Below are 57,671 nucleotides of genomic sequence, written 5' to 3' on the forward strand. Positions count from 1 at the left end.
CCGGCCAACCGCCGATGGGCGGCCCTCCCGGCGGTCCCCACGGAGGTCCGCCCGGAGGACCGCCCCCTGGCGGCCCGCACGGTGGTCCCCCTGGAGGTCCTCCCCCGGGTGGCCCCCACGGAGGCCCGCCCGGTGGTCCGCCTCCCAGTGGTCCGCCCCCGGGCGGCCCGCACGGAGGTCCCCCCGGAGGCCCCGGTTGGGGCCCCCAGGGCGGCCCGCACGGAGGTCCCCCCGGAGGCCCGCACGGCGGTCCGCCCCCGGGTGGTCAGGGCAGCCCGTACGGTCAGCAGCCGCCCCAGCAGCCGCAGAAGAAGAAGCGCGGCGGTTGTGGCTGCCTCGTGTTCTTCCTGATCCTGCTGGTCATCCTCGGGGTTCTGCTCTACCTCCAGTTCTGGGACGTGTGGGACTGGCTGTACGTGATCTTCGACGTCGGTGAGCCCCCGGGCGTATCCGACCCGTTCGTCTGGGACTAGGGCGTCGGCGGTGAGGATCCCCGACGTGGACGAGGGGCGGTGGGTCTTCGTGACCCGCCGCCCCTCTCGTCGTCTCCGACAGGTCCCACAACGCCTAAGCTGACCGGTATGAATGACTCATTGGTGTGGATCGACTGCGAGATGACGGGCCTCGACTTCGAGAACGACGCACTGGTCGAAGTTGCCTGTCTGATCACCGACGGCGACCTGAACATCCTCGACGAGGGTGTGGACGTCGTGATCAAGCCTCCGCAGGACGCTCTGGACCGCATGGGCGACTTCGTCCGGGACATGCACACCACGTCGGGGCTCCTGGACGAGCTGGACAAGGGTGTGACCCTGGAGGAGGCCGAGGACCGCGTTCTCGAGCACATCCAGCAGTACGTGAAGGAACCGCGCAAGGCGCCCCTCTGCGGCAACTCCATCGCCACGGACCGCACCTTCCTGGCACGTGACATGAGTCGCATCGACGAGTTCCTGCACTACCGGATGGTGGACGTTTCCTCCATCAAGGAGCTCCTGCGCCGCTGGCAGCCGCGTGTCTACTACGCGAGCCCGGAGAAGGATGGCGGCCACCGCGCCCTCGCCGACATCACGGAAAGCATCCGTGAGCTGCGGTATTTCCGCGCAGCCGCCTTCGCCCCCGAGCCCGGCTACAGCTCCGGCACGGCCCGCGCCATCGCCGCTGACATCGTCGCCGACGGCAACGGCATGGCCGTGAGGGACGCGGCCCTGAAGAAGTCCGCCCCCGGAAACTGATCGAAGCACTCCTCGAAGTCCGCTAGGATGACATACGTACGCAGGGCCGAGAGGCCAGGCGAACGTGGTGGGTGTAGCTCAGTTGGCAGAGCACTTGGTTGTGATCCAAGATGTCGCGGGTTCAAGTCCCGTCACTCACCCCACGAGAAGGGCCCCGATCCAACGGATCGGGGTCCTTCGGCGTTCCCGGGGTTCCAACGACGCCCCGGAGTTATCCACAGGCCGACACGAAGGCCTCGATTCAGCGGCGGAATCACCGCACGCTGAAGACATGCACCCTGCCGAACCCCACCGGGGCCTTCCCGCTCAGCACCGGCCCGGTCTCCCCGCCCGGCAACAGCCCGCCCCTCCCGCTCAGCCTCAGCCTTCCGGTGTCCGCGGTACCCGCATCGTGCCCAGCGCCGCGCTCGCCATCGCCGCCCAGCAGCACGGAGTGCTGAGCTGGCAACAGGCCCACCAGACCGGAATCACCAAGAGCGATGTCCGCCGCCTCATTCGCAGTGGCGAGTGGGGACATCCACACACCGGCGTCTACTCCGTTCGAACGTTGACCGACCCTTCCGATACCGAAGACCACCATCGCTCAGCAGCCATGGCTGCCCAACTGGCGCTCGGACCGGACGCCTTCGCCGGTGGAGAGACCGCCCTCGCCTCTGGGGAATGCAGAGCCTTCCGCGTCGGGACGGGCGAAGCATACACATGGTCATTCCCGCGCTCGGAGCCCAGCGCCACCACCCCGCATCACCCTGCACAGCTGGCAGGTACCTCCGGACGAGATCTCCACAACGGCGGGCATTCACCTGACCGGTCCCGGCAGAACCCTGCGCGACACACTGCTTCTCGTCGGTCGAGAGACCGCTGTCTGCCTCATGGACTCCCCGTTGCACCAGGGGCTCATCCTCGAGGAAGACATAGAGGAACTGGAACTGGCCAACCGAGGACGCAAGGAATGTGTGCAGGTTCGTCGCTGGTGGCCGATGGCCGATGGGCGAGCCGCAAGTCCTTTGGAGACCCTTGTGCGCCTGATCTGCATTGACGGAGGAGCGCCTCCCACAGATCTGCAGCACCGCTTTCGGGACGGGAACGGACATACGATCGGCATCGCCGACTTCTGGTGGGAGGAGCACCGGCTCATCGGTGAAGCCGACGGACACGGCCCGCACAGCCATCCTCAGGCGCTACTCAGGGATCGGGATCGCCAGAACGCCCTCCAGCGCTGGCATCCGGGTGTGCGTATCGTCCGCTTCACCTGGCAGGACCTGAAACGCCCGCAGTACATTCTGGCCTCCATCACCCACGCGCGGAGATGAGCGCTTCCCCCGGCGTCCTCCCTTCCGTGATCTTGCTACCAGTAGCGAAATCGGCGCCGAAATTGCTACCAGGAGCAAGATCACGGAAGGAAGTTGGCACCAGTCCGAAGACAGGAGCACTTACGGCGGTGGATCGACCGGGACGTCTTCCATCTGCGGGTCAGCGGTCAGGCCGGGCTGCGCAGGGCCGCGCACGGCCCCCGACAGCTCCGCGACCGTTGGGGGCAGGTCGTCCGGGATCGGTCCCCCTTCTGGGCCAGCACCTCGTCCAGCCGCACCTGTCCCTCTGGGACGCCGGGCTTGCCTGCTCCGCCTCGAACGGCGACGGGTAGTGCTCGGACTCCGGGTTGTCGTACTACGGACCGCTGGCGAACCCGTGCAGGTGGTGGTCCTCCCAGCCGAATGCGGCCTGGAGGGTCGGATACACCTCGTCGAGGAACAGGTCCGGGTCCAGCCTGCGCCACGCCGGCGGCTTGGTTCCGGTGACCTCCAGCCGCACCCGGTAGGTGGCGGTCTCCCCTCGGCGCGGACGGCGCCGGGAGGGCTGGGGGACTCGCCGAACGGCCCGGGGCCGCCCTTGCCACTCGTTGCGCAGGAACGCCTCCGGAACGTCACCTCCTTAGGGCATACTCCGAGGCGCCGGTTCCCCAGTGCTGACGATGCCGAAAGGGCCCAGTGACTTCCCCGAGCGCACTCCCCGAACCCGCCGACCAGTTCCTCGCCGCCCTCGACCACGAGATCAGGGCCCAGTTGGCCGACCACGCCAGGGCCAAGGAGAAGGTCCCCCTCAAGGACGGCGAACGCGTCCGCGTCGGCGACGCCGAACACCCCCACGAGTACCTGTTCACCTGTACCCGGTGGAAGGAGTCCTTCGAATCCGACCGGCTCCTGGTGCGCCCCTCCCGCTCGCGCGACCCCTGGAAGCACGCCGCCGCCGCGGCCCACCCCGACGGGAAGATCCTCGTCACCACGGAGGCGGACCTCGGCGACCGGCCGGGCAACGTCCAGCTGCGCGAGGACGAGACGCGGTCCCTGGCAGCCCTCGCCGACCGGGTCCGGGACTGCGGGCAGGACGCCGGTCCCGTCAACCTGACCACCGCCGCCTGGGTCCTCGGCGACGGGGCACCCGCGGTCGGGGTGCTGGCCGACCCGCAGCGGTACATCCGCGGGTACCGGGACATGTCCCTCAACGAACGCCAGCGCCGCGCCGTGGAACAGGCCTTGGACAGCGGTGTCACCTTTGTCTGGGGGCCACCCGGCACGGGCAAGACCGAGGTGGTGTCCCTCATCGTCGAGGGCGCGCACCGCCTCGGTGAACGGGTCCTGTTCCTTGCGCCCACCCGGGTGGCCGTCGACCAGGCGCTGGAGAGGGTCTGCGAGCGGCTCGAAGGGGAGGACGGGTTCGACACCGGCCTGGTGCAGCGCGCCGGGGACATCGAGGTGGCCTCGCTCCGGGAACGGTTCGGGTCGGTGGTCGACCCGGAGATGGTCGCCGGACGGCTGGGGGCGGACCTGGCCGTCCGGGCCGAGGAGCTGGAGGGGGCCCTCGAGGTCGCCGCCGCCCAACGCCTCGCCCACGAACGCCTCGCCCGGGCAGAAGAGGGGCTGTCGAGCGGGCTCTCCCTTGCGCGGGAGATCACGGACGAGATCTCTCAGGAACGGGGGCAGGCCACCAGCGACCAGCGGGAGCTCGACCAGGTGGGCGCGAGTATCCAGGCGATGGGCACGCCCACGGGGATGTTCGCCAAACGCAAGGCCGAGCGGCTGGCCCGCCTGTTGGCGGTGCGGGACCGCCTGCGCGAAGCCTTGGAAGAGCACGGGCGACGGATCGACGCCGCCACCGCTCGCCGGGAGGAGCTCGACGGGGCGCTCACCGAACGCGTCCGGGAGCGAGAGTCCGCTGCGGCGGCCACCCGCGGCCTTCCTTCGGCTGACGAGGTGGAGGATCTCATCGGCCGCGCCGAGGACGGGCTCACCGAGGTTCGGCGGGAGCTCGACGGGCTGTTGGACGCGGTCCGCGCCCGGTGCCGGATCATGGGCACGACCCTGTCCAAGGCGCTGCAGAGCCGCCGCCTCATGGACGGGGTCGACACCGTGGTCGTCGACGAGGCCGGGATGGTCGACCTGCCTTCGGCGTGGTGCGCGGCCGGGTTGGCGGGCAAGCGCGTCGTCGTCGCCGGGGACTTCCGGCAGCTGCCCGCCATCACCCACGCGTCGGGGTCCAAGGAGCTCACCCCCGAGGAGCGGGAGCACTCCCGGCGGTGGATGGACCGGGACGTCTTCCACGCCGCGGGGCTGGTGTCCCCCTCCGGCCGGGTGACCGACGATCCGCGGCTGGTCGGCTTGGACACGCAGTACCGCATGCGCGCCGACATCTGTGCCGTGGTCAACCGGGTCGCCTACCGGGACGCTCCCCTGGCCACCAAGCGTTCCGACGAGTCGCGGCTGCCGCACTCGCCGCTGGTGGAGGGCGCGGTGGTGCTGGTGGACACCTCCGCCAGCCGTGTCCGGCTCGGCGGGGCGGGCCGCCACAGGTCCAACAAGGTGCACGAGGCCGTCATCCACGAGCTGGTCCGCGGACTGCAGTACGACGGGGTCCTGCCCGGGCGCAAGCACGAGGGCATCGGGTCCCCCGCCGAGCGCATGGCGGTCATCTCCCCCTACCGGGACCAGGTCACGCACCTGCGCGGCAGCATGAAGTACCGGTTCGGCGAGGACTTCGAAGGGCTGGCCGACACCGTGCACCGGTTCCAGGGCAGCCAGCGGCCGCTGGTCATCGTGGACACCGTGGCCGGTGCCGGGGACACACCGGGGTACTTCTACAACGGCACGGGGATGTCCTCGTCCACGGCGCGGCTGCTCAACGTGGCGCTGAGCCGCGCCCAGGACCACCTCGTGGTGGTCGCCGACGTCGAGTACCTGCGCGGGCACCTGACCCCCGGCAGCGAGACCGCGGTCATGCTCGACACGCTGGAGGAACTGGCCCAGCGGATTCCGGCCGAGGAGCTGGTCCCGGTCCGCACCGCCGGTGACCTGGTCGGCCTGAGCGAGGAGGAGCTGCGCAGGCCCGCATTCTTCCCCGCCGACGAGGTCGCCGCGGCGCTGGAGTGGGACTTGGAGCGGGCCACGGAGAGCGTCGAGGTCTACTGCGCCTTCCTGAACAGGCGCCCCGTGGAGCGCTGGCTCAAGCACCTGTCGGACTGTGGCTCCCGGGGTGTGAAGGTCACCGTGTTCACCCGTCCCGCCGACGACGCCAGGGACGGCCCGGACCGGCACCGGGACCTGACGCGCCTGCTCGAGGAGAAGGGGTGCGAGGTGCGCCCCCGGGAGCGGATGCACGAGAAGGTGCTGATCCTGGACGGGCGCGTGCTCTGGCACGGGTCGCTGAACCTCCTGGCCAGCAGCGGCCCGACCGACCTGATGATGCGGCTGACCGATCCCGGCTCCTGTGAGCGGGTCCGCCGCATCGTGGACCGGGCCCGGCGGGAACAGCCCCTCCTACGGGTACCCGAGGTCGGCGAGGTGGTGGACGGCCGCCTCTACCTCAGGGTCCCCTACGAGGAGAAGGACGACGTGAAGCGGTTGGGGAACGCGCGGTGGCACCCGTATCCGCTGAAGATGTGGTCCGTGGGCTCGGACACCCCGAGGGAGAAGCTCACCCGCTGGCTGTGAGCTGGTCCGCCCCGCCGCCCGTGTCCCAAGGCTGAGCGGGGGCGGGCCGGTCCAGTTCGCCGACACCTCCGGCAAGCGCGTCAGTGCTCCAGCCCGGCCTCGTCCATCCGGCGCTGGAGCGTGCTCTTGCGCCGGTGCCGCTCACGCAACTCCCGCAGCGACCGTGCGAAGGCGGGCCCCTCCCCTTCGCGTTCGGCCAGGTCGGACAGGTCGGCCAGAAGGGCCACGGCCTGGTCGTAGCCCTCGGGATGCTTGGTGGCGATGCGGTCCTCGGCCTCCTGCCACGCCTGCTCGCGCTGCCCGGCCAGGTCGTCCAGGCGGGCCTCACGGGCAGCGGCGGCTTCCTCCCTGCGCTGGCGTTCCCGCTCTGCCTCCCGTGCGGCCTCCTCTTGTTCCCTCCGGGCGCGGCGCTCTCCGGCGGCCGTCCACAGCTCCCGCACGGTCCTGGCGCCCTCGGCGGCCCTCGGCGCGCCAAGGCCGCTGTCCTGGAAGGTCTGGAGCATCCGGGCCCGCGCCCGGGCGGGCTGGTCCTCGGCCACCATCCGCAGCAGGAGGTTCTTCTCCTTGACCGGCAGGTCCTCGATCCACCGCGCCATCTCCTTGCGCTGCCCGGCCCCGGTCGGCAGGGGCGGGGACTCCTGGGCGGCCACCGCGAGGAGGTCGGGGTCGATGCACAGGAATTCCGCCACCGCGTGCAGAGGGGCGCTCAGGTCGCCCAGTCCCGCGGGGACCGGGGGTTCGATCTCCTCGTCGTCGAAGTCGTCGTCAGCCTGCACCGACAGCAGCCAGGCCAGGTACAGCAGACGCCGGTCGCCCCCGAGCAGTTCGGCCCGTACCGGGGCGAAACCCGCCAGCCCCGCCGGGTAGCCGCCGAACTCGGTCAGCTCGCCATCGGAGAACAGGGAGATGACGGTCCGTCCCGCACCGGTGGTGTAGTAGGCATCGTAGGTGAGCAGATAGGGCTCGATCTCGCGGGGGCGCAGGAGCGCGCTCGGCGCGGCGATCATGATCTGCCGGGTGCCCCACTCGGTGAAGTGGGCGAACACGTCGAAGTGGGTGTGCATGAGCTTGGCCGGGTCGCCGCGGAAGTCGCCCCAGTGGTACTCGTTGGTGAACGAGTTCGCGGTGATGCGCCCTCGACTGGACAGGTCCCGCAGTTGGGCGCACTGTTTCTCGTCCAGCGGCCGGTCCAGGGCGAGGAAGTCGTAGTGCTGGTAGGCGCTCACTTCGGGGCTGTCCTCTCGTCGAGTCGGTGTGCGGGGCTCAGCGTCGTCCGGGGGACGGTGTAACGCCGGGCCGGGACGTGGGGCACGCGGACATTATTCCGCTCCCGGCTTGCCCGGAGGGACCGATTCCGCAGAAATCTCGTTCCCCGTGGTGCCCGACGCGAGGGTGTACCACGCAGGCCGTGTGCGCATTCCTGGGACCGGTCACGGAGTGCGCCGGGGTGGAGCGCCGTGTCCGCGCCGTGGAGTTCATCGCGCGCAACGACATCGAATTCCGCGACAAAGTGAGACAGCCTCCGGAGTTTCCCCTACCCGGGAGCAATGCCGAGGCCGATGAGTTCGCGCGCGAGGCCCGCAAACTACTCGGCGCGCAGCCGGACGAACCGTTGAACGACCTCGGCAGAAAGACGGTTCGGGCCGGTCTCCTCCACGATCCACGACACTGTGGGACGCGAGGTGCGCATGAGGATCAAGCTCGTCAGCACCTGGGACGGCAATGAGACCCGCACCGACTCAAACGTGGCGGAGTTGTGCACCCAGGCGTTCGAATCGGCGTGGAATATTGCCGTTCCGCACCACGAATACAACCTGAAGCAACCAGGCATCCCACAGCCAGCACCCCCATACAAGAAGAAACAGCGAGATGTCGACTCCGCTCCGTATTTGTGTGATCTCGTCCGGACCCGACGAGTTCTCCACCATCCACGCAGCTTGTTCGGATTCGGGACACCATCCGGTCGCCTACTTCTATGGACGCTCTCTGCGCTCCCGTGGTCCCAATCTCGGCGATGCGGGTGAGATGACCGGGGCGATCCTCGGTGCCGTGCCGCGGGGGATGGACCTGCTGCTCCCCGGAAGTGTCGAGGGTTTGGCGCTCGCGCTGGAGGGCTACCGCCCCGATCTCCTGATCGTCTTCGGTTTCGCGCGGAAGCTTCCGCGTTCCGTGCTGGACATGCCCCGGCACGGGGCGATCAACGTCCACGTGTCCATGCTGCCGGAGTACCGGGGCCGGCACCGCTGCTCTGGGCCATTCGCAACGGAGACCGCACCGGGGGTACCACCGTCCACCGGAAAGACGAGGACTTCGACACGGGCAACATCCTCGCCCAGAAGGACGGCATACCGCTGGCCGACGACATCAGCTGGGCGAACTACTGCACGGACGCCATGCCGGTCACCTACGGGTTGCTCCGCACGGCCCTGGTCCGCGTCGCGGCCGTGGACCCGGGCGAACCACAGGACCACGGCGCGGCCTCCTACGCGGGGTTCATGGAGGACGAGTTCTCCCGCATCCGCTGGTCCGACGACGCCCGGACGATCCACAACCAGGTCAGGACCCACCGCTTCATGCGCTCACCCGGGAGCCCGGTCGCCGCGACCGATTCCCGGCGGCTCGTGGTGAAGCGCACCAGCCTGGAACCCGCAGACGGCCCGCGCGTCGTCTGCGGGGACGGTGAACCGCTGTGGATCACCGAATCGACCGAGGTTCAGGCGTCCGACACCACCTCACGAGGCCAAGCGGATCAACCGGCGAGCTAGGTGTTCTGGAATCTCTGGTCCCCGAGTTCGACCTCCACGTGCAGCGAACCACCGAGCGCCTCGATGTACCGCCGCAGGGTGTCGATCTGGGTGCGCTCGATTCAGCCTCTCTCGATGCTGGACACCCGGTTCTGGCTGACGTTCAACCGTTCGGCGAGGTCGACCTGGGTGAGTGCGGCCTCTTCCCGCAGTTCACGCAGCCGGTGGACGAGGACGTCTTCCACCATTCGCCTCTTGTGTGCGTCCACCGCTTCATGGTCGACGGACCGTTCGTTCAGCATGTCCTGCAAGCTCGCACCCATCACTGCCCTCCCCTGAGCCCTTCGAGATGGTCGTCGAACAGGTCGTCCGCGATCCGGATGTTCCTGGTGTACCACTTACTCCAGTCTCCGGACTTGTCCCCTGCCACGAGCATGGTCGCCTGACGCCGGGGGTCGAACGCGAACAGGATTCTCAGTTCCGAACGCCCCTTGGACCCGGGTCGGAGTTCCTTAAACTCGGCTCAGGCGCGTTCCAGAGGACCCTCAGGCCCCATGAATGCGCGGAAATGGCTCACCAGGCGCTTGACCTGGGTCGGGTCGCGGACCAGGACACCCACTTCGATGTTGTGGTGCAGTGCGCGTCCGGTGAGGTTGGCGCTGCCCACCAGCGCCTTGGCGGTGTCGGCGGCGACGAGTTTGGCGTGCATGGAAGCCGACCCGTTCACGCCGCGACGCTCCTTGGGCCACCGCCACAGCCGGACCTGGTCGGTCATCTGCGCGAACGCGGTCGTGAAAGCCTGCAGCGCCCCGGTCTTCTCCTCCAGCAGCACGTCCACCACGACCCCGCGTTCGGCCGCTGCGGTCAGTTCCTCCACCATGCGGATCGAGGGGTGGTGGGCATAGCTCACCACCAGCAGCCGCTTGCGCGCCGACCGGATCACCTCTTCCAGGACGGCGCCGGTGGTACGCGCGGCGCTCTTGTGCAAGGCGGAGTGCCCGGACGGACCGGTCGCCACGACGCTCGACCGGCGCTGTTCGGCCCGTTCCGCAGCGGCGGCCGCGCCGAGCAGGGCCAGGCCCAAGGCCTCGCCGCTCAGGTGGGGTCGCTGGAGCCAGAGCCGGGCCAGTGCGGCGGCATGGTGGCCCATGCCCGCCACCGGGTGGGCGTCGAGCAGTGTGCGCTCCACCTGCCCCGTCTCGGAGCACCCCTCCAGGGCAGTCGCCCAACGCCGGACGGCTGTGGAGTTCAGCTTTCCGGCGAGGATCGCCAACTCCAGGGCCCAGCGTTCACGTTCCGCCTCGTGTTCGGGTTCCGGTCTCTTGGGTGGCGGGCTCACGGGAAGTAGCCGAGGCTGGAGGGCAGATCCTGGGAGATGGTGTCGACCAGCAGTGCACGGTCCAAGTAGTGGTTGTTGCGCTCGCAGGAGGTCTCGGAGGCGAACAGGCACACGTGGCAGGCGGCCCCGTGCAGTCGGGCGTGGTCTCCGGGGTCGTGTTCGGCGCACAGGGGGTCGGAGCTGCACAGCCGGGCGGCGTCCAGGGCGTGGTCGACGAGCAGCCCCAGCCGGTCCGGGTCGGTGCCCAGGGCGACGAGGCCGCCGAGGGTGCCCTCGCTGTCGGGGGCGGCGGTGTAGAGCAGGATGCCCGCCATCCGGTCCGGCCCGCCGCGCGCGTACACCTTCTCGGCGATCCCGGAAGCGCTGTAGCCGGCTTCCAGGGAGAGTTCGCGGATGAGGCAGTGGGCGAGCGAGTGCAGCAGCACGTAGCGCATCCCCGGCCAGCCCGCGGGTGGGAGGTTGCGGGCCTGGCGCCAGCGTCCGTGGCCTCCGATGAGCTGCTGCTCCCGCTCCTTGACGGCCGGGGCCGCCTCCCACGCGGCCAGGGGCTCCTCGGCGAAGCGCAGGAAGATCCCCTCGCCCCGCTGCTCGGCGCAGGGCACCCACTCGGGAGGCTTGGCGGACAAGGGGGCGATGCGGTTGTCGTCGGTGGTGACCACGTCGAACTCGGGAGCGTCCACGCGGGTGAAGCCGTACAGGGCGCTGACCACGCGCAGGCGGGGTACAAGCACCACGTCGCCCACCCGCTCGCGATGGTTCTTCGCGACCCGGCCCACGCGCTTGGTGGTGAAGTCGGGCAGGTCCATGTCCTTGGGCTGGGTGAAGGCCTCCCACTCCGGTTTGGCCAGGTCCACCTCCTCCTCTTCGCTCGCCGGTGCCGTGCCACCCTCCTGTGCAGCGGCCACCTGGGCCTGCATCTCGTCCCACACCGCGTCGAAGCCGAACTCGTCGAGGTCGGGCCAGAAGACCATCTGCCGGATCGCCTGCTCCGCTTTCTCCTTCGGAACAGCCGCCATGAAGTCCAGCGACTTCATGTGGTCGGCGACGGCGTCGGTGAGGGCGGTGTCGCCCTGCGGGAGGCTGAAGACCCGCATCTGGGTGGGGAACCAGCTGTTGGTGGCGCCCAGAACCATGGTTCGGGGTTCCTGGTCGCAGGCCTCGAACGCGGCCAGGTGGGGGTGGCGGCCCCTGCACCGGGGCAGGTTCGCGGTGTTCTCCGGCCCGAACGCCTCACCCATCGAACGTCCAGCGTCCTGCGCCGGGTCGTCGTCGCAGCCCTCGCAGATCACCAGGACGCTGGCGGCCTCGCCGGTGGTACCCCGTTCGACCAGTTTGAGGGTGTGCTCCCCCGTTTCGGGGATCTGACCGCGGTGGGCGAAGTACACCCAGGGGAAGTCGTCGAGGTGCCCGGCCTCGCAGGCCATGACGAAGCGGGCGGGGACGGCCGCGGGACGCTTGTTGCCTTCGCCCCGGCAGCCGTGCACGTACCGGGTCTTGTCCGGGCTGTAGGGGTTGGAGAGCAGGTCGAAGGCGCCCGAGTCCGCGGAGGACAGCCGTTGGCATTTGGTGCAGCGCAGCCACCGGGGGAACGCCGACACGGGCACGCCAATGCGGGTCCAGTCGTCGAACACGTTGGCGGTGGACGGCACCCACGGAGGGCTGCGCAGCTCCTTGACCTGTGGTCCGAGTTTGCGCTGGACCGCGGCGAGGAGGCGGTCCTCCTGCAAGGGTGCGGCGTGGGCGCTCTTCCAGGCGTCGAGCCCGCGCACCACCACGGACAGGTTCGGCAGGTCGACGAGGGCGCCGATACCGAAGGTGTGCAGGAGCTGGCTGGTGCGCAGCTCACCGACGCGGATGGGTTCGTTCATCACCGGGCCCCGTTCTGGTCGTCTCCGGCACTGTTCTGGGCCTGGAAGGGGTGTTGGGTGTCCTCGCCCAGCCCGTCCTGAGGGTCGAGGACCAGGCGGATCCCCGGTTCCACCTCCCGCAGGGAGGTCGGGCAGGTGGTGGTGGCCCAGCGGCCGTCCTCGGGGTGCCGGATCAGCCCCACGTCCTCCTTCTTGCTCCTGGTGTAGCCCAGGGTGAAGCTCTCCAGGGTCTGCAGGCCGCGTTTGTCGTTCCACAGGTCGAACCGCCGGTCGACCTCGTCGACGATCGAGCCGACCGTGGCCTTGTCCTCGGTGACGTCGCGGGCCCGCCGCTTGACCTCGGCCGCCAGGTGGTCGGCGGTGCGGCCGGTCCGGTCGAAGTGGCCGGCGCCCGAGTTCGGGTTGAGGAGCGGGTCGTAGCCGCGGACCATGGCGATGAGCAGCCCGGTCAGGCCGCGGTCGATGGCCCGGGCCGCGAAGGGGGTGACCGACAGCGCCTCCACGTACCGGTACAGGTTCGCGTGGAAGTCGGCGAACTGTTCGTAGTGCGACAGGTCCCGGGGTCGCGCCCAGTTGTAGACGGTGAAGACGATGCCGGGGTGCTTGCGCCCGACCCGGCTGGTGGCCTGGATGTATTCGGCGGTCGACTTGGGCTGGCCGTTGACGACCATGGCTCCCAGGCGGGACACGTCCACGCCGACCGCGATCATGTTGGTGGCCAGCAACACGTCCAGCGGCTGCGGCCCCTTCTTCTCCTGTTTGCCCTTGGCCTTGCCCTTCTTGGCCGCGGCGTTCAGGGCGGCCTGTTCGGCGGCGTCGGGGAAGGCCACCCCGAGCCGGTCGAGGATGTAGGGGATCTCGTCGGAGTTGCGCCGGGAGGTGAGCTCCTCCGCCCAGGGGGCGCGGCGCCGGGCCAGGCCGCGCTGGTCGGCGCGGCTGAGCCGGGTGGCGACGTCGTCGTCGACCAGGCGGCGCATCCCGCCGAGGTCGCGCAGGCTGTTGAAGTAGCCGACCAGGGTCATGTACGGGTCGGTGATCTCGTTGTGGCCGTACTTCAGGTACAGCTTCTGGGCCGCCGCCAGGACGGCGACGTACACCCGGATCTGCGCCGACTTGATGCGCACCCCGTGGGCGCACAGCCCCACGTACCGGCGGCCGTCGGCGGTGTGGCCGGCGGTTCCGTCAGCGGAGTCGTCGGCGCCGGTGGGGCGCTGCCGGGAGAAGAAGGTGTCCGAAGCATCCAGGCCCTGGGGCGGGAAGATCCGGGTGTCCCCGCGGGCGAAGAGCATGCCGATCTGTTCCTTGGCGCGGCGCACTGTCGCCGTGGAGGCGATGACCTTGGGCCGTACCTTGTGGCGCGTCTTGGTGCCCGGCGCCGTGTAGTCCCAGCCCGCGAGAAGGTCCACGGCCGTTTCGTACAGCCCCACGAGGGATCCGAGCGGTCCGGTGATGAGGTGCAGCTCGTCCTGGACGATGAGGTCGGGCGGCCGGACGGCGGCCGCGGGACCGACCTTGGCGACCGGCAGGTTGACGCCCTTGGACACGGCCTTGTGCTGCAGGGAGCCCTCGCACACCTTGTCGTGCATCTGCCCTGCCAGGTAGCCGTGCCGGGTGCAGTACCGGGAGGCCCGGCCGAAGAGGCTCTGTGCCTCCCCCTTCCACGTGAGCTGGGCGAACTTGTCCACGGTGGCGATGACGAGCGAGGGGACGAGCCGGTAGATCTCCTCGTCCACCACCAGCACCGGCAGCCCTTCACCATCGCTGAGGTAGTCGCCGAAGGGGCACTCGAGTTCGGGGCAGACGATCCGGGTGCGGCGGGCCTTGCTCTCGGTCTCGATGTGCTTGCCGGGTTCGATGGTGGTTCCGCACCAGGGGCAGCTCGTGAGCTGGTGCGGGGAGCCCTGGCCGCCGCCGCCCCGGTTGGACCGCTTTTCCCGGACCCAGTCCTGGGAGTTGTCGAAGGAATTGGGGGTGACGCGGCCGCCCACCCACAGGCCCAACCGGAACGGCACCGCGCCCCACCGGCCTTCGTCCCGGCGGCGTTGCGTCTCGCAGGCGCAGATGAGCGCGGCGGCCCGCTGGAACTGCTGGATGGTGAGCAGCCGGAGCGTGTACCGCATCAGGACCGCGACGCCGGTGTCGGAGTGCGGGGCTTTGCCGCCCTGGGCCGCCTCTTCGTGCTGGAGACGGCGGATGGCCAGGGTGTAGGCGGTCAGGCCCAGGTAGGCCTCGGTCTTGCCGCCACCGGTGGGGAACCACAGCAGGTCGGCGACGCGCGTGCCGCCGGTTCCGGTCCCGGAACGCTCGGGGTGGGCGGGGTCGGTCAGGGAGGGCAGGTTCAGCAGCAGGAACGCCAGCTGGAAGGGCCGCCAGCTCCGGTTGTGCGGCAGGTCCGCCCCGTGCACCCGGGTGTCGATGGCGACATGGCCGTCCCCCTGCGCGGCGATGCTCTGCACCCGCTGGCTGTGCATGGCCCGGTTGGCGAACCGGAACGCGGCGAGCGCCGCCGGGTCGGCTTCGAGCAGGTCGACTGCGGCGGCGATGCGGTCCGCGGCGTGTTCGGCCTCGTCCATGTTGGCCTTGGCCTGGCGGTGGAAGTCGGTGCCGTCGTGCCGGAGCCTGGCCTCGGGGTCGTCGATGCGCTTGCGCTGCCGCCCGATCCAGGCCCGGTAGCCGTTGACCAGGGGATCCAGCGCCGCACGTACGTCGACGGCACCCTCGCCCTCCTCGCCCAACACCTTCATGTCGACCACGAGGTCGGCCAGTTCGGGCAGGTCCTCGTCCTTGTCGGCGCTGGGCACGTCGGTGTGCCTCAGCTCGTACCCGGGGGTGGCGTTGGTGGCGACCCGGACCGCGCGCATCGGGTCGTCCGCGGCGGTCCGGACGTCGACTGCGACGCTGTGGCCGACCGCGAACTGGGCGTGGAACCGGTGGGTCATCGCCAGGTTGCGCTGTTCGTCGCGGTCGCGCTGGTCGCCGCCGGAGAAGTGCTCCGGCCGCGGCACGAACACCGGGGAGGTGCCGTCGGCGGCGGTCAGCGAGAGTTCGGCCTGGAAGAGCCACAGGTGCTGTTCCTTGCTCTTGCCCTGCTGGGCGTTGACGAGGAACACGGTGACCAGTCGACGGCCGTCGTAGGTGCGGACCCGTCCGCGCAGGACCGCCCCGGGCTGTTCGGGGTCGAGTTCGACGGGGCCCAGGTGGCCGTCGTTCTCCGGGAGGGTGAGCGCGACGTCGGCCGTGTGCGGGAACCGGCGGTAGAGGCGGGCGCGGCCTTCGGGGGCCTTCACCTTGTCGTAGTGCGCCCAGGAGGCGTGGGCGTGCAGCTCGGTGGTGCCGGGTTCGACGCACACGGTGAAGCCGTGGGCGCTGCAGAACATGCTGGCGGCGGCGGGCACGTCCGCCCCGGGGTCGGAGCTGTCGGCCTCCGCGGAGTCCTCGATGCCGGACTCGGCGAGGGTGTCCTGCTCGTCGGGTTCGACGACCGCGCCGTTGGGGGCGAGTCTGCCGAGGATGTAGCGGTCGGTCACCCGCTCGGAGGTGGGGAACTCCTCGTGTTCGTCACCCCCGATGGGGCCGTGGAGGTCGCGGACGACGAGCTCTTCGAGTTCAGCGCGGATCTCGCGGGGGGCGGGGGCTTTCAGCACCGTGTGGTCGGCCATGCGATCAGGCTAGGGGAGCCCGGTGACAGACGGGTGCGGGAGAGGGGACTTGGTACCGGCGCGCGGGACGCTCCCGCCCCCGCGTGACGCTTCTTGCTACCAGGAGCGAAATCGGCGTCGAAATAGCTCTTGGTAGCAAGATCACGCATCCGTGAACGCTGTGGGTTCGGTCAGAAGCGGGGGTGGCTGACCTGGGCGTGCGCCCACAGGTGGGCGAGCAGGTCGTCCCAGTCCTTCGCCTCGTACAGGCCGCCGCGGGAGGCCACCCAGAACGACTGCGTGCTCTCCCCGAACCACACGATCTGGCGCGGGTAGCGGGCCTGGATCTGGGCGGCCTTCTGGTGTTCGAGGGCGAACTCGGCGCGGTGTCCGCCCAGGCGGGGCAGGTTCTGGGCGCGGCAGGACCGGCAGGTGCGGTGGGTGCAGGAGGCACAGGCCGGGCCGGGGACGCCCGGGGGCCGGAAGGGGTTGACCGGGCGGGAGCCCAGCGGGCGACGGGGAACGGGGATAGGATGCGTCATTGATCCTGCTTTCTTACATAGCCAAGCGTGGAATTCAGGGTTTGCGGGGCTCAGGAGACGTTGCAGCGTCTTCCTGAGCCCTCTCTCATGTGCGGAGAAGCTGGGTCAGAGCCGCGACCAGGGGTTGCCGTCCAGGTCCCGCGCGAGGAAGAACCAGACATTGCGTGCCTCCGGCAGCCCGTTGTCACCCCAGGTGGTCGCGAGGGCCTCGACCATCGCCAGCCCTCGCCCGGCCTCAGCGTCGGGGTTCAGCCCGTCCGGGTCGGGAGAGAGCTGGCCGAAGCCGATGGAAGCCAAACTCCCCTGGTCACGGCAGGTCAGGTGAAGCCCTTGGGTGGTGCGCCGGACCTGCAGCTCGTAGGAGTTCCCGGGCAGGCTGGAGCGGGAGTGCCGGATGGCGTTGGCGGCCAGCTCCGAGCCCAGCAGGGTGAAGAGGTACCGGTAGTCGTCGGGGCAGTCGGCCGCGCAGGTGTCCAGGAAAGCCCTGGTCAGGGGCATCAGGTCCGGGATGCCGGGGAAGCTGTAGTCCCGCTGCCGGAAGTGGGGGCGCTCCGTCCGTCCGGAGAAGTAGTGGGAGTGGTACGGCTGGATGAAGCTGGACAGGGGGACGGTGACCTCGCTTCGAGCGAGCTCAGACGCGAATCCGGGCATGACGAACACACTCCTTGGCATGAGAAGACACAAAAGGGGTGAAAACGGACGCCCGTTGGAAGATTCATGATTCCCATGACGCACGGAACGGGCTGCGCGTAGCGTTCAGCTCAAGCATCCATCAGTGAGCATCCAGCTAGATTCCATCTTAGAATGGGAATCTCGTGAGTCAAGCCACTCTCACAAGACTCCCGTTTTATCCGTTTTGGAGCCTGCTTTGACCCAAAAGAGCCCGAACATCCGCCGACGCCGACTTGGCCACGTACTGCGTGGCCTGCGAGAAGGAGCTGGACTCACCCTGGAAGCCGCTGCAAAGGGTGCGGGAGTACCTCGCTCCACCCTGGGCAGGATGGAGACCGCCGAGGCACGCCGCCTGCGCCACACAGACCTGAACGCCCTCGCCGACTACTACGAGGTCGATCCCGAGACTCGGGAAGGCATGCACGGGCTGGCTCGCGAGGCGAAGGAACGCGGCTGGTGGTCCAAGTACAAGGACGTCTTCGGCGAAAGGGCCCTTCCAGACTGGGAGGCCGAAGCTACGGTCATTCGCACGTTCCAGCCACAGCTCATCCCTGGGCTCTTTCAGACTCCGAGCTATGCTGCTGCAATCTTCCGAGGTGGCCGAGCCACGGCAGACGAGAACATCGCGCGTTTGGTCGAAGCGCGGGTGAGCCGTCAACAAATCCTCAACCGGGTCCACCCGCCTCGAATGACGGCGGTGATCGACGAGGCTGCGCTCCACCGCCTCGTAGGTGGTCGCGAGGTGATGAAAGAGCAGCTAGAGCACCTGGGACACCTCGCTGTTCGACACAACATTGATGTCCAAGTACTGCCCTATGCAGCTGGCGAACACCTGGGGATGGAGGGAGCCTTTACCATCTTGGAGTTCCCTGAGCCCAAGGACACGCCCATCGTGTACGTCGGGACAGCCACCACGGGCTTGCTCCTGGAAAGTCCCGAGGAGCTTGACGCGTATAACGTTGCCTTCAGCAACATCCAGGGAGTGGCACTGTCCACCTCCCTGTCTGCCAAGTTCATCGACGATGCCGTCACAGCACTGGAGAAGCAGACATGAGTCACCGGCTTGAGTTCCGGAAGAGCAGCTACAGCGGCCGGGACCAGGACTGCGTCGAGGTTGCCCAGATCCCCACCACTTTCCGAAAGAGCAGCCGCAGCGCCATCGAGATCGGCTCCCTCCCTCACGGAGCCGCTATACGAGACTCGAAGCACCCCGATGCTGGTCACCTGCCCTTCCCCTCCGGCGAGTGGTCCACTTTCCTCACCACCGCACTCAAGTAGCTCATCACTCGAAGCCTGGCCCGGGAGTACTACCCCGCGCCAGGCTTCGGCTACTCAAAAGAGGCTGCCTTCCGGTGGGAAGAGGCCATCCGGCATCGTTGGCGCGGTGGCCTTCTTTGCCACCGCCTTCTTCCGGGACTTCTTCTTCGGCGGCCAGATGGCCTTACGCACTTCTTCCGCGTGCCGGTCGAGGTTCAGCTGAAGTAGTCGATCGAGGATCTCCACGCGAGCGGTCGAACTTACCGTCCAACGCACGCCTTGCTCGGTCTCATGGTGGCCATGCTGTAGCTCAAGATCGCCCCAGTCGTACGCTTCCTTGACCGCTTCATCGATCTCAACATGGATCTCGCGGAGCCGGTCGACGTCCGCATCACCCTGGAACTCGGGGTCGTGCACCAGGTTGTAGAGCTTAGTCAGACCAAGTCCTCGACGCAGCATGATCTCGCGACGTTCCTGCTCAAGAAGCCCCCCGGCCGTGGCTACGCTTCCTGTCTTTGAAGGCATGGGGAACGTTTCGAAGCAATCCGAAGGAGCGTAACGAAGATCCCCCTTCATACTGGAGGATCGAGCGACAGCCCAAACATAGTGGTGGGTGCTTGCCAGGAGCGCAAAATAATCGAGGGATGATCGAGCGAAGACCACAACCTGCTCGCTCATAACCATACCAGAATCGACAAAGACAGGCTGGGCCGTCTTGCTAACACGAGCGATCACCAGGACACGCTCCAGGCCACTAATAGCCCCATACATTTCAGGAGTGGGACGAGTGAACTGCCACCAAATCTCTCGACGTTGCCAGTTGCTGTTTTTAGCACGCTTCGGCTTAACGTCCTGCTCAACGATATCGAATGGCTCTGGATACCCCCTGGCCTCGTCCTCCGACATTGTCCCGAAGTTGATGACCCATCGACTAGGAGAGCAATCCGGCCTGGAGTTGAGATCCTTTCCGATTAGGTACGGGAACAGTACCTCCCGGTTTTTGGGGTTCTTCCGGATCAGCCCCTGAGCCTGCTCCGGTTCCAGGACGAAACCCTCACCCAGCACATACGAACCAATAAAAGACTGCTCCGCGTTGGCGACCAAACGCCAAGGGTTACCCGACACCCGGGACTTCGGATCGAGCGACGGCGTGATCCCCCGAACCGGCGTATCGCTCAAGAAAGCCTGCTCGTGGTCTCCACCATGACCAGCCCACACCAACGACACGTGCACGTTCGCGCTGCCCGGCCACCTCTGGCTCTTCACCGCCCGGTAGACCCGCCAGCCGTCCCGATCCACCACCTGGTCGAGCCCGACCTCACGCGTATCGCCCTGCGCGATGGTATTGGTCGCGATGATCCCGGTCCGGCCCTTGGGCGCGAGGTCCAGGTTCCGCAGCAGGAAGTACGAGCACAGGTCCGCGCTCCCCCTCCGCCCATTGGCGACATCTACCACCAGGTATTCACGGACATCGCGTCCGATATTCCCGGTCAGTCTCTGCCCGCCAATGAACGGCGGATTCCCCACCACCGCATCAAACCCACCACTCCCCATCACCTCGGGGAATTCAATGGCCCAGTGCATCGGCCGGATCGGCTGGTCCCGCTCGCCCCGCAACCAGTCGCGGATCTTGGAACGAGCCGCCTCTTCCTTCAAGAAGTCGTACGTGCTCTCGTCCAGCAGCTCCAGGAATTCATCCGACAGGAGAGTCAGCAGCCGGTTATAAGCATCCTGCCAGTTGAGCTTCTTGTCTTCCGCGTCCTGGAGTTTCTTCTCGTAATCCTCCAGGTCGAGTTCGGCGTACCGCTCCGCCGCCAAGGCCGCCGCGACCACGCCGTCGCATGCCAAGCGCAGCTGGGTCAGGCGTGCATCGGCCTCAGCGTTCAACTTGGCCTTGCGCTGCACGTCCTCCGGGTCGTTCACCGGGGGCAGTGACTCGATCTCCCGCCTCAACTCGGTGACTTCGCCCAGCACCCTGCCGATGTACTCCTCCACGTCACCGGAGAGCCGAGCGTTGATCGCACGTCCTTCCTCAGGGTCGGTGTGGAAAGCGCGCACCTGTTCCTCGTTCACCAACCCGACCAGTGAATCCCCGCTCTTCAGCGCGTGGTCGAGGAAGCTGAACGGCTTGTCCCTGGCCAGGGTCTCCAGCCACAGCGACAGCTTCGCCAGCTCCACCGCCATGTCGTCGCGGTCCACCCCGTAGACGCAGGACGCCGCCACCCGGCGCTTGGCGTACAACCGCACGTCTTCCAGGTCGGCGGACGCGCCTGCTTCGCCAGCGTCTCCTACACCTTCACCGGCGCCTTCTTCCGCTTCCCCGCCGTCCCGGCGGAGCTCCTCCGGAAGACCGTCCCGTTCCCAGGCCTCGACCACCCTCTCCCCCAGGTACCGGGTGGCCGCAACGAGGAACGCCCCGCTACCGGCAGCGGGGTCCACGACCTTGAGCTTCAGCAGCTCTTCCGCGGGTTTGACCCGCCACTGCGCCTCCGGTGCGCCCTCCGCCGGCCCCGGCCGGTAGACCAGCGGCTCCAGGGAGTAGCGCACCACTTTCTCCGCCAGTTCACGCGGGGTGTAGTGCGTCCCGGTCTTCCTGCGCTCCCCCACCCGGGTGAAGACCACCGACCGGTCCGGGAACACCGTCGGGTCATCGCGCAGGTCGGTCCGCAGCAGCCCCCAGAACGGAAGCGTCCGCTCGGTCAGCTCCGCGTCGCTGTCCCACGCCGAGTGCAGCCGCGACCGCTCCTCCGGACCGGGCTCCGCAGCCAGCATCTTCTTCAGCTGGGTCCGTGTCGCCTTGGTCTCCTCCTGCAACCAGGCGAGGAAGGCCTCCTCCCCCTCCGAGTAGACCTCCTCCACCCGCTCCAACGGCAGCTCGGGCTCCAGCTTGCCGCGCAGCCCCAGGTACGGCCCGTGGGTCTTGCGGACTGAGAACTCCAGAAGGCCCTCGTACACGTGGCCGATGTCCTCCACCCCCAGACCCCGGTAGGAAATCCGGGTGGGGGTCCCCTTCTTGGTCTTCGGCTTGAGCATGACCAGCGCGTCGAGGACCTCGAACACCACCCGGTCGGCGATGGCGAAGCCCTCCAGCCACTCGTACGCCTGCGGGTCGAAGAGCGAACCCCCGTACGGCGGCAACCGCAGGTCCGGGTGCTCGGACCCCCGGTGGATTCCGTTGAACAGGGCGAGCAGCCGGGGCCAGGCGGCGGCCCGCCGGTCCACGACCTCCTCGCCCAGCTGGTCCCGGTCGGCGGTGAGCTGGTCGTGCAGGCGACTGACCGAGTAGTAGTCCGCGTACAGGTCGTCGGTCGGCAGCAGCCGCTGCTCCTCCGCGTACAGCAGGAACACCAACCGCATGAGGACGGTCAGCGCGCCCTTGTAGATCTCCCGTTCACCCACGTACTCCAGGAACCGCCCGCTGGACTCCCGGTCCAGCCGCGCGATGTCGGCGACCAGCAGCTCCACCGCGTCCAGAACCTGGCCGCCCAGGTCCTCGGTGAGGTCGCTCTGCTTGTCGAGGGTCCGCTCGAACAGGGCCGCCGCGGCGTTGGTGAGCTCGCCACCCCTGTCCAGGGCGGGCAGCCGCACCCGCTGGCCCTCCAGCAGCGCCGCGAACGCCTGGAGCAGCAGGGGTTCCTCACCCCACAGGTCGGCGTCGAACACCCCCACCGAGGTGGGCTTGCCGGGCAGCGCGTGCACCAGCGCCCAGAACTGGCCGTCGGTGACCAGCGCCAGCGGAACCTCAGACTCTCGGCAGCGGGCCGCGGCAGTCTCCACCGGGGAGGGCCGGCCGCGCTGGGAGCGGGCGGGCTCGGTGCCCAGAGGCAGCCGGTAGAAGTGCAGGCGTTCCGCACGCCCGCCCGGGGCGGGCCCGAAGAGCGCGAACTCGGGGGCCATGCGCGTGCCCTCCACCGCCGGCTGCGCGCGCTGGCTTTCGTCCCATCCGAGGAGCTCTCCGAGCACCAGCTCGATCCACCCGGGCACCAGGGCGCCGGTGCGCTCCCGGTCGAGCTCGTGCCACCCCTGCCGCAGGGTGCGGCGCACCTCGGTGTCGAGCGCGGGCAGGCCGTCGGGGAAGGCTTCGAGCAGGACCTCCGAGGACAGGAAGGGCCCGTCGGGCGAGAGGAGTCCCAGCCACTCGGTGTGCTGTTCGGCGGGGCGGATCGAGGGCGCGCGACGTCGGCGGGGTCCAGGCATGCCTAGAGATTATCGGCCGGGTCCAGACTCTCTCCCTCCTTCTCCCCGTGATCTTGCTACCAGAGGCAAGCTTGAAGCCGAACTTGCCTCTGGTAGCAAGATCACGGGGAGGACCGAGCAGGGTTATCCACAGCCTGGAAAATGAGCCTCGCTTTAGCAGCGGAACCATCTCACGCTGAAGGCATGAGCCCTTCCGAATCTCAGCGAGGCCATTCCACCTCGCGGCAGGACAGTCGCTCCGTTTCGGGACACCCTGCTACTGCTGCTCAACCGCGGCACACCAGAGCATGCTCAGCCACGCGCGGCACCCGTACTGTGCCCAGCGCCGCACTCGCTATCGCGGCCCGGCAACACGGGGTGCTCAGCTGGGAACAGGCCCATCATGCCGGTGTCACCAAGAGCGATGCCCGTCGTCTCATCCGCAATGGTGAGTGGGGGCGTCCTCACACCGGTGTCTACTCCGTACGGTCCTTGACCGTCTCCTCCAGCTCAGACACGCACCTTCGCTCCGCGACCATGGCCGCCCAGCTGGCGCTCGGCCCAAACTCCTTCGCTGGTGGTGAGACTGCAGTACGTCTGTGGGGAATGCAGGGTCTTCCGCGATGGGACGGTCGAACCGTTCACATGGTGATCCCCGCACTCGGAGCTCAGCGCCACCACTACCGCATCACCCTGCACAGCTGGCAGGTGCGCCCCAACGAGATCTCCACTGTGTCGGGCATCCGCTTGACCGATCCCGGCAGGACTCTGCGCGACACATTGCTTCGAGTGGATCGAGAAACCGCTGTCTGCCTCATGGACTCCGCGCTGCACCAAGGACTCATCCTCGAAGAGGAGATCGAGGAGCTGGAGCTGGCTAATCGAGGGCGCAAGGGATGTGTGAAGGTGCGTCGCTGGTGGCCCCTGGCCGATGGGCACTCCGCGAGCCCCCTGGAGACCCGTGTACGCCTGACCTGTGTGGACGGTGGAATACCTCCCACAAGCCTGCAGCATCGCTTTCGAGATGGACATGGACGAACCATCGGGATCGCCGACTTCTGGTGGGAGGAGCTCCAGCTCATCGGTGAAGCGGACGGGCTCGGTCCGCACAGCCTGCCTCAGGCACTGCTCAGGGACCGGGAGCGGCAGAACGCCCTCCAACGCTGGCATCCGGGTGTGCGTATCGTCCGCTTCACCTGGGAGGACCTGAAACGTCCCCAGTACATTCTCGCTTCCATCGCCCGCGCGCGGGAATGAACCTCACCCACCCCGTGATCTTGCTACCAGAGGCGAAATCGGCGCTGTTTTAGCTGCTGGTAGCAAGATCACGTATGGAAGCGCGGCTGTCCCGCGCGCCTCTACTCAGGCCTACTCAGGTCACCCCTTCACTGAAGCCGGAACCAGGAACGTGACCGCCACCGGGAACCAGCGCGCCCTGCGGTCGGCGTAACGGTGCCGCAGGGCCGCCTGCTCCTGGACCTTGCGCTCGGGAAGCTCTTCCAGGCGGGCCTGCAAGGCCTCGCGGTCCTGCCGGAGCTGGTCCTGTTCACGCACCTCGAACAGGCTGGCCTGCTCCCAGTGCGGGGTGTCGTCCAGCGCCGCCTCGATCCCCTCCGCCAGTTCGTCGAGGACCAGGCCGATCGCGTCGACCTCCTCCCCGCACTTGCGGTCCAGGTCCCGCTGTACCGCCTTGAACCGCTGGTTGGCGCGCTGTTGCAGGGCGCCGCCGACCGCCTTGTCCAGCGAAGGCCACATCTCGGCCAGCCGTTCCCGGACCGGTTCGGGGGCCAGGCGATCGGTGGCCACCGCCATCCAGCGGTCGATGTCCTCCTCCTTCGCCCGCACGAACGAGCCCCGCTCGAGTCGGCCGCCCGCGAGCAGCACCTCCTCGTGCAGCCGCGTGCCCTCCGCGCCGGTGATCACCACCCTGCCGTGCGCGACGACCGCCGGCACCCGCAGTACGTCGGACTCCACCACCCGCGCGGTGACCCGGCTCAGCCTCGACCCTTGCGACCACAGCTCCTCGCGCAGCAGGGTCAGGCACAGGTCCACCAAGCGGTGCTTGAGGTGCAGAAGCACCAGGTCGTTGCGGCCCACCACCGCGTCCGGGTCGAAGGTCACCAGCCGCTCCACCCCGGTGACCGGATGCGCCAGACCGGCGTTGCGGGCGCTCGCCCACGCCCCGGCCAGTTCCGGGAGCCGGAAACAGCGCGCGGTGACACCTTCGGGCGCTTCGGCGTCGATGAGGTCCTTGCGGTGGGCCAGTTCCAGGCCGGTGCGGACCACCAGCTCCAGGGTGTCGGGGGTGAGGTCGAGGCGGTCACGGCTCCCCTCGAGCGTGGCCGCCAACTCCTCCACCCTGCGGTTGAGCTCCCGCTGAGTGCTGAGACGGGCCACCCCCGCGCGGGAGACGATCTCGCTGTCTGCCTCGGCCCACTCCGCCCGTCGGCCCAGCATCTTCTCCTCGACCTGGTGAGCGATGACGTCACCGGCGCTGCCCAGGTCCTCGCGGATGCGGTCCACCTTCTCCACCGCGGTCCGCAGGAACCCGAGCTCGTCCTCCAGCGAACCCGGCTCAGCCGCCTCCCACCCCTTGGGGACGAAGTGGGTGACCTCCACCCGGTCCGCCCTCTGGCCGTGGCGGTCCACCCGGCCGTTGCGCTGTTCGAGCCGGTTGGGGTTCCAGGGGATCTCCCAGTGCAGGATCCGGTGGCAGTACCGCTGGAGGTTGATGCCCTCGCTGGCGGAGTCGGTGGCCACGAGGATGCGGACCTTGTCGAGGTCGGGACGGTCGGTGAAGACGTTCTTGACCCGCTCGCGCTCCTCCGGGTCCTGGCCCCCGTACAGCTGGGCCAGCCGCTCCCCGCCCTTGCCGCCGTACCCGGCGCCGATGAGCCGCTCGCGCAACCATCGCTGGGTGTCGCGGTACTCGGTGAAGATGATGACCCGCTCGTCGGTCCAGTCCGCTTGGTCTCCTGGTCCGCTGGAGCCCGATACGCCGGGGCCGCCCGGACCTATCGGTTCTCCGTCGACACCGGGGTGGAAGAGGACCGGGTCGAGCCAGGAGCGCAGGGCCGCGAACCGGGCGTCCGAACGCCCCTGGGCCGTCTGGGCCCAGGACCGCAGGTCGACGAGCAGGCCGCGTTCGTGTCCGGTGAGGCCGGGGGCGCCGCGGCTCACCGTGCCGAACACCTCGGCCTCGGCCTCCTGGTACTCCTCCTCGTGTTCGGACGTGGCCGTCAGGCGTTCCTGGAGAACCGGCAGGACGTCCTGGGCGGGGGCCTGCTGCTCGGAAGTACCGGAACCCTCGTCCGCCGCTTCCTTGGCATCCATGGTGGCCAAGTGCGTGGCGACAGTGCGGGCGAAGGCCTGCGGAGAGGAGAACAGGCGCTTCTTCAACAGGGTGGTGACGAAGTCGACCGTGTGCCGACCGCCCCTCCCGACCCGACGGCGGCGGCTGTCGGCGTACTCCACCAGGGTTCGGTGCGCCTCGCGCTCGGCCTCGGAATAGTCCACTTCGGCGTAGCCGAGCACCCGTGCGGGAAAGCGTGCACTGCCGTCCCAGCGCTTGGGCAGGTCACGCTTGAGGCGGCGGACCATGGCCCGGTCGAGCTGTTCGTCGGAGGGCCTGACCCCGCGGGCGAAACGCTGGTCGTCCAACAGCTCCAGGAGGGCGGAGAACGACTCGGGGTAGCCGTTGTGCGGGGTGGCCGACAGGAACAGCCTGTGTTCGCAGTGGGGCGCCAACTCCCGGATCGCCTTGGTGCGCAGCGAGTCCACCGCGTACTTCCCGCTGCCCGCGGGGGCCACGTTGTGCGCCTCGTCCACCACCAGCAGGTCGACGGTACGCGGATAGCGGGGGCTGGTGGGCAGGATCTCGCGCAGCATCCGGCGGGGGCGTTCGCGCTTGAGCCAGTCGATGCTGACGATCAGGCGGGGGTAGTGGGTCCAGGGGTTGGCGTACAGGCCGCGTTCCCGGCGGAGGCGGCGGACCAGGTCCGCATCGACCACCCGGAAGCCGAGCCCGAACTTGTCGCGCATCTCGTCGCGCCACTGGGTGGTCAGCCCGGCCGGGCACACGATGAGCATGGTCCGGGCGCGGTGGCGCAGCTGGAGCTCCTGCATGACCAGCCCCGCCTCGATGGTCTTGCCCAGACCGACGTCATCGGCGATGAGCAGGTTGGTGCGGGGCATCGACAGGGCACGCACCACCGGTTCGAGCTGGTAGTCCTCGATCTCGATCCCCGAGCGGAAGGGGGCCTGCAGGGAGGTGGAGTCGGCGGAGGTGATCGCGCCCCAGCGGACGGCGTGCAGGAAGGCGTCCAAGCGGACCGGGTCGTCGAAGCCGAGGGCGGGCGCGGGCAGGTCCCTGCCCTCATGGATCCGGGTGCCCACCTCCAGCTCCCACAGGACCTCGATCCGGTCCGTGGAGGCGTCGTCGCCGATGCTCACCAGGGACACCATGTGCTGGGGCCTGCCGGTGACCCGGCTGAGGTCGCTGGAGACGATCCGGGAGGCGCGCACGTCGGACACCACCCACTGGCGGTTGCGGACGGTGACCAGTTGCCCCGTGTCGGGGGCCGGGGTGCCGCCCTCGTCGACCGCGTCCTCGGAGTGGGGGCCGAGAACCTCGATGTCCACCGCGCCCTGGGGAGTCATACGCACGCCGCCCTTCGTTGAGTGTGCCTCCGTCATACCAGGGGGCGGTGTCAGTGGCGGCACCTACGGTGCGGCTCGCATTCCCCTCTGCGCCCCAACGACAACCCGCGAACCCCTCGCCCCTGACCGATGTCGGCCACGCGGTGACAGATCGGTACCGGGTATCGAAAAGCCCGCCCCCAGCGGGCTTCCGATCCCTATGCTGGTTCGGCAGGACCCTGTTCGCCCCTCCCCTGGACACCTCCCACACCCCCTGTCCCGGAAAGGCTCCCGTGCCCCAGCTCGCGATTGCCAAGGACTTCCTCGCCACCCACGCGGCCCTCGACAAGAAGGTGCAGAAACTCGTCCAGGACGCCGTGGACAAGTTCGCCGACACCTACTTCGCCGGTGGCCACCTGGAGAAGATCACCGACAGCCGGGACCCCCGGTGGCGGACGCTGCGCATCAACCAGGGGTACCGCGGCGTCGTCCTCGCACCTAAGTCAGGTGACGTGTTCGTCCTGGTGACCGTGCTCGCGCACACGGAGGCCTACCGGTACATCCGCAACCGGCGACCCTCCGTCAACCAGGTGCTGGGTGTCCTGGAGTTCCGGGACGAGGCCGCGCTCGACACCATGAGCACCGCGCTCGCGCCGGTGGCAGCGGCCTCGGCCGACACCTTGTTCCACAAGACCCCGGACAAGCACTTCGTCCAGCTGGGCATCGACGAGGACACCGTCCGCATCGCCAGACTGCTCCCCGACGAGAGCCATCTGGACGCGCTGGCGATCATGATGCCCAAGGCCCAGCACGACGCCCTGACCGCGCTGGCCTCGGGGATGTCCCCGGACGAGGTGTGGACCCTGCTCAGCCGTGAGCTCGTCGACGAGGCCGCCCCGCAGGAGGTCGACCCCGACGACCTGGTCTCGGCGATCCGGCGCAGCCCCGGCCAGGTGGTGTTCGTGGAGGGCCCCGAAGAACTCCGGGAACTGCTGGAGCACCCGTTCGACGTGTGGCGGACCTTCCTGCACCCGCGGCAGGAACGCATCGCGCGCCGGGACGGTTTCGCAGGGCCGGCCATGGTCACCGGGGGCGCCGGCACCGGCAAGACGGTGACCGCGCTGCACCGGGTGGCGCACCTGGCCGAACGGTACGCCCCCGACGGGCAACAGCTCGCCCTGGACACCGGCGAGGTCACGCCCGAGCAACCCGTCCTGTTCACCACCTTCACCACGACCCTGGACGCGGCGCTGCGCGCCCAGCTCGAACTGCTGGTGCGTGATGAGGACCGCCGGAAGCTGGTCGACGTGCGCAACCTGGACAAGGTGGCCCACCAGGTGGTGCGACAAGTGCACGGCAAGCTCGACTTCCCGAAGACACCTGCCCTCACCGCTCTGTGGGACCGTCACGCCGAAGGTTCGGACGTGGCCGGACGGTTCCTGCTGGAGGAGTGGGAGCACGTGATCCTCGCCCAGGATCTGCGCACCGAACGCGACTACCTCCAGGCCCGGCGGCACGGGCGCGGACGCTCCGGGCGCATGGGCGCCGAACAGAAGCGCCGGGTGTGGCGATCGGTGCTGGCCGCCACCGAGGAGATGCGCGCCCACGGCCAGTGGACCTTCACGTGGCTGGCCGCGGAGGCCGCCGACATCCTCAACCGCACGGGGAAACGCCCCTACCGGCATGTGGTGGTGGACGAGTCGCAGGACCTGCACCCGGCCAAGTGGCGTCTGGTGCGGGCCTTGGTCCCCGAGAGCAAGGACGACTTGTTCGTCGCGGGCGATCCGCACCAGCGCATCTACGACCACCGGGTGTCCATGGCGGCGGTCGGGATCAACGTGCGCGGCCGCAGCCACCGTCTGACCGTGAGCTACCGCAGCACCCAGGAGATCCTCTCCTGGGCGGTGCAGGTTCTCGGCACCGCGCCGGTGGAGGGGTTCGACGGGGTGCGTTCGCACCTGGCCGACTTCACCTCGCCCCTGCACGGCCGGACTCCGACCGTGCGTGCACACCCCTCCGAGCAGGCGGAGCTGGAGGCGCTCGCTGATGTGGTCTCCGAGTGGCTCGCCTCCGAGGTCGAGCCCGGGACGATCGCGGTAGCGGCCCGTACGGAGGCTCTGGCCAAGGAGGTCAGAACCGTATTGGAGACCGGGAGCATCGGCACCTGCGGCCTGGCTCAGGACTCCGGGGTCCGGGTGGGCACGATGCACTCGATGAAGGGCCTGGAGTTCCGCTGCGTGGCAGTGGTCGGCGCGGGGGCCGCCTACATGCCCCTGGAGTCCAAAGTCACGGACGTCTCGGAGGACCCGCTCGCACACGCACACGACCTGCAGCGCGAGCGGAACCTGCTGTTCGTCGCCTGCACGAGGGCCCGAGACACGCTGTACGTGTCGTACTCCGGTGAGCCCAGTCCCTTCCTTCCGAAATAAGCCCACTCCCTGACCGCCCGTCCGAGATTGCGGAGATATGCAGGCCAACGAAACCACCTTCCGGAACATGGTCGAGGGAACCAAGCAGTTCCAGGTGCCGCTGTACCAGCGCCCCTACTCGTGGGGGCGGGACGAGCTCGAGCGGCTCTGGGGCGACCTCACCGAACAGGTCGACCGTGCCGAGGACGCTCGCACGGCCCGGTCCGTCGGGCACTTCCTGGGTTCGGTGGTGCTGGCGCCCGGGTCGTCCTCGGCGAGCACGCTGACCCGCTGGCTGGTCATCGACGGCCAGCAGCGGCTCACGTCCCTCTCCATCGCGCTCGCGGCCATTCGCGACCGGCTGCGTGACGTGGAGGAGCTGGAGGAGGGCGACCCCAGCGGGGCGGACCGGATCAACGACGTCTACCTGGTGAACAAGTACAACAAGGGTGCTGACAAGTACCGGCTCGCGCCGACCCAGGCCGACCGGGCCGCCTTCCGGGCCATCGTCAACGGGCGCCCCGACGCGGGGGGCGACGACAGGGTCGGGTTCGCCTACAACTACTTCTCCCGCAAGGTCCAGCGCTACAGCGAGGACGCACTCCTGCGGATCGAGGAGATCATCGGGCACCGGCTCAGCTTGGTGGACATCCAGGCGGAGGCGGGAGACAACGTCTTCCGGATCTTCGAGTCCCTGAACAACACCGGTAAGGGACTCAGCCAGACCGACCTGTTGCGCAACTACGTCTTCATGCTCCTGCCCGAAACCGGCCAGGAGGTCTACGACGAGGTATGGCTGCCCATGCAGGAGGAGCTGGGTCCGGAGACCCTGGAGACCCTGGCCTGGCTCGACCTGGTACTGCGCGGGGACGAACGGGCCAAGCAGAGCGAGGTGTACCACGGGCAGAAGGAGCGCTTGGAGCAGGTATCCGAAGCCGGAGGTGAACGTGCCCTGCGCGACGAGGTGGAACACCTGTGGCGGCTGGGGCAGCTGCTGCAACGCGTCCTCGACCCCGTCTTCGAAAGCGACCCGGAGCTGGCCGAGGTCCTGGCTCGCCTCGAGTCCTGGGGGAACAAGATCTACCGGCCGCTCGCGCTGCACCTGATGGTGCTGCGCGACCAGGGGCACACCGACACGGAAGAGCTCATCCGGGCGTTGGGGTACGTGGAGAGCTTCCTGGTTCGCCGCATGATCGCAGGGGTGCCGTCCCAGGGGCTCAACCGGATCTTTATGTCCGCGCCCAAGGAGATCGCACCGGGCGGCTCGATCGCGGACTCCGTGCACCGCTACCTGTCGGATCCGCGTCGGCGCTGGCCGTCAGACAGGGCGATGCGCGAGGCCATGGCCCAGCGCAACTTCTACTGGTCGGGCCAGGCCCTGCAGCGAACCTTCGTCCTGCGCAGGTTGGAAGAAGGCTTCGAATCCCCCGAGCCGGTGGACTTCGGCAGGGCGAAGGTGAGCATCGAGCACGTCATGCCGCAGAGCATGACCGAAGAGTGGTACGAGGTCCTGCGCAAGCAGACCGACCCGGACGAGACCGAGATCGAACTGCACGGGCGCCTGCTGCACACTCTGGGCAACCTGACGCTGACCGCGCAGAACTCGAAGCTGTCCAACCACATGTTCGAGCGCAAGCAGAAGATCTTCCAGTCCAGCGGCCTCAGCATGAACCGTCAGATCGCGGACGCTCCCAGCTGGGGAAGGCCGGAGATCGAGGCGCGGGCGTCCCTGCTCGCCGACCACGCCCGCGCCCTGTGGCCAGCCCCCGCGGCCTCCGGAACCCAGGCGCCGGAAGAGATCGCCGAGGACCTCGCCCAGCAGCTCGAGAACGCACTCGCGATGCTGGCGTCCGACCGCTGGACCACCCACCGCGAGCTCGCGGTACTCGTCGGCGCCAAGACAGCGGCCGTGTCCCAGCACCTGTCCGCCAACTCGGGCACCACGCACGGAGACCGGGTATTTCCCGACACCCGGGCCGCCGAGGGGGCAGGGTCGGGGCATGAAGGATTCGTGCCGGCGGCTGCCCTGGCCGAGTGGGTGGGGCTCGAGGTGGACGAGATCGTCGAGCGGGAACGACGTTTCCACGCGCTCCTCTTGGAGAACCAGCCATCCGCCGTCGTGCGGGCGGCCCAGGCCCTGATCGACGAGTGCGTCGCCGCCGGTGGCGGTCTCGTCTGGGGAGGGGGGTCCGACACCAGCTGCTTCCTCCTCACCTGGGACGAGAGCGTGAGCCCCGAGTGGCGCTGGGCGCTCGTTCTCTACCCGGTGTCAGGGCGCGCTGAAGTGGTCTTCCAGCACTTGGCGCGCCGTCCCCCCTTCGACGATGTGGCTCTGCGCAAGGAGCTGCTGCACAGGTTCAACGCGGTTCCCGGCATCGACCTGCCCGAGGACTCTCTGAACCGGCGGCCCAGTTTCCCCCTCCAGGTCCTCGAGAACGATGGAGGACACCGGGTGCAGGAGGTGCTGTCGTGGTTCCGTGACCGCTGCCACGACTGGCTGGACCACCAGGTGTGATCCCGGACCGGTGCCGTGGTTCGACCGCACGATGGATCCTCCACCCGCTTTCGCGTCCGAGCGTCCCGAGACCGACGCTCCTCCGGATGCCGGTACCACCTCATCGGCACGTAACGGCACAGACCGGCGCGAGCGCTCGACCCACCCGCATCCGGACCGAGCAGCTCCGGTGCAGTGAGTCTCTTGTGCCATGAGTCTCCGGTGCACCGGTGAGGGTGCACCAAACCGGCCGACGGCGTGCACCCGGAGGGTGCACTGCCGGCGCCGGTGTTCACGAGCGCCAGCCGGAGGGCCCGAAGGCCCGAGGACCCGAGCGACCCGCCCCTGAATGATCAGGCCCCCTCAGGGGCGCCAGGGCACCAGCGCCGACAAGCCCGGGCTTGGGGCGGGGCGCCGTCGGGACATGCGGTTGGTGTCTGATAGTGAGGTTCTTGTTCAGCCGGTGGACGCTTGACCGGCGCCTTCTCCCATGCCCGGCGTCGGCCCTGACGGATCGCGGTCGGGGGAGCAGGAGACCACATCCGAATTCGATACCGATCAGATTCCGAGGAGGCGATGACGTGCTGACCCGTTTGCACGACGTCCTGCGACTGCGGACCTCGCCATCAATTTTCTTCGGTGCGGCCGCAGTGATCATTGCGTTCGTGCTTGTCACCGTCATATTCACTGAGCCGCTGGACGCGGTGGTCACCGTTGCCTCGGAATGGCTGTACACCAACCTGGGCTGGTTCTACATCTTCGGCCTCACGCTGTTCCTGGTCTTCCTGATCTATACCGCGGTCGGCCGGTTCGGTCGGGTGAAACTGGGCCCGGACGACGAACCCCCCGAGCACTCGGGCCCGGCTTGGTTCGCCATGCTCTTCGCCGCCGGCATCGGCAGCATCCTGCTGTTCTGGGGCGTGGCCGAACCCATCAGCCATTTCGGTGATCCGCCGCGAGGCCCCTCCCTGGGGGTGGAACCGGAGACGGCAGGCGCCGCCGCGGACGCGATGAGCTTCACCTTCTATCACTTCACCCTGCACACCTGGGCGATCTTCACGCTGCCGGCCCTGTGCTTCGCCTACTTCATCCACAAGCGCAACCTGCCTCCGCGGGTCAGCTCCATCTTCCAGCCGATCATCGGCGAGCGGATCCACGGGCCGATCGGCAAGTTCATCGACATCGTCGCCATCGTGGGCACGGTCTTCGGTATCGCGGTGTCCCTCGGGCTGGGGGCCCTACAGATCAACAGCGGGATCAACAGCTTGTTCGGCATCCCGGAGAGCGCCGTGTGGCAACTGGTCATCATCGGTGTCGTCGGGTCGGTCGCCATGATCTCCGTCGCGCTGGGCCTGGACCGCGGCATCAAGGTCCTGTCCAACGTGAACATCTGGACCGCCGTTGGCCTGTTGGTCTTCATTCTGCTGACGGGTTCCACGCTCTTCGTGCTCCAGGGCACCTTCGAGTCACTGGGCCGCTACTTGGTGAACCTGCCGGAGCTGGCCTTGTGGAACGACACTTTCGCCGATACCGGCTGGCAGACCAACTGGACGGTGTTCTACTGGGCTTGGACGATCAGCTGGTCACCGTTCGTGGGGATCTTCATCGCCCGGATCTCCAAGGGGCGTACCATCCGCGAGTTCGTCTCCGGCGTACTCCTCGTTCCGTCCGGCTTCTCGGTGCTGTGGTTCGGCATCATCGGCTTCTCCGCCTTCGACATCGAACTCAACCGTGATGGCGGACTGGTCGAGAGCGTCGTGGACCAGGGGGACATCCCTGGAGCGCTGTTCGCGTTCTTGGAGCACTTCCCCGCCACGACTTTCGTCTCCATGATCGCCATCCTCGTGGTGGTGGTCTTCTTCATCACCTCGGTGGACTCCGCGGCACTGGTGACGGACACGATGGCCAATGGCCATGAGGACTTCAACCCCTTGGGCCAGCGCATCTTCTGGGCGATCGCCATCGCCGTGGTCACCGCCACCCTCCTGGTGTTCTCCGGGACCGGCGGTCTGGAGGCGCTCGAGAAGATCATCGTCCTCGTCGGCCTGCCGTTCTTCGTGATGGGCTACTTCCAGATGTACGCGGTGAACCGGGCTCTGCGGGAAGACGCCGGAGAGCTGCCGGCCATGCGGACACGCAGGTGGAAGCAGGTCCTGCCGCCGGAAGAGTACGAGCGCCGCCAGGACGAGGACGAGCACGACACCTCGGCGGCCGTCGTTGAGCCCGAAGCCCTCGATGATCCTCCCGTGATGCGGGACCCCTACGTCGACCAGGAGAGGAAGTCCAAGGCGCACGGCACGCTGGCGGCGCGGACCGGCTCGTCGCGCCGGGCCGGTGCACGGCCGAAACGGCCGAAGAAGCCGCCCCGGGGAGACCAGGGCCCGGGAGGTTCTGAGTAGTCGGACGGTTCTGGTGATCCTCCGCGCGTTCGGGAGCACGCGGAGGATCGCCACTTCCGGTCCAGCGCCCTCCGGTGCACGGGCACCGGACGGGATCGGCGAGGACCTCGCATCCGTCTTGCCTTCCACGCGGATTCGGGCGGGCATCGTGTCTACGGCCAGCGCCCCCTGAACAGATGCGTCGATATAGAGGAGGAGAACGGAACCAGGCCGATACAGTGAGTGACACTACTGCTGCCGATCGGTGGAGGGGCCGCATGAGTAAGAGGATTCGCGTCGTCATGGCGACCGGGGCGGTACTCGCCGTCTTCGGCGCGAGCGCCTGCCAGGTCCTCGACGGAGAGGGCGCGGAGCCGACTGACACCCCCGAGGAGGCCACCAACGCCGAAGCCCCCGACCCCGAACCCGTCCCCGAGACGGTGGCCGAGGGCTTCGACGAGGCCTGGGGGCTCGCCTTCCTGCCCGAAACGGAGCAGCTGGTGGTCACCGAGCTCTCCGGCGCCCTGTCCGTGGTCGACACCGGCACCGGCGATGTCGTCGACATCGACGGTGTGCCCGAGGTCGACGCAGCAGGCCAGGGCGGACTGCTGGACGTCGCGGTCGACCCCGACTTCCCCGAGCAGGAGTGGCTCTACCTCACCTACTCCGCCGAAGCCGGCAACGGTGACACCACCACGTACCTGGCCCGCGGTCAGCTCGACACCGAGCAGGAAAGCCTGACCGGCGTCGAGGAGCTGTTCTCCGCCGAGCCCGCCGAGCCAGGGGAGGACCACTACGGCTCCAAGTTGGCCTTCGGGCCCGACGGTCACCTGTTCATGACCATCGGCGACCGCGCCGACAAGGACTTCGACGACCACCCCTCCCAGGACACGTCCAACACGCTCGGGACGACCGTACGTCTGGAGCCCGACGGCTCGGTTCCCGAGGACAACCCGTTCGTGGACGATCCCGATTTCGCCGACGAGATCTACTCCTACGGACACCGCAACGCGCAGGGTATGACCGTGCACCCCGAGACCGGGGAACTCTGGCAGAGCGAGCACGGCGAGCAGGAGGGCGACGAGATCAACGTCGTCCAGACCGGTGGCAACCACGGCTGGCCCGTGACCCACACCGGCTGCGAGTACGGGACCGACACCCCCGTCGGCGACCACCCCTCCGAGCGCGATGACGTCGTCGACCCGGTCTACTACTGGGAGTGCGGCTCCGAGGGGTTCCCGCCCGCGGGCATGGCCTTCTACGAGGGTGACGAGTTCCCGGCCTGGGAGGGCGACCTCCTGATCGGCGGCCTGGCCTCGCAGCACCTCGCACGTTTCACCGTCGACGGCGACCAGGTCGAGGAGGAAGAGGAGCTGCTGGCCGACGAGGGCTGGCGCATCCGCAACGTCGTGGTCGGTCCGGACGACGGCGCGCTCTACATCGCGCTCGACGAAGAGGACGCCCCGCTCGTGCGGCTGGTCGACGGGGCCGACGACTAGGCGCCGGGGGAACCGGGCCGGGCAGCGTGGCGGTGCGGGCAGCGTGGCGGTGCCGCCCGGGCCGTCACTCGGGCCACACCCCGGAGCTGCCGCGGCGGTGGGAGCCCACCAGGTGCGTGTCGACGATGCCGACGGCCTCCATCAGCGCGTACATGGTGGTGGGGCCCACGAAGGCGAACCCCCGCCTGCGGAGTTCCTTGGCCAGGGCGCGCGACTCGGGCGAGCTCGTCGGGACCTCGGCCGAGGTCCGCGGCCGGGGTGTGGTCTCCGGCTGGAACGACCAGACCAGGTCGGCCAGTCCCCCGTCCCGGCGGAGTTCGACGGTGGCCCGGGCGTTGGTCACGGCCGCGCGGATCTTGGCGCGGTTGCGGACGATGGAGGCGTCCGCCAGCAGCCGTGCGACGTCCTCCTCGGTGTACCGGGCCACCGCATCGGGGTCGAATCCGTCGAAGGCCGCGCGGAAGGCCGGGCGCTTGCGCAGGATCGTCGCCCAGGACAGCCCGGCCTGGAACGCCTCCAGGCTGATGCGCTCGTACATGCCCTGCTCGTCGCGCACTGGCATGCCCCACTCGGTGTCGTAGTACTCGCGCAGCAGCGGGTCGGTGGCCGCCCAGGCGGGCCTGGCCAGCCCGTCCTCGCCGATGACGGCCCCGGGATCGGGTGGTGCCGCTGGCCCGGGGTCGTGCGAGGTCTCTTCGGGCTCCGCGGACGGTTTCATGCGGCGCGCTCCAGTTCCAGCAGGGTGGTCTTGGCTTCCAGGCCGCCGATGTAGCCGCCCATGCCGCCGTCCGAACGCAGGACCCGGTGGCAGGGCACCACGACGGGCAGGGGGTTGGAGGCGCAGGCGGTACCCACCGCCCGCACCGCCCTGGGGTTGCCGACGCGTTCGGCGACCTGCTTGTAGGTCAGGGTACGGCCGTAGTCGATACCGGGCAGGGACTCCTGCACCGTGCGCCGGAACCCCGCGGACAGCCGGTGGTCCAACGGCAGGTCGAACCGGTGCCGGGTACCGGCGAAGTACTCGCGCAACTGTGCGGCGGCCCGGTCCAGGCGGCGCGGAGCCCGCAGGATCCGCGGGCTGACGCGTTCGGCCAGCGTCGCGAGGACCCCGTCGAACCCTTCCGATGCGTAGGCGACGCGCACCAGGCCCTGCTCGGTGGCGGCCAGCAGCAGCGGCCCCACGGGGGTCTCGACGATCGTGTAGGCCACGTCGGTCAGCTGCGCCGAGTCGGCGTCCGCTTCCAACCGCCGGTGCAGCCGCTCCAGCGTCCGCGGGGCGACGGGGAACAGCGTGCCGGTGTCCCCTCCGGGGGTGTTCTCGGCCCCAGGGGTGTTCTCGACGGGGTTCATCGGTCCGCTCCTCTCTGTGTGTCGCTCGTCCGTGTGTCACTCGTCTGTGGATCGCTCGCCGCGAGTTGCTTGCGCAAGGTCCTGATCCCGTCGGCGGCCGCGCGCCTGGCCGCGTCGGGCGTACCGCCGATCAGCCCTGCGGTCTCGGCGTGGGGCAGTCCGCCGAGGTAGTGGTAGGCCACCGCGAGCCGTTGCCGTTCGGGGAGCCGGGCCACGGCGGCCCACGCGTCCAGGTCGCGGCCCTGGGGGTCGCCCAGGTCCGAAGGACGCTCGGGCACCTCGCCGGTCGGGGCGGCCTGCCGCGCCCGTCTCCTCGTGATGTCGACCGCCTTGCGCTGGGCGACGCGCACCAGCCACGCCTCGGTGTTGGTGTCCTCCGGCAGATCCGGCCACGCCTGCAAGGCCGACAGGAAGGTCTCCGACCACGCGTCCTCGGCGTCCGCGCCCGGCCCCAGCACCGCGCCGCACACGCGCAGCACGGTGGCGCCGTGTTCGGCCACGGCCCGCTCGAAAGGGATCTTCGTCTTCATCACCTGGCAGACGTCGCGGAGCGCTCGGATGTGAGACGCCTCTTCGGACCTCTTCTGCCCCTTTCAGGCCTCTTCAGGCCACGTCAACAGCGCCGACTCGCGCCGGACCCCCTCAGTGCGTTCCCTCAGGCGCAGGGGTCGATGCGGGGCTGCCCGGGGCGTTCGTGTCGTTCGGGATAGGCGGGGCTGGACATCGGTAATGTGCGGCTATGACTTTCGCGTACGTCGGGACCCTGGAAGCCCAGCCGGGCAAGCGGGACGAGGTCGTGGCGATTCTGACCCGCCGCAACCCCGAGCTCGGCGAGGCCGGCTGCCTGCTCTACGAGGTGGGGGTCAGCGGCGAGCACCCTGACACGGTGTTCGTCGCTGAGCTGTGGGAATCCGAGGAAGCGCACCGCACGTCCTTGCATCTGGACAGTGTGCGCGCCGCGATCGACGAGGCTCGACCACTGCTGACCGGCCGCATGGGCGGCGAGCAGTTCACCGTCGCCGGTTCCCCCTTGCGCGACTGAACCCGAATCGCTGCGGGCATCGCGACGCCGCCGCCCGCGATCTGCTCGGCTACCTTCGTCGAACGCCCTCATAGCCGCTCCCTCCGCCATGACCCGCCCACGCCTGCCGGGCGGGGCGGCTACGGCCTCTCACCCCGGGATGGGGCACGTGCTGACCACCGCTGACATCGGCCACACCAGTCGGCCACCAGCGCACCAGAAAAAGTGGGCACATCAGAACCAATTTCCCGTGATGACTTCTTGGTGAACTGTAGAGAAGCTAGGATCACGGCATGCCAAGCGAATCCTGGCATCTATGGAACCCCCACAGTATTCCACTCGGAAAACGGAATCTAAATTCTGATCACCGAATGCTGTAATGGCCGCCAATAATCTACTGGTCCGCCATGGTAGAACGCAGGAAGCTGACAGCCACGGGAGATCACTCCGGGCCAGCTAAGCTTAAAATCCCATCCAGCCGTGCTTCACCCGAAGTTTCCCTCCCGCTGGAAGACTCCCCGGGTACTCGTCGGCCGCGTCGGCCATCATGACGAGCGTTTTCAGGAGCCGCATGCCCACGATCGAGATGCACGACGTGAGAAAGACATTCCCGGCCAAGGGATCCGATGTCGAAGTCCTGAAAGGTATCGATGTCGGCGTCGAGTCCGGCGAGTTCCTTGCCATCCTGGGCGCTTCGGGCTGCGGCAAATCGACGCTGTTGCGGCTGGTCTCCGGACTCGAGCCGGTTTCTTCCGGCACCGTCCGGATCGCGGGCCGCGACGTCACCGATCTGCCGCCCGAAAAACGGGAACTGGCCATGGTGTTCCAGAACTATGCGCTCTTCCCGCACCTCACGGCCAAGGAGAACATCCTCTTCGGACTGAAGTCCCGCCGGGAATCCAAGCAGGTGCAGAACGACCGATTGGCGGAGACCGCCCAACTCCTCGGGCTGGAAGAGCTACTGAGCCGGAGGCCTGCCGAACTCTCCGGCGGGCAGCGGCAGCGCGTCGCCCTCGGCCGTGCCCTCGTCAGCGGCCAGCGGCTCATCCTGATGGACGAGCCGCTCTCCAACCTGGACGCCAAGCTCCGCGCGGAGATGCGCACCGAGATCAAACGCATCCAGCGCCAGCTGGACCTGACCATCATCTACGTCACCCACGACCAAGTGGAGGCGATGACGATGGCCGACCGCGTCATGATGCTGTCGGACGGCAGTATCGAGCAGTTGGCCTCACCGGGGGAGCTCTACCGCGCACCCGCCACCACCGTCGTGGGGCAGTTCATCGGCTCGCCGCCCATGAACATCCTGGACGTCCCCGCGCACAGCGAACTCGCCGCGCTCGGTCCCGCGCGGCTTCAGGACGAAGGCGGGTCGCTCGGTGTGCGACCGGAGCGGCTCAAACTGCACCACGAGGCCGAACCCCTCTCCCCCGGCCACGGAGCCGCAACCGTCTCCCCTGACAGTGTCCGACTGGGAAAGGCGACAGTCCTGGTCAACGAGCTGCTGGGAGCGGACCGGCTCATCACCGCAACACTGCACAGCGCGGCCGACCAGCGCATCGTCGCGCGTATCGAACCGGACCAGCAGGTGGCCGCGGACGACACCGTCGTGGTCACCACCACCGCACCCGCCATCCACTGGTACGCCGCGGACACCGGGCGCCGACTGGACGGAACCCCGCGCGCCGGGGCGCTGCGCTCCGCCTGACACACCGCACCGCAGCAGGCAGCGAACCGCAAGAAGCAAGTGAGGGAACCCCTATGCCGAAGAGAACCGCTACCCCTGCTGGGACCGCTCGCCGTTCCATGTCCGCTGCCGCGGGTGCGACGGCTCTCGGGCTGCTGTTGGCCTCCTGCGGCGGCGACGGCGACAGCGGCGCCGTCGAGATCGACTTCTACTATCCGATCGCCGTCGGGGGCCCGTTGGAGAGCGTGATCGACGGCTACATCGAACAGTTCGAAGACGAGAACACCGGCGTCGAGGTCACCCCCGTCTACTCCGGCGACTACGAGCAGACCCTGGCTTCGGTGCAGTCGGCCACCCAGGCCGGGAACCCGCCCGCGCTGACCGTACTGGGCGCCAACAACCTAGTCACTCTGGACGACCTGGAACTGATGACGCCGATCGGGGAGATCGTCGACGACGAGGAGTGGCTCGGAAGCTTCGAAGAAGGCTTCATGACGGACTCCACACTCGACGACGGCACCGTAGCCTCCATCCCCTTCCAGCGCTCCACCGTGGTCATGTACTGGAACAAGGAGCTCTTCGAGGAGGCCGGGCTCGATCCGGAGGCCCCTCCGGAGTCCTGGGACGACATGGTCGAGTCCGGCGAGCAGGTGATGGACGGGGCAGGCGCCCAGTGGGGCGTGCAGATCCCCTCCACCACCTGGGGCGTCTGGATGCTGGAAGCCATGGTGATCCAGAACGGCACCATGCTGTGGGATCCGGACAGCGGCACCGACGTCAGCTACGACGACCCGGCCACCGTCACCGCTCTGGAGAACTGGCAGGACCTCCAGGAGGAAGGGCTGGAGCCCTCTGGCACCGTCGACTGGGGCACACTCCCCGACGACTTCGCCGGCGGCGGGACCGGCATCATCTGGACCACCACCGGCCAGCTGACCAATATCCGGGAGAACGCCGACTTCGACTTCGGGGTGGCGCCGCTGCCCGCACAGGAGCAGCCGGGATCGCCCACCGGAGGCGGCAACCTCTACGTGATGAACGGTGTTTCGGACGAGGAGCAGGAGGCCGCCGTCGAGTTGACCCGCTTCCTCTCCTCGCCGGAGATCCAGGCCGACTGGACGGTCGAATCCGGTTACGTGGCCCCTCTTGAGGAGGCCTGGGAGACCGAGCCGCTGGCCAGCTACGTGGAGGACTTCCCCGAGGCGATGGTCGCCGTCGAGCAGCTGGACGACGCCGAGCCCGAGTTCGGCGTCTACAACCGCCAAGAGGCCTTCGACGTCATGGGGAACTCCATCGAGGAGGTCATGGGCGGCGCCGACGTCGAATCCACGCTCGAGGAAGCCCAGGAGCAGGCCGACGACCTTCTGCAGGAGCACCGCTGAGACCCGAGGCCGAGACGCCCATGACCGTTGACAAGCAGAGCGGGGACACCGCGCAGGAGCAGCGGGCCCCCACCCCCCAGAAGATCCCCGGTACGCCGGCCCCGCGCCGGCGTACCGGGGACCGGCGGCGCCGGGCGGACGCCCTCTTCTCCTACGCCGCCCTCACCCCTGCCTTCGTGATCCTCGTCGGCTTCACCGTGCTGCCCTTCGTCCTGTCCGCCGTCAACAGCTTCCAGACCCGCGGCGGCGAGTTCACGGTGGAGAACTACGAGCGGATGGTCGGCGACGGCGTCTTCCACCAGGTGCTGACCAACAACATCGTCTACACCCTGGTCACCGTGCCGGCTACGATCGCCGTCTCCCTCGCCCTGGCGCTGGCGGGCGCGAAGCTCGTCCGGGGCAAGGTCTTCGCGCGCGTGGCGTTCCTCGCCCCGGCGGTCCTGCCCGTCGTGGCTGCCGGAACGATCTGGCTGTACTTCTACCAGCCCAACTTCGGCGTGCTGAACAGCATCGCCTCGGCCCTGGGCCTGCCCGAGCTGAACTGGCTGGGATCCGGTGCGACGGCGCTCCCGGCGATGATGGTGGTGGCCGTCTGGCAGCAGGCGGGGCTGTTCGTCATCTTCTACCTGGCCGCCCTGCTCTCCCAGGATCCGCAGCTCCGCGAAGCCGCCCGGGTGGAGGGAACCCGGCCCTGGACCTTCTTCCGGAGAGTCACCTGGCCGCTGCTGATGCCCACCACCCTGTTCGTCGGGGTGGTGGCCACGGCCAACTCCTTCAAGCAGGTGGACCTGGTGTTCGTGATGACCCAGGGCGGCCCGCACGATTCCACCAACCTGTTGCTCTACTACGTCTGGCAGACCGCCTTCAGCCAGTTCCGCCCCGAGTACTCGGCCGCGATCACCGTCGTACTCGTGCTCGTTCTGCTGTTGGTCGCGGTGATGCAGATCCGGTTGCTGGACAAGCGGATCCACTACCGCTGAGAGGTGTTGACGATGACTCAGGAACTCGACGGGTCGGGCGGCCCGAACCAGGCCGCGCCCGACCAGCGGACCGAGGAGCACACCGGCGGAGCTCGCGGGCTCACCGGCCGACCGCGGGCCGCATGGGCCGACCGGCTGCTGGTCGCCCTGGGCTGGGGTGCGGCACTTCTGTGGGTCTTCCCGCTGCTGCTGGTGATGGTGTTGGCGTTCCGCGAGTCGGCCACGGACCTGTCCCCGTTCAGCGGCTGGACCCTGGACAACGTCACCCGGGTGTGGGCGGCCGCGCCTTTCGACCTGTACTACCGCAACTCATTCCTGCTCGTCGTGGGCCTGACCACAGCCCAGATCGTGCTCGGTGTGCTGGCGGCCTACGTCTTCGCCCGGTTCGAGTTCCCCGGCCACCACGCCCTGTTCACTGTGGTGCTGGCCCAGCTGGTGATCTTCCCGGAGATCATGCTGGCCGAGAACTTCCAGATGATCGCCCGCCTGGGGCTGGACGACACGCTGACGGGCGTCGGGATTCCCTACGCGGCCAGCGCCTTCGCGATCTTCCTGCTCCGGCAGTCCTTCAAGGCCGTGCCCAAAGAGCTCGTCGAGGCCGCGGAAATGGAGGGGTTGGGGCGGCTGAAGGTGCTGTGGCGGGTCTACCTACCGCTGTGCAAATCGACCGTGGTCGCCTACGCGATGATCTCGGTGTCCTTCCACTGGAACAACTTCCTGTGGCCGCTCATCGCGACGCGTACCGCTGAGGCTCGGCCGGTGACCGTCGGCATCGTGCGTTTCCTGGCCCCGGAGTCCGGCATCGATTTCGCGTCGCTGACCGCGGGGACCTTCATCATCGTGATCCCCCTGCTGGTCTTCTTCATCGCCGTGCAGCGACAGTTCGTGCAGAGTTTCATGCGCTCCGGGATCAAGTAGAGCTTCCGGTCGGGCCCGGGGAGGGCAGGCGGGCGCGGAGGTGTTCTGCGCGGAGCGCCGGGGAGTCTTCCCTGGGGACGTGGACCATTCGCCATTGAGCGGCTCTCCGGACAGCCCGGACCCGCCGTGGTCGGGGGGTGTGGCCCGCAGCCCGTCGATGAGCACTTCGAGTTGCCTGCGCGCGGCAGTCTCGTTTACCTCAGCGGACAACATAAGCACCGGTCGGCACACCTTGACCAGCCAGATACCGATGTCCCCGGCCCCGATGTCTTCGCGGAGCCAGCCTTCCCGTTGGGCGTCCCGGACGAGCGTCTCGACTCGCTCGAAGACCTCCTTTCGGCGCGCCCCGACCTCGCCCTTGTTCCGGTACTCCTCGCAAATATTCGGCTCCAGTGTCGGAACCAGAAGGGTGAGTCGCCCGCTCACCGCGTTGCGCATGAAAGCGACCAAGGCGCCTCGAGTGGCAGGCGCTCCATCTGCTGGTCATGGTCTCGGTGGGGTTGTGGCCGGTGGCCTTCTACGCCCTTGTCGCGTCCCTACGAGGGGGTGCAGCACGGTGGTCGGGCGTATCGCCGTTGGTGCGGTGCTTGGCGGTCGGGACGCTCTTCGCGGTGGAGACGGCCCTGGACGGTTACACGCTGAAAGTGACGGCCGATGCCTGGGCACAGACTGAGGGCACGGTCCAGGACGATATGTCCGTCGTCGGGGAGGCGACTCACGCGGCGCTGGAGGGCGTCGTCTTGACCGCCGTGTTCTGGATGACCGGGGTAGCCTTCACACTTCTGGGACTGGCCATCGTGCTCAGTGGAACCTACCCGCGTTGGTAAGGCTGGATCGGAGCCGCCCTGGGGCTCGTTGTCACGGTCTCGGCGGCGACCTACTTCGTCGGCTTCGACGTGATACCGCATCTCGCCGGGCACGTGGCACCGGCGCTGCTGCTCGCGGTGTGGCTCATCGCCATGGGGATCCTTCTGCTGCGCCGTGCCGCCAAGGTGGGGTGAGGGATGCGTGACGGGGCCCGACGGTCTTCTCGCGGACCAAGGGCCTCAACCCTTCGCCTGGGATTCCGTTCCTGACTGCCGCGGGCACGCGGCTCGGGCCGGGTTGTAGGTTGCTGGGCGTGACTGACGAAAACGGTTCCCCAGGGCTTACGGTCGCACAGATGGCCGAGCGGACCGGGGTCTCGGGCCACACGCTCCGGTACTACGAGCGGATCGGACTCCTCCGGCCGGTCGCGCGCTCCGCCGAGAACCACCGCCGCTACCAGCCCGAGGACGTCGAGTGGATACGTTTCCTGCTGCGCCTGCGGGAGACCGGTATGCCCATCGCGCGGATGCGCCGCTACTCCGATCTTCGCGAACAGGGAGACGGCACCCTGCGGTCACGGATGGACATGCTGGCCGAGCACCATGAGTACCTCAGGGAGCAGATCGCGCTGCTGAGCCGCCACGAGCAGGCCCTGGAGGCCAAGGTTGCGGCCTACGAGAGGCTGATCGATGCCCACGACAAGCGGCGGGAAGCCGGTTGAACCAGGCAGGCCGACTAGAACCGGGCGGGCCGGGATCAGGTGGGCTCGGCGCCGACGGGCAGAGTCACCCAGTGCTCGACCAAATCGGTGAGTCTGAGCCCCGTGTACGAGCGGGTGTGCTCGTAGTCGAAGTGCTTCTTGAACGCCGCCTCGTCCGTGAAGACCTCCCACAATACGAACGATCCGGGGGCGTCGGCCTCCTCGTGAACCGAGAACGCGAGACAGCCCGGTTCGGACCGGGTGTGCCGAGCCAGGGCGCCGAGGGCCAGGCGCGCCTCGCCGGCGTCCGCTTCGGCGGAGCAGCGGATTCGGGCCGTGACCTCGTAAGGGGAAGTGGTGTGTGGATTCATACCTGGAACGCTAGGCCTTGGAGCGCGCTCCAAGTCAACGGCGAGGGTTGGCCGTCCCCCATACCGGTAAGGCACGGTAGACACTGGGGACAGCCATGAAGCATTCCGCCGACGACTCCTTGCGAGGCACCCACATGAGCATTGATCCGAAAGCGCGCAGCCGTACCGTCACCGACGGCATCGAGGCCGCACCCAGCCGAGGCATGCTCCGCGCCGTCGGGATGGGCGACAGTGACTGGGGCAAGCCGATCATCGGTATCGCCAGCTCGTGGAACGAGATCACCCCCTGCAACCTCTCGTTGGACCGGCTCGCGCGCGCCGCCAAGGGCGGTGTGCACGCCGGTCGCGGCTACCCCTTGGAGTTCGGCACGATCTCCGTGTCCGACGGCATCTCCATGGGCCACGAGGGCATGCACTTCTCCCTGGTCTCGCGCGAGGTGATCGCCGACTCCGTCGAGACGGTCATGCAGGCGGAGCGGCTGGACGGGTCGGTTCTGCTGGCGGGCTGCGACAAGTCCCTGCCCGGCATGCTCATGGCAGCCGCGCGCCTGGACCTGGCGTCCGTGTTCATGTACGCGGGCACCATCGCGCCCGGGTGGGTGAAGCTCTCGGACGGCACCGAGAAGGACGTGACGCTCATCGACGCCTTCGAAGGGGTCGGGGCCTGTAAGGCCGGGCGGATGAGCACCGGTGACCTCGACCGGATCGAACGCGCCATCTGTCCCGGTGAGGGTGCCTGCGGCGGTATGTTCACCGCGAACACCATGGCGGCGATCGCCGAGGCGATGGGGATGAGCCTGCCCGGTTCGACCTCTCCCCCGTCCGCGGACCGGCGCCGAGACCACTTCGCGCACCTGTCCGGCGAGGCCGTGGTCGCCATGCTCGAACAGGGGATCTCCGCGCGCGACATCATGACCAGGGAGGCGTTCGAGAACGCCATCACCGTCGTCATGGCGCTCGGCGGCTCCACCAACGCCGTGCTGCACCTCCTCGCGATCGCCCACGAGGCCAAGGTCGGCCTCGAGCTCGACGACTTCAACCGCATCTGCGACCGCGTCCCCCACATCGGCGACCTCAAGCCGTTCGGCAAGTACGTCATGAACGACGTCGACCGGGTCGGCGGCATCCCCGTCCTGATGAAGCTGCTGCTCGACGAAGGGCTCCTGCACGGTGACGCCCTCACCGTCACGGGCCGGACGGTGGCCGAGAACCTCCGGGAGCTCGAGCCGGACCCGATCGACGGGACCGTCCTGCACCGGCTCGACGACCCCCTCCACCCCACCGGCGGCATCACCGTCCTGCGCGGATCGCTCGCACCGGAGGGCGCGGTCGTCAAGACCGCCGGGTTCGACACCGCGGTCTTCTCGGGCCCCGCGCGCGTGTTCGAGCGCGAGCAGGCGGCGATGGACGCCCTCAGCAGCGGTGAGATCCAGAAGGGGGACGTCGTGGTGATCCGCTACGAGGGCCCCAAGGGCGGCCCCGGCATGCGGGAGATGCTGGCCATCACCGCCGCGATCAAGGGCGCGGGCCTGGGCAGCGACGTCCTGCTCCTGACCGACGGGCGCTTCTCCGGCGGTACGACCGGGCTGTGTGTCGGCCACATCGCCCCGGAGGCGGTGCAGGGAGGGCCCATCGCGTTCATCCGCGAGGGGGACGGCATCAGCGTCGACATCGCCGAGCGCGCCATCACCCTCCACGTGGACGAGGAGGAGCTGGAAGCGCGCCGGGAGGGCTGGCAGCCCCTGCCCAACCGGTTCCCGGAGGGTGTGCTCGGCAAGTACGCGAAGCTGGTGCGCTCCGCGTCCACCGGCGCCATCACGTACTGAGCCGGGCTACGCGGCTCGGACCCGCGCGTCACACGAGGCTGGGGGTGATGGGGCAGGAGACCCCGGAGGCCCAGAGGACCGAGACGGGGCTCTCCGTGAGCGGCCGCACCCCGGCAGCGGCGAGCAGGTCCCCGTCGTAGCGCACCAGGCTCGCGGCGTGCAGCGGCCAGGGCCGGTGGCTGACGCGGATCCACCACGTGCGGCCGAGGTGCCGGGTGTGCAGGCCCCAGCGCGCGGTGAGGAAGTGCTCGAACGCGCTGGGCCGGGCCAAGGGCTCCCCGACCCGCACCGCCCAGGACCCCGCGGCGGCCCCGGGGAAGCGGCGCCGCACCGCCCCCGCGCGGACACCTCGGGGGCCTTCGCACAGGGACACGTCGGACCACACGTACGGCAGCCCGGACGCCGCTCGGGCCGCCGCGACCACGTGCGCGGAGTCGGTGTCCATCGTCCGGAAGACCACGCCGCGCCGCCCGTGTTCGTCGACCGAGTACAGGCGCACGTTCACCTCGCCGAACGCACCGGTGGGCACGGTGCCCAGGACGAGGGTGCTCGGCACCTGGAAGGCGACCAGGCCCGCGTAGGTCACCCCGTCGAACGTGTCCGGCCGGGTGCCTTCGGGCAGCAGCGGAGCCACGGCGGCGGGGTCCACGGCCCAGTGCACGAACGCGACGTCCACCCACGCCTGTCGCAGGAGGGCGGGGCCCGGTATGGGCGGAGGTCGGCCGGACAGGAGGTCCCAGCGGCCTCGCTCTTCCCCCGGGCGATCGTCGGAGGTCGACTGGGCGGCGCGGGTCTCGCGTGCGTGTGCTGCCATGCCGCCATTCTGCCGGGGGTCGTGCGGGGTCACCGGCCCGGTGGGTCCTGGCGGTTCTGGGACTCGTGACCGTCCGGGGCCCGGCGGTCCTCCGCTTCCTGGCGCTCGAGGTGCTCGCGGAACCAGTCGAGGGCGAAGCGCTGGGAGGCGATGCCGTAGTCGAGCGTGGCGAACTGGTGCAGGGCCACGTCCCGGTACCCCTCGGGGATGTCCTGGCCTTCGAGGCGTGCGCTGAGATCGGTGAGCTGGGCCAGCTCCCCCTCGATGCGCTCCGTGATGCGGCGCAGCACCGGGGCCCGCTCGTCCGGCTCCAGCAAGCCGAGGAAGTGGAGCCGGGACAGCGCTGAGACCTCGGTGTCCGGTCCGGTCATCTCCCCCGTCATCCACGCGCGGAACTCCTCGCGCCCCGCCTCGGTGACCCGGTACACCTTCCGCCCCCTGGCCCCCGCGTCGACGCTGGCGACCTCGATGAACCCCTGCTTCTGCAGGGTGTCCAGCGCGCGCTTGATGCTGCCGGAGCTGGCGCTGTAGAAGAGCGAGACTCCGGCCTCGAAAGCCTTGATGAGGTCGTAGAGGCTCTGCTTGGAGATGAGGAGCAGTCCGAGAATCACGTGGGCCATGGGCCGAGTGTAAAGCCTTGACTCTCATAGACATGTCTATTAGACATATTAGGGAGATCGTGTTCCGCTCCCCAGCCATCGGAGGACCCGATGAAGCCCGCGAACCACACGCCCACCCCGGCCGCCGCAAGCGATGCCGACCGCGTCCGGAAGGGGCTCGAACGGGCCGTACGCCGCCGCGGCGACATGCCCGCGCCCCAAGTCCTCGTCCAGGCGCCCGAATTCGAATTCACCTTCGGCGACCAGGAGAAGCCCTACCACGCCGCCAGCATCGGCAAGTCCATGACGGCCGCGCTCGTCACCATGCTCGTCGAGGAGGACCGCTTCGACTTCACCACCCCGATCGGCGAGCTACTGCCCGCGGCCGACCTCACCGGCCTGCCCGCGGTTCCCGGGGTGGACACCACCACCGACGTGACCGTCGAACACCTGCTGACGCACACCAGCGGCCTGCCCGACTTCTTCGAACCGCCCCACGGCGGTGAGACCGCTTGCTCGATCAGGACGCTCGCCACCAACCGCGACCGCCTGTGGCTGCCCTCGGCGCTCCTCGACGAGGCCCGTCGGCTGCGCGCCGTCGGGCGCCCAGGCGAGCTCTTCCACTACACGGACACCGGCTACCTCCTCCTGGGCCGGATCGCCGAGGAGGCCCTCGGCGACCGCTTCGCCGCCCTCCTGCGCGAGCGCGTCCTCGAACCCAGCGGCATGACGCGCAGTTCCATGCCCTACGACCCCGGAGAAGCCCCCGACGACCTCACCGGACTCGACATCGCGCCGTTCTGGATCAACGGCGCCGAGTTCAGCCGCGCCCGCAGCCTGAGCCTGGCCTACGGGGGCGGGAACATCGTCACCGTCCCCGGGGACCTCGTGCGCTTCCAGCGTGCCCTGCACGGCGGACAGCTCATCTCCAAGGGCGGCCTCGAACACCTCACCCGGCCCAGGCGCCGTTTCCGCCGCGGCATCCGTTACGGGGCGGGTTACATGACCCTGCGCTTCGGCGAGTTCGCACCCCCGCTGATGCGAGGGCTGCCCCAGCCGGTCGGAGGGCTCGGCTTCTTCGCCACCCAGATGTTCCACTACCCGGAGCAGGACGCCCACGTGGTGCTCAACTTCCACTCCAACCGCGAGATGAACCGGAGCTTCATGACCCACTTGAACATCGTCCGGCTGCTGTCGAAGCTGGACCGGGCCTGAACCCGCTTTCAGTGCGCGTGCGTCACGTGCCCGCCGGGCTCACTGCTCCGTCGCGGTTACCGCGTAGCCGGGAACGGAGGGCCACCGGACCGTCAGCACCACCGAGTCCTCTTCCGCGACCCAGGAGTGGTCCACGCCGCGCCCCCACACGACGTAGTCGCCCTGCTGTTCCAGGAGGACGGAACGGCCGGGGATCTCGACCCGGAAGCGGCCGCTGATGAGCACCAGGAGGGCGGTGCGCCGCTCCCCGCTCACCCACTGCGCCCGCTCGTCGCCGCGCTGGTGCACTCCCCACTTGATCTCCACGGCTTCACTGTGCCGGGGGTCGTCGGCGTCCTTGAAGTGCCCGAGGAGCCACCCCCGGTCCAGCACCGCGTCCTTGCCCGCATTGCCCACATACACGTTGTCGTCCACGGGGACGGACGCTAACAGCCCTCGCCCGAACGGCGGAACGCCCCCGCGTGTGCGGGGCGAGCGGACCGGCCTCAACCCGCGGTCCTCTCCACCTCCCAGCGCACCACCTCATCCAGGTCCGCCTCCAGCCCGCGCTCGAACTCGGCCGTGAAACCCGCCTGCCCCAGTGCCGCACGCGCGGCGCCGGTCGCGCGTTCGACGTCGCCGCGTTCGGCGTCCGGCAGCGGTGCCTCCACCGAGGCGCGTGCCGCCACCGCAACGCCCAACAAGTAGGCTGCGTGTGCGGACTCACCCGCCAGCATCCACGCACCCGCCAGCCCTTCCAGGGCTAGGGCGATCTTGCGCGGGCTGCCCGTGGTGCGCGCGACCGCCAGTCCCCCGGTGTGGTTGCGCAACGCCTGTTCGGCGTCGCCCCGCAGTTCGGCCACGAAACCCAGTTCCGCCAGAACCAGGGCCTCAGCGGCGGGCGCCTGGAGTCCCCTCAGGCGTTCCAGCCATCCCACGAAGTGGGTCTCGGCCACGTCCAGCCGTCCCTCGCGGCGAGCCCCCAGCCCCAGGCCGAACTCGGCATGCCGTTGACCGAACAGGTCGCCCTGCTCGGCCGCGAGCCTGCGCCCGCGTTCGTGGAAGTCCTCGGCCTGCTGGTAGTCGCCGCGCAACAGGGCATTGCGGCCCAGTTCGCTGAGCCGGTAGGAGACTTCGGACCACAGGCCGAGCTCCTCGGCAATGCGCAGTCCTTCACGGTGCATCCGGGCCGCTTCGGTGTAATCACCGGCGATCTCGGCACGGCTGCCCAGCACGGGCATGGCCTGCAACTGGCCCCATCGGTCACCGATCTCACGGAACAGTTCCAGGGCGCGCATGCCGTCGGCCTCGAACTGGGTCAACCTGCCCTGGGCCTGAGCAAGCCAAGCGCGCAGACTCAATGCGGCGGCGATGCCCCAGCGGTCACCCTGGGCCCGGAATACGGTCAGCGCCCGGCCGACCAGATCCTCGCTGACGGCCAGTTCACCGAAGTCCAGCAGAATGGTGCTCAGGAACCACTCTGCCAGGGCGCGCTCCCGCTCGTCCACACGGCCGTCGACACCGTCGAAGCCGTCCAGTGCCTGCTTCACCACCGCGACCGGGTCCTCAGGTTCCTCAACCTTCAAGGCCAGACCTGCGCGCCAGGCCGCGGCCCTGGCGCGCAGGGTCGCGGTGCCGCCCGGCAGGGCCAGGGCTCGGATGAGTGACCGGTAAGCCTCCTCCAGCCTGCCGCGCAGGTAGCGGTGCCAGACCAGGGCGAGGGCCAGACGTAGCGAGGTGTCGGCGTCACCGAACCCTACTGCGGTGTCGGCGGCGGCCCGCATGTTGGCGTTCTCCGAGTCCAGCCGCCGCAGCCAGCGGCGCTGGTCCCGGCCGCGCAGCAGGGGATCGGCTCTCTCGGCCAGTTCGAGGTAGTGGTGCATGTGCCGTTCGTGTACGGCCCCGACCTCCCCCGATTCCTCCAGGCGCTCGGCCGCGTAGGTCCCGATGGTCTCCAGAAGGCGGTAGCGGACCTCCTCGTTGTCGTCGACGACTACGACGAGGGAGCGTTCGACGAGCCGGACCAAGTGGTCGAGGACGGCTCCGGGGGCCATGCCCTCCCCGCCGGCTACCACCTCCGCGCCCTCGAGCGTGCAGCCTTCGGCGTGCGCCACCAGACGGCGCAGCACCATCCGCTCCGGCCCGGTGAGCAGGTCCCAACTCCACTCGATCATGGCGCGCAGGGTCTGCTGTCGCCGCGGTGCCCCGCGGTTGCTAACCGCCAGCAGACCGAACCGGTCGTCAAGACGTGCGGCGAGTTCGCGCACGCCTAGGGCGCGTACCCGGTTGGCTGCAAGCTCCAGGGCCAGTGGCAGGCCGTCCAACCGTTGGCAGATCGACGCAACGTACGGGAAGGTCTGGTCGTCCAGGGTGAAGCGGGGGGCGGTAGCGGCGGCACGGGCGGCGAAGAGGCGCACGGCGCTGAAGTCGCCGGGCTGGTCCGCAGTGCCCTCCACCGCACCGGTCTCCCCCGGGGTTCGCAACGGGGAGACCTCGTACACCCGTTCACCGGAAATACCCAGTGGTTCACGGCTCGTCACCAGCAGGCGCAACTGCGGCGCACTTCGCAGCAGCTCTTGAGCCAGTTCCGCGACGGGCTCGACAATGTGCTCGCAGTTGTCCAACACCAGCAGCGTGCGGCTGGCACTGAAGCCTTGGGACAGGTCCCCGACCCCGGCAACCGCGACCACGGCCTCTGCGACACGCGCCACCCCAGGATCCATGCCCTCCGGCCAGGGAACGTCCGGGGCATCGTCCGCCCGGCATTCCGGCGGCAGAGACCCCAGCTCCACCAGCCATACTCCGTCCGGGTACTCCTCTTCGACCCCTGAGGCGAGTTCCAGGGCAAGCCTGGTCTTGCCCACTCCGCCCGGACCGGTCAGGGTCACCAGGCGCCCCTCCGCCACGAGGGCGCGAACCTGCTCGACCTCACATTCGCGGCCAATAATGTCGCTGACCTGCGCAGGCACGTTCGTCCGAGGTCGCAGTGCAGTGGGGGCGACGGGGCCGGGTTCGAGCTCCGGGTCCTGCCGCAGGATCTGCTGCCACAAGGCGACGGTTCCGGGGCCCGGGTCCACTCCCAGTTCCTCGACCAAGCGGTTCCGCAACCGTTCGAAGGCCTCAAACGCCTCAGCCTGGCGTCCGGCCCGGTAGAGGGCTCTCATGTACACGGCGCTCAGGCGTTCCCGCAACGGATGGCGCCCGACCAGTTCACCCAGCTCCTCTGCGAGCAGGTGGTGCTCGCCCAGTTCCAACCGGATGACGGCCTGTTCCTCCAAGACGGCCAGCCGCTCCTCCTCAAGCCGGACCGCGACGGTCCGCGTGAACGGTTCGTCGGCGAAGTCGGCCAGGACCGGCCCGCGCCACAGGGCGAGTGCTTCGGCCAGTGAAACGGCCTTCGCACGGGGGTCGTGTGCCCGGTGTGAGCGCTCGACCAGCGACCGGAAGCGCGCCGCGTCGACGTCGTCCGCACCCACCTCCAGCCGGTAACCAGCGGTGGAGTGGACCACGCGTTCACGCCCGCCCGGTTCGGCCTGCTCCAGTACGCCGCGCAGTTGGGAAAGCTTCGCGCGCAGAACGCGTGCGGGGTTGGCGGGCAGCCTCTCGCCCCACAAGTCGTCGATGAGGGCGTCAGGGGTGGCCGGGCGCCCCTCGCGTACCAGTAAGGCCGTCAGAAGAGCCCGCACCTTGAGTTCGGGGACCCGGACTGGAGAGCCGTCGGTGCCCCACACCTCGAGCGGGCCGAGCATCCCGAAGCGCATGGCGCCAGCCTATTCCAGGCACGTGAAGGCCCTCAACACCGTTCCGGTTCCACCGCTTCGGAACCCGACCGGAGCCTTTCCGGAACGCCCTCCCGCCAACGTGTTCAACACACCGACACAGGAGCCGACCGGAAAGGCAGGAGTGATGCCCGGGACCGAGAAGCCACTTCGTGTGGTGGTGATCATCGGCAGCATCTGCAGGGGACGCTTCGCCCCCGTCGCCGCCGAGTGGTTCACCGCCCTCGCACGTCAGCGGGAGGACCTGGAAGTCGACGTGATCGACCTGGCGCAGGCGTGTCTGCCCGAGGTACTGACCGACGATGGTGACCACCTACCGCCGGCCGTCTGTGAACTCGGACCGTGGCTGGACCGCGCGGACGCTTTCACCGTGGTGACCCCGGAGTACAACCACAGTTTTCCCGGAGCGCTGAAGACCGCCATCGACTGGTTCTCGCACGAGTGGCGGGCCAAACCGATCGCTTTCGTCTCCTACGGAGGGGACAGCGGCGGCAGGAGGGCTGTGGAACAGCTCCGCCCGGTCTTCGCCGCTCTCGAAGCCGTGACCATCCGCGACACCGTCAGCCTGATCGACCACCGGGAGCACTTCGGCGGAGAAGGGCACCCCATCGATCCGCAGGTCCACGAACCGGCTGCCCGGACCATGCTCGACCGGCTCACCTGGTGGGCCCGTGCACTCAGCCTGCGGCGCGCCCGGGACCCCTATGACAGCTGAACGCCCGAGCCCGCCCCCACGAGAGGAAGACCTCCCATGACCAACGACACGAACGCCGCACGCGGCCGGAAGGCCGGCCCACGCGAATGGATAGGTCTGGCCGTCCTGGCCCTGCCGACCATCCTGCTCGCACTCGACTTCACCGTGCTGCACCTGGCTCTACCGCACCTTGCCGCCGACCTTGCTCCCAGCGGCGTCCAGCAGCTGTGGATCCTCGACATCTACGGCTTCATGATCGCCGGTTTCCTGATCACCATGGGTACGCTCGGTGACCGGATCGGTCGACGCAAACTGTTGATGATCGGTGCCGCCTCCTTCGGTGTGGCCTCCCTGATCGCGGCCTACTCGACCAGCGCCGAAATGCTGATCGTCGCCCGCGCCCTGCTGGGCATCGCTGGTGCGACGCTGATGCCGTCCACGCTGTCGCTGATCACCAACATGTTCCACGACCCCAAGCAGCGTGGTGTCGCGATCGCCGTCTGGCTGAGCTGCTTCTCCGCTGGTGGCGCGCTCGGACCCGCGGTCGGCGGTGTCATGCTCCAGTGGTTCTGGTGGGGCTCCGTCTTCCTCATGGGTGTTCCCGTGATGATCCTGCTGCTGATCGCCGCTCCGCTTCTGCTGCCCGAGTACCGTGACCCGAAGGCCGGACGCCTGGACCTGTTCAGCGTGGCGCTGTCGCTGGCCGCGCTCCTGCCGATCATCTACGCGATCAAGAACGCCGCCGAGTCCGGTTGGGGCCTGAACGTCATCCTCCTGCTGGTGGCCGGTGCGTTCTTCGGCTGGATGTTCGTCCGACGCCAGCGTTCGCTCGAGAGCCCGCTGATGGACCTGAGCCTGTTCCGGTTCCGTGCGTTCTCCGTCGGTCTCGGCGCCCTGCTGCTGGGCACGCTCGCCCTCGGTGCATTCGTCCTGCTGTTCGCCCAGTACCTCCAGATGGTCCAGGGGCTCTCTCCCGCCCAGGCCGGACTGTGGATGGTGCCCTACGCCGTCGCCAACGTCGCCGGTGCGATGGTCGCTCCGCTGGTGGCCGCGAAGCTGCGCCCTGCCAACACCATCGCCATCGGCCTGGTCATCGCCGCGATCGGGTTCGCTCTGTTCACTCAGGCTCAGGCGGACACCGGGATGGTCTTTGGCATCGTCGGCAGCCTGTTGATCACCTCCGGTCTGGCTCCGCTCATGGTGCTGGTGATCGACCTGGTCATCGCCTCCGCACCCAAAGAGAAGAGCGGATCCGCCTCGTCGATGTCGGAGACGTGCAGCGAGATGGGCATGGCGCTGGGTGTGGCCATCCTGGGCGCCGTGGGCGCGGCTGTCTACCGTTTCCTGATCGCCGACAACATCCCTGCGGGGACCCCGGCCGAGGCAGCCGACGCGGCTCGTGACAGCCTGCCCGGCGCCACGGCCGCCGCCGAGAACCTGCCGGAACCGGTCGCGGGTGAACTAATGGACGCGGCCCGGGACGCGTTCATGTCCGGAATGAGCGCGGTGGGCTACACCAGCATCGTCGTCCTGCTCGTGCTGGCTGCCGTCACTGCTCTGTACCTGAGGTCGAGTGGCGACCCCGCACAGGAGGAGCCCACGCGGGAAGGGCCCGGACAGGCGGAGTCCAAAGGGGAGGGGCCCGACGGGGAGGGCGCCTCCGCGGAAACCCTCAGGGGCAGGGGTGCGGTCCTATCTGAAGCAGCTCACCATGCGGCAAAAGGGGAGGATCGGGCAACCGGGGGTTCCTGATCCTTCCCCCTCCCGAAACCGCGTCGGGGCCCGTGCACAGGTGCGGGCCCCGACGCGGCCGCCTGGAGGTCCGTCGGCAGGCCGGTGACCCCCTGCTGGTCCTCAGGCAGGCACGACGCTGTTGGCCACCACGGATCCGTCACCGGGCTCGCCGTCGATCCAGACGAAGAGTGTGCAGTCCCGGTTGAGCGCTGGCATCAGGCCGTCAGCGGAGTCGGTACCCGGAACACCGTCCGCACCGCCGATCAGGGTGCCGACAGTGTCGCCCAGATGGCTGTCCCACAACCGGCCGGACGCCATCGAGACCGACACCATCGTCCGGTCGTCAGTGCAGAACCGGAGTGAGCTGAACCCGTCGAGGCTGTCCAACTCGGCGATGGTCTAGCCGCTCCCGGTCTCCAACACGGGGCTGCCCTCCGGCTCGTCGACCACACCGACCAGCCTGTCGTCGGAGGAGGCAGCCACGGCGTACGGTCCTTCGCCCTCGAACTCGGCCATCCCGATCTCGCCCGGCTCGTCGAGGTCCCACCACCGCGCGGTCCCGTCCCCCGCCGAGCTGGCCAGAAGCGTTCCGTCTCCGGAGAAGGACGTGTCGCGCACGGGCCCGGTGTGGCCCGTCAGCGTCACCTCCTCGGCACCGGTCTCCGGGTCCCACATCCGGATCTCCATGTCCTCTCCGTGGGTGGCTACCAGATCGTCCGCCGGGCTGAAATGCGCGAGGTAGGCGGAGCCGGTATGGGCTTCCACCGTCTCGGTCCCGCCATCCGAGAGCAGGTAGAGCATCCCGGCCAGGTCGGTGACGGCCACGTGGGCCCCGTCAGCGCTTACCAGCATGGACATCGGATCTGCGGTGAGGCCGGAATGCGTGTGTGCCGGTTCTCCGCCGGTCGGTACGTCCCAGATCCGGACCGTTCCCTCCAAGTTCAACGTGGCCAGGGTCGAGCCGTCGGCGCTGATCGACACGTACCGTTCCCCTTCGCCGAGCCCGGTCATCTCCGAGATCCGGGCCAGGCCGTCCTCGGCATCCCATGAGTGGATCCGTTCCGACGGTGGCCAGTGTGGACCGTCGGAGCTGAACAGGGCGGAGCCCACCGGCTCGCCCCCCGGCCTCGGACCAGGTGGGGTGGTGGCCTCGAACTCGCCCAGCACCATTTCGGGCATCGGGGTGAGATCGAGCTCCTCCGAGGCGGGGTCAGCGGCGGGCCCGCCGTTCGGTGGCTCCGGCGTCTCCACGGTCCCGGATCCTGCTGAGCAGGCGGACAGCGCGGCCGCGGCCACCGCGCTGAATAGGGCAGCGGTGATGGTCGGTCGGCCTTCCCGGTATCGCAGAAGGGCATCTTCCGCCGAATTCCCGGAGAGAAAATATCTCCGGAGTAGTGATTTCCGGCAGGAATCCGCCCGGCCCCCACTTCTCTAAGCTGAGCGGCGCCATAGACGTACACAAGGGGCACGGTAGCCTCCCCACAAGCACAGGGACCTCTGGCCCAGCGGGGAAGGCCTCGGGATTCGTGCAGACCATCATGCCACCGACAAGCGCGGGAATCCCGACTTTCCAGGAAAGTTCCTGAGAATGCCTACAGAGAGAAACCGCATGGCTTCGCGGAGGGAATTCTTTCGCTTCAAGCACGGCTCGGGGCAATGGAAGGGCGCTGCGCGACGTAGGACGCAGCCAGGGCGACCAGCGCCAGTACAGCGGCCAGGAGGCTGACGTACCGGCCGCCGAGAAACTCGGTCGCCCAACGGGCGCAGCCGCGCACGCAGTCCGCCCGCGGAGGGGACCTGCAGGCGCTGGGGCACGAACGCCCAGACACCGGCCAGGCCGATGACCGCCAAGGCGGCCGCGAACCACAGGGTCGCCCGGCCCTGCAACCGCGGTGGGACCAGTGCGGCCGCGCTGACCTGTGATTCGCCCTCCTGGAACTGCCTTTGT

At 68.7% G+C, this 57,671-nt stretch carries 44 protein-coding genes, 1 tRNA gene and 4 pseudogenes; 26 read left to right on the plus strand and 23 right to left on the minus strand.

Annotated features, from left to right (window positions below; all coding sequences use genetic code 11):
* The first annotated feature begins 338 nt into the window (after positions 1 to 338).
* From ACYVD1_RS12795 to ACYVD1_RS12805, 3 genes are all read left to right on the plus strand, one after another.
* A complete protein-coding gene (locus tag ACYVD1_RS12795; RefSeq protein WP_460771765.1) occupies positions 339 to 473 on the plus strand; it encodes a hypothetical protein in 135 nt (44 codons plus the stop codon).
* 108 nt (positions 474 to 581) lie between these two features.
* Positions 582 to 1,232: an oligoribonuclease gene (gene orn / locus ACYVD1_RS12800; protein WP_460771767.1), complete on the plus strand. Its 651-nt coding sequence runs from the start codon at positions 582 to 584 to the stop codon at positions 1,230 to 1,232.
* 67 nt (positions 1,233 to 1,299) lie between these two features.
* Positions 1,300 to 1,375: transfer RNA gene (locus tag ACYVD1_RS12805), tRNA-His, on the plus strand.
* Between the two features lie 110 nt (positions 1,376 to 1,485).
* On the opposite strand, the gene ACYVD1_RS12810 is transcribed toward ACYVD1_RS12805, so the two are convergent.
* Entirely contained in the window at positions 1,486 to 1,749 is a 264-nt protein-coding gene (locus ACYVD1_RS12810; RefSeq protein WP_460771770.1) for a hypothetical protein, read from the minus strand.
* Between the two features lie 352 nt (positions 1,750 to 2,101).
* Here ACYVD1_RS12810 and ACYVD1_RS12815 point away from each other — a divergent pair, with 352 nt between their 5' ends.
* Positions 2,102 to 2,542: a hypothetical protein gene (locus ACYVD1_RS12815; protein ID WP_460771772.1), complete on the plus strand. Its 441-nt coding sequence runs from the start codon at positions 2,102 to 2,104 to the stop codon at positions 2,540 to 2,542.
* Between the two features lie 355 nt (positions 2,543 to 2,897).
* On the opposite strand, the gene ACYVD1_RS12820 is transcribed toward ACYVD1_RS12815, so the two are convergent.
* Positions 2,898 to 3,041 (minus strand): IS1096 element passenger TnpR family protein, encoded by a 144-nt coding sequence (locus tag ACYVD1_RS12820; protein ID WP_460771774.1) that lies wholly within the window; start codon positions 3,039 to 3,041, stop codon positions 2,898 to 2,900.
* Between the two features lie 176 nt (positions 3,042 to 3,217).
* Here ACYVD1_RS12820 and ACYVD1_RS12825 point away from each other — a divergent pair, with 176 nt between their 5' ends.
* The gene (locus tag ACYVD1_RS12825) at positions 3,218 to 6,214 is read left to right on the plus strand and encodes an AAA domain-containing protein (RefSeq protein WP_460771777.1); all 2,997 of its coding nucleotides are present in this window, start codon (positions 3,218 to 3,220) and stop codon (positions 6,212 to 6,214) included.
* An 80-nt stretch (positions 6,215 to 6,294) separates the two neighbouring features.
* Here ACYVD1_RS12825 and ACYVD1_RS12830 read toward each other — a convergent pair whose 3' ends face one another.
* Positions 6,295 to 7,440 (minus strand): hypothetical protein, encoded by a 1,146-nt coding sequence (locus ACYVD1_RS12830; RefSeq protein WP_460771779.1) that lies wholly within the window; start codon positions 7,438 to 7,440, stop codon positions 6,295 to 6,297.
* Between the two features lie 643 nt (positions 7,441 to 8,083).
* Between ACYVD1_RS12830 and ACYVD1_RS12835 the strand changes: the two are divergent.
* Positions 8,084 to 8,544 (plus strand): annotated as a pseudogene (locus ACYVD1_RS12835) (formyltransferase family protein); the annotation flags it as partial.
* Between the two features lie 63 nt (positions 8,545 to 8,607).
* On the plus strand, positions 8,608 to 8,979 hold the full coding sequence (locus tag ACYVD1_RS12840; RefSeq protein ID WP_460771881.1) for a hypothetical protein: 372 nt from the start codon (positions 8,608 to 8,610) through the stop codon (positions 8,977 to 8,979).
* 101 nt (positions 8,980 to 9,080) lie between these two features.
* Here the strand turns inward: ACYVD1_RS12840 and ACYVD1_RS12845 are convergent, their stop codons facing one another.
* From ACYVD1_RS12845 to ACYVD1_RS12875, 7 genes and pseudogenes are all read right to left on the minus strand, one after another.
* The gene (locus tag ACYVD1_RS12845; protein ID WP_460771782.1) at positions 9,081 to 9,281 is read right to left on the minus strand and encodes a helix-turn-helix transcriptional regulator; all 201 of its coding nucleotides are present in this window, start codon (positions 9,279 to 9,281) and stop codon (positions 9,081 to 9,083) included.
* Positions 9,281 to 9,463, minus strand: a pseudogene (locus tag ACYVD1_RS12850) (type II toxin-antitoxin system RelE/ParE family toxin); the annotation flags it as partial. The gene ACYVD1_RS12845 and the pseudogene ACYVD1_RS12850, both read right to left, overlap by 1 nt.
* Positions 9,464 to 9,481: 18 nt before the next feature.
* A complete protein-coding gene (gene drmC, locus ACYVD1_RS12855; protein WP_460771785.1) occupies positions 9,482 to 10,297 on the minus strand; it encodes a DISARM system phospholipase D-like protein DrmC in 816 nt (271 codons plus the stop codon).
* Positions 10,294 to 12,165, minus strand: coding sequence for a DrmB family protein (gene drmB, locus ACYVD1_RS12860; RefSeq protein WP_460771788.1), 1,872 nt, complete (start codon positions 12,163 to 12,165; stop codon positions 10,294 to 10,296). Before drmB ends, drmC begins: the two co-directional genes overlap by 4 nt.
* Positions 12,165 to 15,824: a DISARM system helicase DrmA gene (drmA, locus tag ACYVD1_RS12865; RefSeq protein ID WP_460771791.1), complete on the minus strand. Its 3,660-nt coding sequence runs from the start codon at positions 15,822 to 15,824 to the stop codon at positions 12,165 to 12,167. The genes drmB and drmA overlap by 1 nt, the downstream gene beginning before the upstream one ends.
* A 170-nt stretch (positions 15,825 to 15,994) precedes the next feature.
* Positions 15,995 to 16,345, minus strand: coding sequence for a hypothetical protein (locus tag ACYVD1_RS12870; protein ID WP_460771794.1), 351 nt, complete (start codon positions 16,343 to 16,345; stop codon positions 15,995 to 15,997).
* Between the two features lie 105 nt (positions 16,346 to 16,450).
* On the minus strand, positions 16,451 to 16,996 hold the full coding sequence (locus tag ACYVD1_RS12875) for an ATP-binding protein (protein WP_460771797.1): 546 nt from the start codon (positions 16,994 to 16,996) through the stop codon (positions 16,451 to 16,453).
* 217 nt (positions 16,997 to 17,213) lie between these two features.
* On the opposite strand from ACYVD1_RS12875, the gene ACYVD1_RS12880 reads away from it, so the two are divergent.
* Positions 17,214 to 18,071: a helix-turn-helix domain-containing protein gene (locus ACYVD1_RS12880; RefSeq protein WP_460771801.1), complete on the plus strand. Its 858-nt coding sequence runs from the start codon at positions 17,214 to 17,216 to the stop codon at positions 18,069 to 18,071.
* Entirely contained in the window at positions 18,068 to 18,295 is a 228-nt protein-coding gene (locus ACYVD1_RS12885; protein WP_460771803.1) for a DUF397 domain-containing protein, read from the plus strand. The genes ACYVD1_RS12880 and ACYVD1_RS12885 overlap by 4 nt, the downstream gene beginning before the upstream one ends.
* A 54-nt stretch (positions 18,296 to 18,349) precedes the next feature.
* Here ACYVD1_RS12885 and ACYVD1_RS12890 read toward each other — a convergent pair whose 3' ends face one another.
* Positions 18,350 to 22,471, minus strand: coding sequence for an Eco57I restriction-modification methylase domain-containing protein (locus tag ACYVD1_RS12890; RefSeq protein ID WP_460771806.1), 4,122 nt, complete (start codon positions 22,469 to 22,471; stop codon positions 18,350 to 18,352).
* Between the two features lie 183 nt (positions 22,472 to 22,654).
* On the opposite strand from ACYVD1_RS12890, the pseudogene ACYVD1_RS12895 reads away from it, so the two are divergent.
* A pseudogene (locus tag ACYVD1_RS12895) lies at positions 22,655 to 22,921 on the plus strand (type IV toxin-antitoxin system AbiEi family antitoxin domain-containing protein); the annotation flags it as partial.
* Positions 22,922 to 23,095: 174 nt separating this feature from the next.
* On the plus strand, positions 23,096 to 23,707 hold the full coding sequence (locus tag ACYVD1_RS12900) for a hypothetical protein (protein ID WP_460771882.1): 612 nt from the start codon (positions 23,096 to 23,098) through the stop codon (positions 23,705 to 23,707).
* 120 nt (positions 23,708 to 23,827) lie between these two features.
* Here the strand turns inward: ACYVD1_RS12900 and drmD are convergent, their stop codons facing one another.
* Entirely contained in the window at positions 23,828 to 27,109 is a 3,282-nt protein-coding gene (gene drmD / locus ACYVD1_RS12905; protein ID WP_460771879.1) for a DISARM system SNF2-like helicase DrmD, read from the minus strand.
* A gap of 272 nt (positions 27,110 to 27,381) precedes the next feature.
* Here drmD and ACYVD1_RS12910 point away from each other — a divergent pair, with 272 nt between their 5' ends.
* The 4 genes from ACYVD1_RS12910 to ACYVD1_RS12925 all read left to right on the plus strand — a co-directional run bounded on the left by ACYVD1_RS12910 (position 27,382) and on the right by ACYVD1_RS12925 (position 35,867).
* Positions 27,382 to 29,517, plus strand: a complete 2,136-nt coding sequence (locus ACYVD1_RS12910) for a UvrD-helicase domain-containing protein (protein ID WP_460771808.1) — start codon at positions 27,382 to 27,384, stop codon at positions 29,515 to 29,517.
* Positions 29,518 to 29,554: 37 nt separating this feature from the next.
* Positions 29,555 to 32,011, plus strand: a complete 2,457-nt coding sequence (locus ACYVD1_RS12915; protein WP_460771810.1) for a DUF262 domain-containing protein — start codon at positions 29,555 to 29,557, stop codon at positions 32,009 to 32,011.
* Between the two features lie 560 nt (positions 32,012 to 32,571).
* Positions 32,572 to 34,389 (plus strand): BCCT family transporter, encoded by a 1,818-nt coding sequence (locus tag ACYVD1_RS12920; protein WP_460771813.1) that lies wholly within the window; start codon positions 32,572 to 32,574, stop codon positions 34,387 to 34,389.
* A gap of 257 nt (positions 34,390 to 34,646) precedes the next feature.
* On the plus strand, positions 34,647 to 35,867 hold the full coding sequence (locus tag ACYVD1_RS12925) for a PQQ-dependent sugar dehydrogenase (protein WP_460771816.1): 1,221 nt from the start codon (positions 34,647 to 34,649) through the stop codon (positions 35,865 to 35,867).
* A 64-nt stretch (positions 35,868 to 35,931) separates the two neighbouring features.
* Here the strand turns inward: ACYVD1_RS12925 and ACYVD1_RS12930 are convergent, their stop codons facing one another.
* Genes ACYVD1_RS12930 through ACYVD1_RS12940 form a run of 3 tightly spaced genes read right to left on the minus strand, consistent with a single transcriptional unit; the run spans position 35,932 to position 37,747 of the window.
* The gene (locus ACYVD1_RS12930) at positions 35,932 to 36,585 is read right to left on the minus strand and encodes a DNA-3-methyladenine glycosylase I (RefSeq protein WP_460771818.1); all 654 of its coding nucleotides are present in this window, start codon (positions 36,583 to 36,585) and stop codon (positions 35,932 to 35,934) included.
* Complete coding sequence (locus ACYVD1_RS12935; protein ID WP_460771820.1) at positions 36,582 to 37,217, minus strand: methylated-DNA--[protein]-cysteine S-methyltransferase; 636 nt, start codon at positions 37,215 to 37,217, stop codon at positions 36,582 to 36,584. The genes ACYVD1_RS12930 and ACYVD1_RS12935 overlap by 4 nt, the downstream gene beginning before the upstream one ends.
* Positions 37,214 to 37,747 carry an RNA polymerase sigma factor gene (locus ACYVD1_RS12940; RefSeq protein WP_460771822.1) on the minus strand — a complete coding sequence of 178 codons (534 nt, stop codon included), beginning with the start codon at positions 37,745 to 37,747 and terminating at the stop codon, positions 37,214 to 37,216. The genes ACYVD1_RS12935 and ACYVD1_RS12940 overlap by 4 nt, the downstream gene beginning before the upstream one ends.
* Before the next feature lie 209 nt (positions 37,748 to 37,956).
* Here ACYVD1_RS12940 and ACYVD1_RS12945 point away from each other — a divergent pair, with 209 nt between their 5' ends.
* The 5 genes from ACYVD1_RS12945 (at position 37,957) to ACYVD1_RS12965 (ending at position 43,205) form a co-directional block, all read left to right on the plus strand.
* On the plus strand, positions 37,957 to 38,259 hold the full coding sequence (locus ACYVD1_RS12945; RefSeq protein WP_460771824.1) for a putative quinol monooxygenase: 303 nt from the start codon (positions 37,957 to 37,959) through the stop codon (positions 38,257 to 38,259).
* Positions 38,260 to 38,809: 550 nt separating this feature from the next.
* A complete protein-coding gene (locus tag ACYVD1_RS12950) occupies positions 38,810 to 39,946 on the plus strand; it encodes an ABC transporter ATP-binding protein (protein WP_460771826.1) in 1,137 nt (378 codons plus the stop codon).
* A 53-nt stretch (positions 39,947 to 39,999) separates the two neighbouring features.
* On the plus strand, positions 40,000 to 41,307 hold the full coding sequence (locus ACYVD1_RS12955; protein WP_460771828.1) for an ABC transporter substrate-binding protein: 1,308 nt from the start codon (positions 40,000 to 40,002) through the stop codon (positions 41,305 to 41,307).
* A gap of 20 nt (positions 41,308 to 41,327) precedes the next feature.
* On the plus strand, positions 41,328 to 42,287 hold the full coding sequence (locus tag ACYVD1_RS12960) for a carbohydrate ABC transporter permease (RefSeq protein ID WP_460771830.1): 960 nt from the start codon (positions 41,328 to 41,330) through the stop codon (positions 42,285 to 42,287).
* A gap of 12 nt (positions 42,288 to 42,299) precedes the next feature.
* Positions 42,300 to 43,205: a carbohydrate ABC transporter permease gene (locus ACYVD1_RS12965; protein WP_460771831.1), complete on the plus strand. Its 906-nt coding sequence runs from the start codon at positions 42,300 to 42,302 to the stop codon at positions 43,203 to 43,205.
* A gap of 153 nt (positions 43,206 to 43,358) precedes the next feature.
* Here ACYVD1_RS12965 and ACYVD1_RS12970 read toward each other — a convergent pair.
* A pseudogene (locus ACYVD1_RS12970) lies at positions 43,359 to 43,655 on the minus strand (SbtR family transcriptional regulator); the annotation flags it as partial.
* Between the two features lie 137 nt (positions 43,656 to 43,792).
* Here ACYVD1_RS12970 and ACYVD1_RS12975 point away from each other — a divergent pair.
* Positions 43,793 to 44,032: a hypothetical protein gene (locus tag ACYVD1_RS12975; protein WP_460771833.1), complete on the plus strand. Its 240-nt coding sequence runs from the start codon at positions 43,793 to 43,795 to the stop codon at positions 44,030 to 44,032.
* A 335-nt stretch (positions 44,033 to 44,367) separates the two neighbouring features.
* The gene (locus ACYVD1_RS12980) at positions 44,368 to 44,733 is read left to right on the plus strand and encodes a MerR family transcriptional regulator (RefSeq protein ID WP_460771835.1); all 366 of its coding nucleotides are present in this window, start codon (positions 44,368 to 44,370) and stop codon (positions 44,731 to 44,733) included.
* Positions 44,734 to 44,768: 35 nt separating this feature from the next.
* Here the strand turns inward: ACYVD1_RS12980 and ACYVD1_RS12985 are convergent, their stop codons facing one another.
* Positions 44,769 to 45,083, minus strand: coding sequence for a putative quinol monooxygenase (locus tag ACYVD1_RS12985; RefSeq protein WP_460771837.1), 315 nt, complete (start codon positions 45,081 to 45,083; stop codon positions 44,769 to 44,771).
* Positions 45,084 to 45,217: 134 nt separating this feature from the next.
* Here ACYVD1_RS12985 and ilvD point away from each other — a divergent pair, with 134 nt between their 5' ends.
* On the plus strand, positions 45,218 to 46,909 hold the full coding sequence (ilvD, locus tag ACYVD1_RS12990) for a dihydroxy-acid dehydratase (RefSeq protein WP_460771840.1): 1,692 nt from the start codon (positions 45,218 to 45,220) through the stop codon (positions 46,907 to 46,909).
* Positions 46,910 to 46,937: 28 nt separating this feature from the next.
* On the opposite strand, the gene ACYVD1_RS12995 is transcribed toward ilvD, so the two are convergent.
* The gene (locus ACYVD1_RS12995; RefSeq protein ID WP_460771841.1) at positions 46,938 to 47,723 is read right to left on the minus strand and encodes a YqjF family protein; all 786 of its coding nucleotides are present in this window, start codon (positions 47,721 to 47,723) and stop codon (positions 46,938 to 46,940) included.
* Positions 47,724 to 47,752: 29 nt separating this feature from the next.
* A complete protein-coding gene (locus tag ACYVD1_RS13000) occupies positions 47,753 to 48,343 on the minus strand; it encodes a PadR family transcriptional regulator (protein WP_460771842.1) in 591 nt (196 codons plus the stop codon).
* A gap of 90 nt (positions 48,344 to 48,433) precedes the next feature.
* Between ACYVD1_RS13000 and ACYVD1_RS13005 the strand changes: the two genes are divergently transcribed.
* Entirely contained in the window at positions 48,434 to 49,537 is a 1,104-nt protein-coding gene (locus tag ACYVD1_RS13005) for a serine hydrolase domain-containing protein (RefSeq protein WP_460771843.1), read from the plus strand.
* Between the two features lie 39 nt (positions 49,538 to 49,576).
* Here the strand turns inward: ACYVD1_RS13005 and ACYVD1_RS13010 are convergent, their stop codons facing one another.
* Positions 49,577 to 49,951 (minus strand): cupin domain-containing protein, encoded by a 375-nt coding sequence (locus ACYVD1_RS13010; protein ID WP_460771844.1) that lies wholly within the window; start codon positions 49,949 to 49,951, stop codon positions 49,577 to 49,579.
* A gap of 71 nt (positions 49,952 to 50,022) precedes the next feature.
* The gene (locus tag ACYVD1_RS13015; protein WP_460771845.1) at positions 50,023 to 53,277 is read right to left on the minus strand and encodes a BTAD domain-containing putative transcriptional regulator; all 3,255 of its coding nucleotides are present in this window, start codon (positions 53,275 to 53,277) and stop codon (positions 50,023 to 50,025) included.
* A gap of 145 nt (positions 53,278 to 53,422) precedes the next feature.
* On the opposite strand from ACYVD1_RS13015, the gene ACYVD1_RS13020 reads away from it, so the two are divergent.
* Positions 53,423 to 54,010, plus strand: coding sequence for an NADPH-dependent FMN reductase (locus ACYVD1_RS13020; RefSeq protein ID WP_460771846.1), 588 nt, complete (start codon positions 53,423 to 53,425; stop codon positions 54,008 to 54,010).
* 36 nt (positions 54,011 to 54,046) lie between these two features.
* Positions 54,047 to 55,741: an MFS transporter gene (locus ACYVD1_RS13025; protein ID WP_460771847.1), complete on the plus strand. Its 1,695-nt coding sequence runs from the start codon at positions 54,047 to 54,049 to the stop codon at positions 55,739 to 55,741.
* A gap of 102 nt (positions 55,742 to 55,843) precedes the next feature.
* On the opposite strand, the gene ACYVD1_RS13030 is transcribed toward ACYVD1_RS13025, so the two are convergent.
* A complete protein-coding gene (locus tag ACYVD1_RS13030) occupies positions 55,844 to 56,110 on the minus strand; it encodes a hypothetical protein (protein ID WP_460771848.1) in 267 nt (88 codons plus the stop codon).
* 12 nt (positions 56,111 to 56,122) lie between these two features.
* Entirely contained in the window at positions 56,123 to 56,974 is an 852-nt protein-coding gene (locus ACYVD1_RS13035) for a WD40 repeat domain-containing protein (protein WP_460771849.1), read from the minus strand.
* Between the last annotated feature and the right edge of the window lie 697 nt (positions 56,975 to 57,671).

The sequence above is a fragment of the Nocardiopsis nanhaiensis genome (assembly GCF_054778635.1).

Coding starts and splice junctions, on each gene's coding strand:
- orn (WP_460771767.1), top strand. CDS start 582: ATGAATGACTCATTGGTGTGGATCGACTGCGAGATGACGGGCCTCGAC.
- ACYVD1_RS12810 (WP_460771770.1), bottom strand. CDS start 1,749: ATGTCCCCACTCGCCACTGCGAATGAGGCGGCGGACATCGCTCTTGGT.
- ACYVD1_RS12815 (WP_460771772.1), top strand. CDS start 2,102: ATGGACTCCCCGTTGCACCAGGGGCTCATCCTCGAGGAAGACATAGAG.
- ACYVD1_RS12840 (WP_460771881.1), top strand. CDS start 8,608: ATGCCGGTCACCTACGGGTTGCTCCGCACGGCCCTGGTCCGCGTCGCG.
- ACYVD1_RS12845 (WP_460771782.1), bottom strand. CDS start 9,281: ATGGGTGCGAGCTTGCAGGACATGCTGAACGAACGGTCCGTCGACCAT.
- drmB (WP_460771788.1), bottom strand. CDS start 12,165: ATGAACGAACCCATCCGCGTCGGTGAGCTGCGCACCAGCCAGCTCCTG.
- drmA (WP_460771791.1), bottom strand. CDS start 15,824: ATGGCCGACCACACGGTGCTGAAAGCCCCCGCCCCCCGCGAGATCCGC.
- ACYVD1_RS12870 (WP_460771794.1), bottom strand. CDS start 16,345: ATGACGCATCCTATCCCCGTTCCCCGTCGCCCGCTGGGCTCCCGCCCG.
- ACYVD1_RS12875 (WP_460771797.1), bottom strand. CDS start 16,996: ATGCCCGGATTCGCGTCTGAGCTCGCTCGAAGCGAGGTCACCGTCCCC.
- ACYVD1_RS12885 (WP_460771803.1), top strand. CDS start 18,068: ATGAGTCACCGGCTTGAGTTCCGGAAGAGCAGCTACAGCGGCCGGGAC.
- ACYVD1_RS12890 (WP_460771806.1), bottom strand. CDS start 22,471: ATGCCTGGACCCCGCCGACGTCGCGCGCCCTCGATCCGCCCCGCCGAA.
- ACYVD1_RS12900 (WP_460771882.1), top strand. CDS start 23,096: ATGGTGATCCCCGCACTCGGAGCTCAGCGCCACCACTACCGCATCACC.
- drmD (WP_460771879.1), bottom strand. CDS start 27,109: ATGACTCCCCAGGGCGCGGTGGACATCGAGGTTCTCGGCCCCCACTCC.
- ACYVD1_RS12915 (WP_460771810.1), top strand. CDS start 29,555: ATGCAGGCCAACGAAACCACCTTCCGGAACATGGTCGAGGGAACCAAG.
- ACYVD1_RS12925 (WP_460771816.1), top strand. CDS start 34,647: ATGAGTAAGAGGATTCGCGTCGTCATGGCGACCGGGGCGGTACTCGCC.
- ACYVD1_RS12930 (WP_460771818.1), bottom strand. CDS start 36,585: ATGAAACCGTCCGCGGAGCCCGAAGAGACCTCGCACGACCCCGGGCCA.
- ACYVD1_RS12935 (WP_460771820.1), bottom strand. CDS start 37,217: ATGAACCCCGTCGAGAACACCCCTGGGGCCGAGAACACCCCCGGAGGG.
- ACYVD1_RS12940 (WP_460771822.1), bottom strand. CDS start 37,747: ATGAAGACGAAGATCCCTTTCGAGCGGGCCGTGGCCGAACACGGCGCC.
- ACYVD1_RS12945 (WP_460771824.1), top strand. CDS start 37,957: ATGACTTTCGCGTACGTCGGGACCCTGGAAGCCCAGCCGGGCAAGCGG.
- ACYVD1_RS12950 (WP_460771826.1), top strand. CDS start 38,810: ATGCCCACGATCGAGATGCACGACGTGAGAAAGACATTCCCGGCCAAG.
- ACYVD1_RS12955 (WP_460771828.1), top strand. CDS start 40,000: ATGCCGAAGAGAACCGCTACCCCTGCTGGGACCGCTCGCCGTTCCATG.
- ACYVD1_RS12960 (WP_460771830.1), top strand. CDS start 41,328: ATGACCGTTGACAAGCAGAGCGGGGACACCGCGCAGGAGCAGCGGGCC.
- ACYVD1_RS12965 (WP_460771831.1), top strand. CDS start 42,300: ATGACTCAGGAACTCGACGGGTCGGGCGGCCCGAACCAGGCCGCGCCC.
- ACYVD1_RS12980 (WP_460771835.1), top strand. CDS start 44,368: ATGGCCGAGCGGACCGGGGTCTCGGGCCACACGCTCCGGTACTACGAG.
- ACYVD1_RS12985 (WP_460771837.1), bottom strand. CDS start 45,083: ATGAATCCACACACCACTTCCCCTTACGAGGTCACGGCCCGAATCCGC.
- ilvD (WP_460771840.1), top strand. CDS start 45,218: ATGAGCATTGATCCGAAAGCGCGCAGCCGTACCGTCACCGACGGCATC.
- ACYVD1_RS12995 (WP_460771841.1), bottom strand. CDS start 47,723: ATGGCAGCACACGCACGCGAGACCCGCGCCGCCCAGTCGACCTCCGAC.
- ACYVD1_RS13000 (WP_460771842.1), bottom strand. CDS start 48,343: ATGGCCCACGTGATTCTCGGACTGCTCCTCATCTCCAAGCAGAGCCTC.
- ACYVD1_RS13005 (WP_460771843.1), top strand. CDS start 48,434: ATGAAGCCCGCGAACCACACGCCCACCCCGGCCGCCGCAAGCGATGCC.
- ACYVD1_RS13015 (WP_460771845.1), bottom strand. CDS start 53,277: ATGCGCTTCGGGATGCTCGGCCCGCTCGAGGTGTGGGGCACCGACGGC.
- ACYVD1_RS13020 (WP_460771846.1), top strand. CDS start 53,423: ATGCCCGGGACCGAGAAGCCACTTCGTGTGGTGGTGATCATCGGCAGC.
- ACYVD1_RS13025 (WP_460771847.1), top strand. CDS start 54,047: ATGACCAACGACACGAACGCCGCACGCGGCCGGAAGGCCGGCCCACGC.